Below are 57,671 nucleotides of genomic sequence, written 5' to 3'. Positions count from 1 at the left end.
CACCGGACGCCCCGAGCGGGCGAGCGCCGGGGCCGGGTCGGGGATGAGCGCCGGATCGGGGTTCCCCGTTCCGACGTCGCGCAAAACCGTGCCGGCCGCGTAGCCCTCTTGCGCCACCGGAGCGTGCCCCGCCACCCGCGTGCCGCCGCGCCCCCGCGCGACGACGAGCCCCGCCTGAGCGAGCATCCGGTACGCGGCGACGACCGTGTTGCGGTTCACCCCGAGTTCGGCGGCGAGGGCCCGCACGGGCGGCAGGGAATCGCCCACCTGGAGGTGCCCCCGCTCGATGCGTTCGCGCAGATCGGCAGAGATCTCGGATGCCGAGCGCCCGGTGATATCGACGGTCATACGCCCCCTCTCGGTTCGTCCAGCATATGTCCTGCGTCGTGCTACGTTTTGGCCTAAGTCAAACGAGCGCGCCCGCTGCGCGAAAGGAACTGAGATGACCGACACCGGAACCTCCCGCGTCAAGCGCGGACTCGCCGAAATGCTCAAGGGCGGCGTGATCATGGACGTCGTCACCGCCGACCAGGCCAAGATCGCCGAAGACGCCGGTGCCGTCGCCGTCATGGCCCTGGAACGGGTCCCCGCCGACATCCGCGCGCAGGGCGGCGTGGCGCGCATGAGCGATCCCGACCTGATCGACGACATCGTGGCATCCGTGTCGATCCCGGTCATGGCCAAGGCCCGTATCGGACACTTCGTCGAGGCGCAGATCCTGCAGGAGCTCGGCGTCGACTACATCGACGAGTCCGAGGTGCTCTCGCCCGCCGACTATGTGAACCACATCGACAAGTGGAACTTCACCGTTCCGTTCGTGTGCGGCGCCACCAACCTCGGCGAGGCGCTGCGCCGCATCACCGAGGGCGCGGCGATGATCCGCTCCAAGGGCGAAGCCGGCACCGGAGACGTGTCCGAGGCGACCAAGCACATCCGCACGATCCGGGGCGAGATCAACGCCCTGCGCGCCAAGACCAAAGACGAGCTCTACGTCGCGGCCAAGGAGCTGCAGGCCCCCTACGAGCTGGTGGCCGAGATCGCCGAGACCGGCACGCTCCCCGTCGTGCTCTTCACCGCCGGGGGAGTGGCCACCCCGGCCGACGCCGCGATGATGATGCAGCTCGGCGCCGATGGCGTGTTCGTCGGCTCGGGCATCTTCAAGTCTGGCAACCCCGCGCAGCGCGCGGCCGCGATCGTCAAGGCAACGACCTTCCACGACGACCCGAAGATCGTCGCGGAGGCCTCGCGCGGACTCGGTGAGGCCATGGTGGGCATCAACGTCGCCGACCTCCCCGCCCCGCACCGCCTGGCCGAGCGTGGCTGGTAACAGCCCCCGCGTCGGCGTCCTCGCCCTGCAGGGCGACGTCCGCGAGCACCTCCGTGTGCTCGCGGACCTGGGCGCCGACGCCCGGCCGGTGCGCCGCGCGAGCGAACTCGCCGAGGTCGACGGACTCGTGCTCCCCGGCGGCGAGTCGAGCGTCATCGACAAGCTCGCGCGTGCCTTCGACCTGCGCGACCCGATCCGCGCGGCGATCGCCGGCGGGATGCCGGTGCTCGGCACGTGCGCGGGACTCATCCTGCTCGCCGACCGCCTCGACGGCGCGATCGAGGGGCAGCTGACCTTCGGTGGCCTCGACGTGCGCGTGCAGCGCAACGCCTTCGGTTCCCAGACGCAGTCGTTCGAGACCGATCTCGCGGTTCCGGCGCTGGGCGACCCGCCGGTGCACGCCGTGTTCATCCGCGCGCCCGTCGTGACCGAGGCGGGTCCGGATGCCACGCCGCTGGCCGCACTGCCCGACGGGCGCATCGTCGCGGTCGAGCAGGGGAACCTCCTCGGCCTGGCTTTTCACCCCGAATCGACCGGCGAGACGCGCTTCCACGCGCGGTTCCTGGAACGCGTTCTCACGCGCACCGGGGTGTCGGCGCCCTCGTTCTAGACTGGAACCCATGTCCGGACACTCCAAATGGGCCACGACCAAGCACAAGAAGGCGGTCGTCGACGCCCGCCGCGCCAAGTCGTGGGCCAAGCTCATCAAGAACATCGAGGTCGCCGCCAAGCTCGGTGGGGCGGACCTCCAGGGCAACCCGACGCTCTTCGACGCGGTTCTCAAGGCCAAGAAGACCTCGGTCCCCAAAGACAACATCGATCGCGCCATCAAGCGCGGCGCGGGGATCGGCGGCGAAACGGTCGAGTACCTCTCGATCATGTACGAGGGGTACGGCCCCAACGGCGTCGCGTTCCTCATCGAGTGTCTGACCGACAACAAGAACCGCGCCGCGGCCGAGGTGCGTACCGCCCTCAGCCGTAACGGCGGTACTCTCGCCGACCCCGGCAGCGTCGCGTACAACTTCAGCCGCAAGGGCGTCATCGTGGTCCCCTCCGAGGGCACCACCGAAGACGACGTCATGCTCGCCGTCCTCGAGGCCGGCGCCGAAGAGGTCGAGCCGCACGGCGAGGGCTTCGGCGTCATCACCGAGGCCAGCGACCTCGTCACCGTCCGCTCGGCACTCCAAGAGGCCGGGATCGAGTACGACTCCGCCGACGTGGAGTTCGTGCCCTCGCTCAAGGTCGAGGTCGACGCCGACACCGCGCGCAAGGTCTTCCGCCTCATCGACGCACTCGAAGACAGCGACGACGTGCAGAACGTCTACACCAACTTCGACCTCACCGCCGAGGTGCAGGCCGAGCTCGAGAACGACGAGTAAGGGCGCGCCCTGCCGCCCTGCACGACCCCTGCGCCTAGCGTGGGGGTCGTGTCTCGTTCTCTGCGCGTCCTCGGCATCGACCCCGGGTTGACGCGCTGCGGAATCGGCGTCGTCGACGTCGCCCCCGATCGCACGGCGACGCTCGTGCACGTCGGGGTCGTCCGCTCGGCACACACCGAACCCATCGAGCGACGCCTCGCGACGATCGCCGCGGGCATCCGCGAGGTCCTCGGCGCGCACGAGCCGCACGTGGTCGCCGTCGAGCGCGTCTTCGCCCAGAACAACCGTCACTCGGTGATGGGCACCGCGCAGGCGAGCGGCATCGCCCTGCTGCTGGCGGCGGAGCATGGCATCCCGGCCGCCACCCACACGCCCAGCGAGGTCAAGGCCGCCATCACCGGGTACGGCTCAGCCGACAAGCTGCAGGTGCAGACGATGGTGGCGCGCGTACTTCGACTCGACGCTCTTCCCCAGCCCGCGGATGCCGCCGACGCCCTCGCGCTCGCGCTCTGCCACGCGTGGCGCGGGGGAGCGGCCACACCCTCCACCGGCGGCGCGCTGACCCCGGCGCAGAAGGCCTGGCGGGATGCCGAGAAGCGGCAGGCGCCCGCTGGGGCGCGTGTCGGTCGAACAAAGGTCCGAACCGGCGCGTAGTCTCGACGCATGATCTCTTCGCTCCAGGGTGTCGTCGCGCACGTCGGAGACGACGCCCTCGTGGTCGTCGTCGGCGGAGTCGGACTGTCGGTCGCCGTGACGCCGCAGGTGGCCCGCGCGAGCCATGTCGGCGATCAGACGCACCTGCACACGCATCTCGTCGTGCGCGAAGACGCCCTGTCGCTCTTCGGATTCGAAACGCGCGAAGAACTCACCGTCTTCACCCAGCTCATCGGCGTCACCGGCGTCGGACCGAAGTCGGCGATGGGGGTGCTCTCCTCGCTCACCGTCCCGCAGATCGCCCAGGCCGTCACCGACGACGACGACGCCCCGTTCAAACGGGTCTCGGGGATCGGGCCCAAGACCGCCAAGCTCATCGTCGTGCAGCTCGCGGGCAAGCTCGCCGTCGCGCCCGTCGCGGCGCCGGCCGCCGTCGCCCCGCACGGCCAGGTCCCGGTGCAGGTGACGCAGGCGCTCATCGGCCTCGGCTGGAGCGAACGCACGGCCGCCGAGGCCGTGGCATCCGTCGCCGAGGGCGCCACCGACGCCGATCGCGCCTCCGTGCAGACGCTCCTGCGCCTCACCCTCGCCCTGCTCGGCCCCTCGCGGAAGGAGCCCGCCGGTGGCTGACGTCGTGCGCGACACGGGCAACCCCGACGACGAGAGCGAACTCGCGATCGAGGGCGCCCTCCGGCCCACGTCGCTGAGCGAGTTCGTCGGTCAGCAGAAGGTGCGCGGTCAGCTGCAGCTCCTCTTAGATGCCGCCCGCATCCAGCAGCGTTCGCCCGACCACATCCTGCTGTCGGGACCGCCGGGCCTCGGCAAGACGACACTCGCGATGATCGTCGCGCACGAGAGTGGGCGGCCGCTGCGGCTCTCCAGCGGCCCCGCGATCCAGCACGCCGGCGACCTGGCGGCCCTGCTGTCCTCGCTCACCCCGGGCGAAGTGCTCTTCATCGACGAGATCCACCGCATGGCCCGGTCGGCAGAAGAGATGCTGTACCTCGCGATGGAAGACTTCCGCATCGACATCATGGTCGGAAAGGGCGCCGGAGCGACGAGCATTCCGCTCGATCTCGCCCCGTTCACGCTCGTGGGGGCGACCACGCGGGCCGGTCTCCTCCCCAATCCACTGCGCGACCGCTTCGGCTTCACGGCACACCTGGAGTACTACGAGCCCGAGGAGCTCGAGCGGGTCGTCTCGCGCTCGGCATCCATGCTCGACGTCGGACTCCCCGGCACCGCGCGCACCGAGATCGCCCGGCGCTCACGCGGAACGCCGCGCATCGCGAACCGGCTGCTGCGCCGCGTGCGCGACTACCTGGTGGTGCACGGCCCGTCGGCGGGAACCGACGCCGGCGACGCCGACATCCGCACCGTCGATGCGGCCCTCGACCTGTACGACGTGGATGCCATCGGCCTCGACCGCCTCGACCGCGCCGTGCTCGATGCGCTCGTGCGTCGCTTCCGCGGCGGACCGGTGGGACTCAGCACCCTCGCCGTCGCCGTCGGCGAGGAACCCGACACGATCGAATCGGTCGTCGAGCCGTACCTCGTGCGCATCGGTTTCATGGGCCGCACGCCCCGCGGGCGCGTGGCCACCCCCGAGGCCTACGACCACCTCGGCGTCGACCACCCCGACGGACTGCTCCGTTTCAGTCAAGGGCGATGACCTATACTCAGCGGGGGATTCCCCGACCCCCTTAGGCAGTGCCGCAACGGCGCGCCTGAATCGAAAGGTGCACCGCCTCCATGGACTTCGCGAACTTCTTCGCCAACTACGGCCTGATCATTCTTCTGATCGGCCTGCTGGTCTTCATGTTCTGGAGCTCGCGCCGCCGCATGCAGAAGCAGAAGCTCGAGCTGGAAGAGAAGGCGCGTCAGACCGTTCCCGGTGCGGAGGTGCTGCTCCAGGGCGGCCTCTACGGCACGGTCGTCGAGTACGACGGCGAAGACCTCGACAAGCCCGCACACGTGGAGATCGCGCCGGGCGTGGTCATCAAGGTGCACAGCCAGGCCGTGCTCCGCGTCGTCAACCCCGCCGAGGGCTACGTCACCGAAGACGAGTTCATCGCGGCCGAAGAGGCAGAGGCCGAGTACATCGCCGGCGTCGCCGACGGTGACATCACCTCGATCAGCGACGACCAGCACTCCGCTCGTCGGTCCACCGAGACCCCGCACGACGACAAGGACCGTCCCCAGGCCTGAGTTTCCGCCCTTTTCGTTCCGTTCCCCGCCGCACAGAAAGCCGACTCCGTGGCGCCCTCGACTCCCGTCCGCCACGCCTGGCGCGTGCTGACCGGACTGCTCGCCATCACCGGCGTGCTGTTCGGCATCAACGCGCTCGGCGTGTATGCCTTCCAGGCCAGCTCCTGGACCCCCGACCTCGCCCTCGACCTGCAGGGCGGAACGCAGATCATCCTCGCCGCGCAGACCACCGATGGCGCCGACCCCGACGCCGAGCAGCTGCAGCAGGCGGTGACGATCATCCGTCAGCGCGTCGACGCCTCGGGCGTCGCCGAGGCCGACGTGGCCACCGAGGGCGGCCGCAACATCGTCGTCCAGATCCCGGGCCAGGCCGACGAGGCCACGCGCGAGCGCATCCAGAGCTCGGCTCAGCTGCAGTTGCGCGCGGTGCTGTTCACCGGCTCTCCCGCGACGTCGTTCGTCGGCGAAGACGGCCAGAGCACGCCGTACCCCACCCCCGACCCGGCGCTGCCGGCCACGCCGACGGCCTCGCCGACGAACGGGAGCGACCCGTCGTGGATCACGCCGGCGCTGCAGGCGCAGTTCCTCGCGTACGACTGTGCCAACCCCACGAACAACCCCGCGCAGGCGCCGACCGACCAGCCCCTCATCACGTGCAGCGAAGAGGGCGCGGTCAAGTACATCCTCGGCCCCGTCGAGCTCGACGGCACCGACATCAGCGACGCCACCAACGGCCAGGAGCAGAACACCGGCCAGTGGGCGGTCAACCTGGCGTTCAACGACCAGGGCACGCAGAAGTTCGGTGAGATCAGCCAGCGCCTGTACGGCGCCCAGCCGCCGCTGAACCAGTTCGCCTTCGTGCTCGACGGCTCGGTCCTGTCGGCGCCGTCCATGAACGGCATCATCCTCGACGGCCGCCCCAGCATCACCGGCAGCTTCACGCAAGAGACCTCGAAGGCCCTGGCCGACCAGCTCAAGTACGGCGCCCTGCCGCTGAGCTTCGAGGTCGTCAGCTCCGACACCGTCTCGGCGACGCTCGGCTCGCAGCAGCTGCAGGTCGGCTTCATCGCGGGTCTCATCGGCCTCGGGCTCGTCGCGATCTACTCCCTCGTGGTCTACCGAGCCCTGGGAATGGTGATCATCGCCTCGCTCGGCGTCATGGCGGTGCTCACGTACGTCACCCTCTGCATCCTCGCGTGGCGCATGGGCTTCCGCCTCTCGCTCGCGGGTGTGGCGGGTCTGATCGTGACGATCGGCTTCACCGCCGACTCGTTCATCGTCTACTTCGAGCGCATCCGCGACGAGCTGCGCGACGGCAAGTCGATCACGGCGGCGGTCGAAGACGGATGGTCGCGCGCGAAGCGCACGATCTACATCTCGAAGTCGATCAACATCCTCGCCGCGATCGTGCTCTACATCCTCGCGGATGCCACGGTGAAGGGCTTCGCGTTCACGCTCGGCCTCACGACCGCGATCGACATCCTCATCTTCATCCTCTTCACCCACCCGGTGATGCAGCTTCTCGCACGGACGCGGTTCTTCGGCTCGGGCCACCCGCTCTCGGGCATGGACCCCCACGCGCTCGGCGCGGTCTACCGCGGCCGCGCGGAGTTCCGCGCCCCGGCTGCCGCTGTCTCGGGCCGCGCCAACCGCTCGCGCGGCGAGGCACAGCGCCGACAGACGATCGCCGAACGCAAGCGCGCCGAACTCGCCGCCGCCCAGAGCGATAGCCGCTCCACGAAGGAGGGAGACGCCTGATGCGCTCCATGACGCAGCTCGGCAACGACCTGTACTCGGGGAAGACCTCTTTCCCCTTCGTGCAGAAGCGGCGCCTGTGGTTCCTCATCGCCGCAGTACTGGTGATCGGCGCGGCGCTCGTTCCGCTTCTCCGCCCGGTGCAGTTCTCCATCGAGTTCACCGGCGGATCGCAGTTCACCGTCTCGAACCCCGCCAGCTTCGACCAGGCGCTCGCGACGGAGGCCGTGGAATCGGTCGTCCCGGATGCCGCGACGCGCGTGACCACGATCAGCGATCAGGCCGTACGCGTGCAGACGGATCAGCTCGACGATCAGCAGACGCAGGACGTGTCGGCGGCCCTCGCCGAGACCTACGGCGTTGCGTCGAGCGAGATCACGAACTCCTTCATCGGGCCGACCTGGGGTGCCGACGTCACGCGCCAGTCGCTGTGGGGCCTGGCGATCTTCCTGGCGTTGACCTTCGTCATCCTCGCGCTGTACTTCCGCACGTGGAAGATGTCGGTCGCCGCTATTGTCGGCCTCGTCGACGTGCTCGTGATCACGATCGGCATCTATGCGCTGTTCGGTTTCGAGATCTCTCCGGCCGCCGTCATCGGCTTCCTCACGATCCTCTCGTATGCGTTGTACGACACCACGGTCGTGTTCGACAAGGTGAGAGAGAACACCACCGAAGACGGCGAGATCTCCGGGCGCACCTTCGCCGAGTCGGTCAACCTCGCGGCCAACCAGACCCTCATCCGCTCGATCAACACCACCGTGGTGGCGATCCTGCCGGTCGGTGCCATCCTCTTCATCGGCGTCCCCCTGGGGGCGCGCACGCTCAGCGACATCTCGCTGTCGATCTTCGTCGGCACGATCATCGCGGCCTACTCGACGCTCTTCGTCTCGGTCCCGCTCTACGCGCTGCTGCGCGAGCGCGAGACCCCGGTGAAGGAGCGCGACGCCCGCGTGCTCGCCGCTCGGGAGAAGGCCGGCGTCCCCGCCTGACGGCGGGGCGCCCGCCCGCCGGGCGTAGGATTGATCGACTGACCGTCGAACGCGGGGGAGGGGAAAGATGACCGAGACCACGTCCCCGCTGCCACCGCCGTCGTCGCTTCGACGTCTCGTTCCGCGCATCTTCTCGCGCGCGGCCCGGCGCGACGACGTCGACAAGCTCCTGCGGACGGTGCGGACGCACCACCCCAAGGGCGACCTCGGAATCATCGAGCGGGCGTACGCCGTCGCCGACCGGGCGCACAACGGTCAGAAGCGCCAAAGCGGTGAGCCGTACATCACGCACCCGCTCGCGGTCGCCCAGATCCTCGCCGAGCTCGGGCTCGGGCCGAAGGCGATCGCCGCGGCCCTGCTGCACGACACCGTCGAAGACACCGGTTACCCGCTCGACGAGCTGGCCGCGGACTTCGGCGACGAGGTCGCGATGCTCGTCGACGGCGTCACCAAGCTCGACAAGGTCAAGTACGGCGAGAGCGCGCAGGCCGAGACCGTCCGCAAGATGATCGTCGCGATGTCGCGCGACATCCGCGTGCTGCTCATCAAGCTGGCCGACCGGCTGCACAACGCGCGCACGTGGGGCTTCGTCCCCCCGCACAAGGCGGCCAAGAAGGCCACCGAGACTCTCGAGATCTACGCGCCGCTGGCCCATCGTCTCGGCATCCAGGCGATCAAGAGCGAGCTGGAAGACCTCTCGTTCGCCGTGCTGCACCCCAAGCTCTACGCCGAGATCGAGAGCCTGGTCAAGCAGCGCACCCCGCAGCGCGAGCAGTACGTGCAGACGGTCATCGGGTCGATCGATGCCGACCTGCGTGAACTCCGCGTGCGCGGGCGCGTCATGGGACGACCCAAGCAGCTGTACTCCGTGTACCAGAAGATGGTGGTTCGCGGCCGCGAGTTCGACGACATCTACGACCTCATCGGCATCCGGATCCTCGTGGGCACCGTGCGCGACTGCTACGCCGTGCTCGGCGCGATCCACGCGCGCTGGACGCCGCTGCCGGGGCGATTCAAGGACTACATCGCCACCCCCAAGTTCAACCTGTACCAGTCGCTGCACACGACGGTGATCGGACCCAGCGGGCGTACGGTCGAGATCCAGATCCGCACGCACGAGATGCACCAGCAGGCCGAGTTCGGCGTCGCCGCGCACTGGAAGTACAAAGAGCGCATGGCCGGCGGCAAGACCGACGCCAAGGCATCCGACACCGATATGGCCTGGATCGCCCGCATCTCCGACTGGCAGGCCGAGACCGCCGATCCGGGCGAGTTCCTGGACTCCCTCCGCTTCGAGATCGGTGCGAAGGAGGTCTATGTCTTCACCCCGAAGGGTCGCGTCATCGGCCTTCCGAAGGGCGCGACGCCGGTCGACTTCGCGTACGCCGTGCACACCGAAATCGGTCACCGCACGATGGGGGCCAAGGTCAACGGCCGACTCGTGCCGCTCGAGACCGAACTTCAGTCCGGCGATGTCGTCGAGGTGTTCACCTCGAAGAACCCCGATGCGGGCCCCAGCCAGGACTGGCTCGGATTCGTCAAGAGCACCCGTGCCCGCAACAAGATCCGCGGCTGGTTCACCAAGGAGCGTCGCGAAGAGGCCATCGAGCAGGGGAAGGACTCCATCGCCCGCGCGATGCGGCGACAGAACCTGCCGCTGCAGCGCCTGATGAACCAGGACTCCTTCGCCGAGGTCGCTCGCCACTTCCACTACGAAGACGTCGCCGCACTCTACGCCGCGGTCGGCGAGGGGCACGTGTCGACCCAGTCCGTTATCGAGAAGGTCACCGCGCTCGTCAGCGCTGATGACACCTCGACGGGCCCGATCGATCTCCCGCAGCTCGGTCGCAGTCGCGCGCCCCGCGGGGGCGACTCCGGCGTGCTGGTGCGCGGTGCCCCCGACATCCTGGTCAAGCTCGCCAAGTGCTGTACCCCCGTGCCGGGCGATGAGATCGTCGGCTTCGTCACGCGCGGCAGCGGCGTCTCGGTCCACCGCGGCGACTGCACCAACGTGAAGTCGCTGCGCGAAGACCCGGAGCGACTGATCGAGGTGGAGTGGGCCCCGACGACCAAGAGCGTGTTCCTCGTGCAGATTCAGGTCGAGGCGCTCGACCGCTCGGGCCTGCTGAGCGACGTCACGCGGGTGCTCAGCGAGCACCACGTCAATATTCTGTCGGCAACCGTGTCGACCACGAACGACCGTCTCGCGCTGAGCAAGTTCGTGTTCGAAATGGGCGACACGGTGCACCTCGACCGCGTGCTCAACGCCGTGCGGCGCATCGACGCCGTGTACGACGTGTACCGCGTCACGTCGTCGTAGCGGTCGCGAGCACCTCCTCGGCGCGCCTCCCGTAAGGGAATCTCGGATGCCGGGCGAGCCAGCCGAGCGCTCCGTCGACGAGGCCCGGCGTCGTTCGTGCCCACGTCCGCGCCGCGTCGTGGTCGGCCGCGTCCTCCGAGCGGGCGAGGTCGACCAGCGCGCGCTCCGGACGCGCCACGTGGACGCCGGCGATCGTCACGACGTCGGCGGCGTCGAGTCGTACGTCGTGGTAGACGACGCGTGCGCCGCGCACGGGCCGGGCGCGCCGGGCGCTCGCGCGCTGCACCCGGTGCCGGGCGGGTTCGACGTCGACCCCGCCGTGCACCCACGCGGCGCTCAGACGAACGGCCGCCAGCCGGTCGTCGATCAGCGGCGCCAGGCTGCGGGCCCGCATCCACGTCGTCTCGACCGCGTCAGCGGGCATGTACCCCTCGCCGATCGGGGTGAGCAGCCCGTCCAGACACGCGGCAGTGAGCTCAGCGAGGGAGAGCCGCTCGCCGGCGAAATAGAGAAAGGGAGAGACCATCCCGCCAGTGTGACGGGATGGTCTCTCCCTGCGCGCCCGAAGACGCCGAACTGTGGAGAACGCTCAGCCGCCGAGTGCGCGCAGCCAGGTGCGGCGTGCCTCGAGTGCCTCGGCCGCCTGTGCCGCCGCGCGCTTGTCGCCCTTGGCCTCGGCCGCGGCCAGCTCGGCCTCGAGCTTGTCGATCGCGTCGGTGAGCTGACGCGTCATGTCATTGGCGCGCGCCTTCTGCTCGGGGTCGTTGCGCTTCCAGTCGGCGTCCTCGCGGGTGCGGACGCTCTGCTCGATCTTGCGGAGCTCGTCGTCGAGGACACGCTCCTTGTCGCGGGGGAAGATGCGACCGATCTCGTCCCACTGACGCTGGATGGCGGTGAGCTTCTGCCGGGCCGTGGCGAGGTTCTTCTCGTCGACGATCGGGGCGGCCTCGTCGAGGAGGGCACGCTTCTGCTCGATCTTCTCTTTCGACGCCTCGGCATCGGCGGACTCGCGCTCGATACGAGCGCCGTAGAGCGCATCACCGGCAGCCTTGAATCGGGCCCACAGGGCGTCGTCGACCTTGCGCCCGGCGCGCCCGGACGCCTTCCACTCGTCGAGCAGATCACGGTACGCCGGGATGCCGTCTTCCCCGCGCGGGGCGAGCGCTTCGGCCCGATCGACCAGGCGCGCCTTCACGTCGCGCGCGGCCTTGTGGGTCTCATCGAGAGCGGAGAAGAACTCGCGGCGGTGCCGGTCGACCGTCGCCCGGGCATCGCGGAAACGGCGCCAGAGCTGCTGAGCGGTCGACTTGGGCAGGCGAGGCCCGTTCTGCTGGTGGGCCTGCCAGCGGTCGAAGAGAGCCGACATGTCGGCTGTCATCTGCTTCCACTGGACGGTCTGCGGGTCACGCGCGGCCAGGGCCTCGGCCTGCTCGACGATCTCCGTGCGCTCGCGCACGGCGTCGTCGACGGCCTCCTTGGCCGCGGCGGCCTCGGTCTCGCTCGCTTCGGCGAGTTCGGCCGTGAGCGCATCGAGGCGCTCGCGCAGGGCGGCGAGATCGCCGACCGCTGCCGCGCCCTCGACCTTGGACCGCACCGTGGCAGCCGTCGAACGCAGGTCGCTCGCCGACGCGCCGCCACGGCGGTGGCGCACCTCGAGCAGAGTCACCTCACTGGCGAGGTCGGAGAACTTGCGCTGGTAGTACGCCATCGCCTCGTCGGCGGTGCCGTCGGGGTACTGGCCCACGACACGCCATTCGTCGCCCTCCCGCACCGAGACGGTGCCGTCGTCGTCGACACGGCCCCAGGGTTCGGCGGGAGCGGCGACCCGCGCGCCGGGGCGCGGACCGGGACGGGGGGCGACGGCCGGCGCGGGAGCGGACTCGACGTCCGACGCCTCGGCGTCGCTGGTTTCGGACTCAACACCCGGGGCCTCGGCGGCTCCCTCGTCACCGGCGGAACCGGCATCGTCATCCGTCTCGACGGCCTCCACGGCCGCCTCGTCGGGTGTGGGGGCCGCGGTCTCCGCAGGTGCGTCGACGGGGTGATCGGCGGCCGCGGTGTCGTCGGCGGCGGTGCCGGTCTGCTCGGAAGAGTCGGGGGAGGGAACGGAAGTCACGGGAAGCACCTCATCGCGGCAGGGCCGCCTGGGGGAGAAGGACTCTCCGAGCCTAGTACGACCCGTGCCGCGTCCACAGGCTCAGAGCGTCGGCGTCCCGCTGGGTGTCGGTTCGGGCGCGACCGGCGTCGTCGAGCCCGGGGTCGGCGTCCCGGTCGATGAGGGCGCCGGGACGGGCGCACCGGGGCCGGAGACGAAGTACAGCGTCTGCACACCGATCGCCCCCGCGATGACCGCGAGACCGATGATCAGCGCGAGGACGTTGTCGCGCCCGCGGCGGCGTCCCTGGCGCTGGTGCATCTCCTGACGCGCCTGATACACCCGTGCACGCTCACGCTGCTCTCGGCTCTGCCGATCCTTGCCACCCGTCGCCACATCGACCTCACTTCATCGCCCGCGGACCGCCCCCGATCCTACGCATCGGGCGCGGCGGGCCACAAAGGCGCTCGATCCGGTGTCGGTGGGCGCGATTAGCCTGGATCGGTGACCAGTGCTTCCGCCCTCTTTCAGGGCCAGACCCCCCTCGCGGTGCGTATGCGACCGACGAGCCTCGACGAGGTCGCCGGCCAGAGCCACCTCCTGCGGCCGGGCTCGCCGCTGGTCACCCTCGCCGGCGCCGATTCCTCGGCATCCGTGTCGGCCGTCTCGGTCATTCTGTGGGGACCACCCGGCACGGGAAAGACCACGCTCGCCCAGGCGATCGCCCGGTCGTCGGGTCGACGTTTCGTGGAGCTCTCGGCGATCACGGCCGGGGTCAAAGACGTGCGCGAGGTGATGCAAGAGGCCCTCACGCAGCGCGACCTGTACGGCCAGTCGACGATCCTGTTCCTCGACGAGATCCACCGCTTCACCAAGGCTCAGCAAGACGCTCTCCTTCCCGGGGTCGAGAACGGGTGGGTGGTGCTGATCGCCGCGACGACCGAGAACCCGTCGTTCTCTGTCATCTCGCCACTGCTGTCGCGGTCCCTGCTGCTCACGCTCCGACCGCTCGGCGATGACGACCTCGGCGCCCTCGTCGACCGCGCCGTCGTCGACCCCCGCGGGCTCGCCGACCGGGTCGTGCTCAGCGACGAGGCGCGCGCCGCCCTGGTGCGCCTGGCCTCAGGCGATGCGCGCCGCGCGTTGACGGCGCTCGAGGCTGCGGCGTCGGTCGCTGCCGACTCCGAGCACACAGACGACGCCGCAACTGATGACGACGCCGAGTCGCCGGATGCCACCCCCGTACGCCCCGTCATCACCGGCGACCACATCGCGCAGGCCGTCGACCGGGCCCTGCTGCGCTACGACCGCCAGGGCGACGAGCACTACGACGTGATCAGCGCCTTCATCAAGTCGGTGCGCGGGTCCGATGTCGACGCGGCCATCCACTACCTGGCCCGCATGATCGAGGCGGGGGAGGACCCCCGATTCATCGCGCGCCGCTTGGTGATCTCCGCCGCCGAAGACATCGGGCTCGCCGACCCGCAGGCCCTGCAGATCGCCGTCGCCGCCGCCGACGCGGTGGCCTTCATCGGCATGCCCGAGGGGCGTATCCCTCTCGCCGAGGCGACGGTGTACCTCGCCACCACGGCGAAGTCCAATGCCGCCTACAACGCGATCAACGCCGCGATCGCCGACGTACGGGCCGGGGGATTCGGGCGAGTGCCGCTGCACCTGCGCGACGCGCACTACCCGGGAGCCAAACGGTTGGGGCATGGCAAGGGCTACAAGTACTCCCACGACAGCGACATCGGCATCGTTGCGCAGCAGTACCTGCCCGATGAGCTGCGCGGAAAGCAGTACTACCAGCCGACCTCGCACGGCGCCGAGCGCGAGGTGTCCGCGCGGCTGGAAAAGATCCGCCGCATCCTCGACGGGGGCTGACCGGCCGGGTGCAGGTCGCTCTGGTAACATAAACCGGCTCGAAACAGGGTTTTCGGGCATCCCCTCCTTCCTGTGATCACCTTCCGGTGCGCCCCGGCGTGCGTCCCGGATCGGGCGGAAGGGGGCGATACGTCCGTGAGCCGCGAAAGGCGCGGCCACGTCATCGGAAGGAGTACTTCGTGGCAACGAAGTCCCAGGACCGCCGCAAGGTCCGTCTGTCGCGCGCCCTCGGCGTCGCGCTCACCCCGAAGGCCGCCCGCTACCTCGAGAAGCGTCCCTACGCTCCCGGCGAGCACGGCCGCACCAAGCGCAAGGCCGACAGCGACTACGCCGTCCGTCTGCGCGAGAAGCAGCGTCTGCGCGAGCAGTACGGCATCCGCGAGAAGCAGCTGCGCATCGCGTTCAACGAGGCCCGCCGCACCGACGGCCTGACCGGTGAGAACCTGGTCGAGCTGCTCGAGATGCGTCTGGACGCCCTGGTCGTGCGTTCGGGCTTCGCCCGCACCACCGCCCAGGCCCGCCAGCTCGTCGTGCACCGCCACATCATGGTCGATGGCCAGCTCGTGGACCGCCCGTCGTTCCGCGTCAAGCCGGGTCAGCTCATCCACGTCAAGACCAAGAGCGAGGGTCTCGAGCCCTTCCAGGTCGCGGCCGCCGGTGGGCACGCCGAGGTTCTGCCCCCCGTTCCGGGCTACCTCGAGGTCGACCTCTCGACGCTGCAGGCGAAGCTCGTGCGTCGCCCCAAGCGCGCCGAGGTGCCCGTCACGTGTGACGTGCAGCTCGTCGTCGAGTACTACGCCGCTCGCTGAGTCCTCGACTCACGAGCCGAAGGGCGCCGGGTTCTCCCGGCGCCCTTCGCCGTTTCACTGCGGCACAACTCCGTCGCCATCGGCGGCCGAGCAGCCCGGGCACCTCCGCAACGGCACCTCCGCAGGAGTTCTGCGCGCCGAGAACGGCCCTGGATGCCAGGCCGGGCGGCATCCGTCCCGTCGAACACGCGCGACACGGGGGCTGTCGCCTACGATGAGGGGATGCCGCGCCCGCGGCGCTCCCTCGAGGAAGAAGTGGTGATCGTGAGAAGCCTCGTCTGGTTCGTGTTGGGCATTGCCGGAGGCTTCGTCGCCGCCCACCTGGTGAACAAGGACCCTCGCGGCCAGGAGCTGCTCGCGCAGGTCGACGCTCGCATCGGTGAGTTCACCGACCGCATGAGCAACGCCTACCACGACCAGGAGACGCGCCTGTCGCAGATCCTCGACGACGCCAAAGAGGTCGCCGCCTCCGTGGCAGACGCGACCGCCGACGCGGTCGGCGACGCCGCCGACGCGGTGAAGAAGACCACCTCGACCGACTGACCTCCCGGCATCCCGCCCCGGTCGCCGGGGCGGATCCGCACGCGCACGGAAAGACCCGACATGAAAACCGCCGAGATCGCACAGCGCTTCCTCGACTACTTCGAGAAGAAGAACCACACCATCGTCCCGTCGGCGTCGCTCGTGACCGACGACCCGGCGCTGCTGTTCACCGTCGCCGGCATGGTGCCGTTCATCCCGTACCTCAGCGGTGTGGTACCCGCGCCCTACCCGCGCGCGGCTGACGTGCAGAAGTGCATCCGCACCAACGACATCGAAGAGGTCGGCAAGACCCCCCGGCACGGCACCTTCTTCCAGATGCTCGGCAACTGGTCGTTCGGCGACTACTTCAAGGAAGACGCGATCCGCTACGCGTGGGAGCTGCTGACCTCGTCGGAAGACGACGGCGGCCTCGCTTTCGACCCGAAAGACCTGTGGGTCACCGTCTACGAAGAAGACGACGAGGCGCACGACCTCTGGCTGCGCCTCACCGACCTGCCCGAGGAGCGCATTCAGCGGCTCGGGAAAGACACGAACTACTGGTCGACGGGTCTTCCGGGCCCCGCCGGCCCCTGCTCAGAGATCTTCTTCGACCGCGGACCCGCCTACGGCATCGACGGCGGACCGGCGACCGACGACGACCGCTACGTCGAAATCTGGAACCTCGTGTTCATGCAGTACGAGATCACGAACGTTCGGTCGAAGTACGACTTCGACATCGTCGGCGAGCTCCCGGCCAAGAACATCGACACCGGCATGGGGCTCGAGCGCATCGCGTTCATCAAGCAGGGTGTCGACAACATGTACGAGACCGACCAGGTGCGTCCGGTCCTCGACCTCGCGGCGACGCTCGCGGGCAAGGCCTACGGCTCCGAGGCGCACGAAGACGACGTGCGGCTGCGCATCGTCGCCGACCACGTCCGTTCGTCGCTCATGCTGCTGGCCGACGGTGTCACCCCCTCGAACGAGGGCCGGGGCTACATCCTGCGCCGCATCATGCGTCGCGCGATCCGCTCGATGCGCCTGCTCGGCGTCGAGGGCCCCACCTTCCCCGAGCTCTTCGCCGCCTCGCGCGACGCGATGAAGGAGTCGTACCCCGAGGTCGAAACCGAATACGCGCGCCTCTCGGCGTACGCCATCGCCGAGGAGCAGACGTTCCTCCGCACGCTCGCGGCCGGATCGGCGATCCTCGACCAGTCGGTGACGGAGGCCAAGAGCGGCGGGAGCACGACGCTGTCGGGCTCCGAAGCCTTCCTGCTGCACGACACCTACGGCTTCCCGATCGACCTGACGCTCGAGATCGCCGAGGAGGCGGGGCTCAGCGTCGACCGGGAGGCGTTCGACGGCCTCATGCAGGAGCAGCGCTCTCGCGCGAAGGCGGACGCCCGCGCTCGCAAGGGCGCGATCGCCGACCAGAGCGCGTACCGCGAGTTCCGCGCGCTCGGCGAGACGGTCTTCACCGGCTACACCGATCTCGAGACCGAGTCGACCGTGCTCGGCATCCTGGTCGACGGTCGGAGCACCGACCGCGCCGCACAGGGCCAGATCGCCGAGATCGTGCTCGCCGAGACCGCGCTGTACGCCGAGTCGGGCGGCCAGGTCGCCGACAAGGGCGTCATCGTGGGTCCGGGGTACGAGCTCGAGGTGCTCGACGTGCAGCGGCCCGTGCCGGGCCTCATCAGCCACACGGTCGAGGTGACCACCGGTGAGGTCTCGATCGACGCCCCGGCCACCACGGTCGTCGACGCGCTCAACCGCCACTCGGCGCAGCAGGCGCACTCGGCGACGCACCTCGTGCACGCCGCGATCCGCGACACCCTCGGTTCCTCCGCGACGCAGACCGGTTCGCTCAACCGCGCCGGCTACATGCGCTTCGACTTCAGCTGGGGTTCGGCGCTGTCGCCCGAGACCCGTACCGAGATCGAAGACATCGCCAACAACGCCGTCCGCGACAACCTCGAAGTCACCACGCGCGTGATGTCGCTCGACGAGGCCAAGGCCGCTGGCGCCATGGCCCTGTTCGGCGAGAAGTACGGCGACACCGTACGCATGGTCGACATCGGCGGCCCGTGGTCGCGCGAACTCTGCGGCGGCACGCACGTGTCCCGCAGCGCGGAGATCGGACTGGTCAACCTCGTGGGCGAGCAGTCGGTCGGCGCGTCCAATCGCCGCGTGGAAGCGCTCGTCGGTCTCGACGCGTTCCGCGACCTCGCCGCCGAGCGCGCGATCGTCTCGCAGCTGTCGACGTCGCTCAAGACCCCCCGCGAGCAGCTGACCACGCGCATCGCGGAACTCGCGGCCAGTCTCAAGGCCGCCGAGAAGAAGATCGCGGCGTTCGAGGCCCGCGCCCTGTCCGACCGACTGCCGCAGCTGGCGGAGTCCGCCGTGGCCGTGGGTGCGGTCCGCGTCGTGGCTCAGTCGCTGGGCGAAGGCGCGTCGGCCGACGACGTGCGCTCGCTCGCGCTGCAGGTGCGCGACCGCCTCGGCTCCGACCCCGCGGTCGTCGCTCTCGGGAGCGTCGCGGGCGGCCGTGCCACGGTCGTCGTCGTCACGAACGACGCCGCACGCGAGCGCGGTCTCGCAGCGGGCGCCCTGGCGAAGTCGGCCGCGGGCGTGCTCGGCGGCGGCGGCGGCGGACGTCCCGACGTAGCCCAGGGCGGGGGAACGGATGCCGCGGCCCTGCCGCAGGCGCTCGACGGCATCGTCGCCGAGGTGCGGGCGACGACGGCGTGACCGAGTTCCGCCGTGGCATCCGCTTCGGGATCGACGTCGGGCGCGCGCGCGTCGGGGTCGCCCGGTCGGACCCGGACGGTCTGCTCGCGGTTCCGGTCGAAACGGTTCCCCGAAAAGGCGAGCCCGTGCGGCGGATCGCGGCCCTCGTGGCCGAGTACGAGGCTTTCGAGGTGCTCGTGGGTCTTCCGCTGAACCTGCGCGGGGAGGACACCCCCTCAACGACAGACGCCCGGCGCTTCGCCGCCGACCTGGCGACGGCGCTCGAGGTGCCCGTGCGCCTCGTCGACGAACGGCTCAGCACCGTTTCGGCACACGGAGTTCTGCGGCAGGCAGGCCGCACTCAGCGGGATTCTCGTAGCATTGTGGACCAAGTCGCCGCTGTGGTGCTTCTGCAGCAGGCGCTCGACGTGGAGCGACAGTCCGGCGTGCCGGCCGGACCCGCCGTAGCACCGGGACAGGAGCCCGCCTGATATGCCCGATAACGACCCCTCCGATCCGTTCGCCGAGCTGTACGGCCGTCTTCCCGACCCTCGGGGACGACGGTCGGAATCCGACCCCGTCGACGACAGCGCCGCCGCCACACAGACACCGCCCCCGTCTCGCCGGGCCGCGCGCGAGGCGCGGCGGGTTGCAACCGGGCCCACGCCCGAGAGCACTCCCACTCCCGCGGCGCAGGCGGAATCTCCCGAGACGCCTTCGCCCATCCCCGCGCCGAGCACGGTTCCCGGTGCGGCCGGAGTCTCTCGCGCCGAAACCCCGCAGATGCGCCGCCTGCACGAAGACGCGCAGGCCGCCGGCGGCACCCGGGTCGTTGAGCGCGAACCCGAGCGTGTCCTGGCGGGCGCCGCCGCGGCGTCGACCGCAGGCTCCGGCGGCGGCCGCCCGCCCGCGAGCGGTTCTCTCGAAGACCTCTTCGCCGGACAGGCCACGACCGATCAGGTGCGCGGTGCCGCGCAGCCGCCACGTCAGCGCCGCCGCGCGGGGGGATGGATCGCTCTCGCGATCGTCGTCGTGATCCTCGGCGGACTCGTCGGTGGAGGGTTCGCCCTGTGGAATGAATACGGCCCGCGCGTCCAGGCGTTCTTCGGCGCCGACGAACCCCTCGACTTCGAAGCGGGCATGGCCACGGGCGAGGCCCGCGTCACGATCGTCTCGGGCGACACCGGGGAATCGGTCTCGCCGAAGCTCTTCGAAGCCGGCGTGACCAAGGCATCCACCTCCCTGTACTCCTACATGGTCGACAACTCCGTCGCCTTCACCTTCCAGCCCGGTGTCTACCGACTGCAGCAGCAGATGACCTCGGCAGCGGTCCTCGAGGCGCTCCGCGACCCGGCGAACCGTCTCAACTACTCGGTGCAGTTGCGCGAGGGACTGACGCTGCGTCAGTCGCTCGAGGTGATCTCGGAGCAGCTGGGCCTGCCGATGGAAGGCCTCGACGCCGCCGTCGCGAACCCCGCCGCCTACGGGGTGCCCGCGTCGTCGCTGGAGGGGTGGATCTTCCCGGCCACGTATGACTTCGACGAGGGCGTCACCGCGACCGATGTCATCGGGCGCATGGTGCAGCGGACCGTCCAGTCGCTCGACGCGGCGGGAGTGCCCGTCGACGACCGCCAACGGGTTCTGACGGTCGCCTCGATCATCGAGCGCGAAGCGCGCAACCGCGACGACTTCTTCAAGGTCTCGCGCGTGATCGAGAACCGCCTCGACCCGTCGAACCAGGAGACCTTCGGCAAGCTCGAGATGGACTCCACCGTGCAGTACGGCGCCGACGAGCTGGGAAGCGGCTCGGTGAGCACCTCGGAAGAGGCGCGCAACAACGACAACCCGTACAACACGTACATGTACCCGGGCCTGCCCGTCGGCCCGATCGCCAACGCGGGCGATCTCGCCATCGACGCGGCCATGAATCCCGTCGATGGACCGTGGCTCTACTTCGTCACGGTGAACCTCGACACGGGCGAGACCGTGTTCACGTCGACCTACAGCGATCACCTGGCGGCCGTCGACCAGTGGCGCGCGTGGTGCGGCGAGAACCCGAATTCGGGATGCTGACCCCGACCCGGCTCGCCGTCTGGGGAGACCCGATCGACCACTCGCGGTCGCCGTCGCTGCACGCGGCGGCGTACCGCGAGCTCGGGCTGCCCTGGGAGTACGGTCGACAGCGCGTTTCCGAGGACGAGTTCGTCACACACCTGCAGAAACTGGATGCCACCTGGCGCGGTCTCTCGCTCACGATGCCGCTGAAGAATGTCGCGGCGATGGCCGCGGTGACGCTCGACGACGACGCCCGGCGCACGGGCGCGGCGAATACGCTGCTGCTGAGCGAGGACGGACCGCACGGCTTCAACACCGACGTCGGGGGACTGGCCCGGGCGCTGCGCGAGATCGGCGTGGACGCCCCGGCACGGGTGCGGGTCCTGGGCGCGGGCGCGACCGCGACCTCGGCCGTCGTCGCCGCGGCCCGCGTGGGAGCCGGCGCCGTCGAGGTGCGAGCCCGGCGACCCCAGGCGGCGGCCCCGCTCGTCGCGCTCGGCAAGGGTCTCGACCTGCCGGTGACGGTCGCCGCCCTCGACGACTCTGCGCCCGCGAGCGTCGACGTCACGATCGCCACGCTCCCGGGTGGCACCGACCTCGGCGCGACCGCCGACGCGCTGGCATCCGTCGGGGGTCCGCTCGTCGACGTCGTGTACGGCGGGTGGCCCACTCCTCTCGCGGTCGCGTGGCAGCGCGCGGGCCGGCGGGCGCACGACGGCCTCGGGATGCTGCTGCACCAGGCACTGCTGCAGGTGCGCGTCTTCGTCGGGGCCGACCCGGCGCAGCCGCTCGCGTCCGAGGACGCGGTACTGTCCGCGATGCGCGCCGCGGTCGTGGGAGGATAGGAACATGCTTCGCGTGCTCACGGCCGGGGAATCCCACGGCCCCGAACTGGTCGCCCTCATGGAGGGGATGCCCGCCGGCGTCCCGATCTCGCCCGCGCAGATCCGCGCCGATCTCGCCCGCCGCAAGCTCGGCTACGGCCGCGGCTCGCGCATGAAGTTCGAGGAAGACGAGCTGACGCTGTCGACCGGGATCGTGCACGGTTACACGATCGGCAGCCCGATCGCGCTGCGCATCGGCAACACCGAATGGCCCAAGTGGGTCGAGGTCATGAGCCCCGAGCCGGTCGAGCTCTCCGACCGCTCCCGCGGCCGCGGCGCCGCGCTCACGCGCCCGCGCCCCGGCCACGCCGACCTCGTCGGCATGCAGAAGTACGGCTTCGACGAGGCCCGTCCGATCCTCGAGCGCGCCTCGGCCCGCGAGACGGCGGCGCGCGTCGCCCTCGGTGCCGTGGCCCGCGCGTTCCTGGGCGAACTCGGCATCCGTCTGGTCAGCCACACGCTCTCGATCGGCCCGGTGCGCGTGCCCGACGACGCGCCCTTCCCGCTGCCCGACGACGTCGATCGCCTCGACGCCGACCCGTTGCGCTGCTTCCACCCCGAGACGTCCGCCGCGATGGTGGCCGAGGTCGACGACGCGAAGAAGTCCGGTGACACGCTGGGCGGCATCGTCGAGGTGCTCGCGTACGGTCTGCCCCCGGGGCTCGGGTCGCACGTGCAGTGGGACCGCCGGCTGGATGCCAAGCTCGCGCAGGCGCTCATGAGCATCCAGGCGATCAAGGGCGTCGAGGTCGGCGACGGCTTCCTCACCACGACCCGTCGCGGTTCGCAGGCGCACGACGAACTGTTCGCCACCGCCGATGGCATCACGCGTTCCTCGGACCGCGCCGGCGGAACCGAGGGCGGAATGTCCACGGGCACCGTCCTGCGGGTGCGGGCGGGCATGAAGCCGATCGCGACGATCCCGCACGCCCTGCGCACGGTCGACGTCTCCACCGGCGACACCGCCGCCGCGCACCACCAGCGCTCCGACGTGTGCGCCGTCCCCGCCGCGGGGGTCGTGGCCGAGGCAATGGTCGCGATCACGCTGGCCGAGGCGGTGCTCGAAAAGTTCGGCGGCGACAACGTCGCCGAGACCCGACGCAACCTCGACACCTACCTCGCGCACCTGCCCGAGACGCTGCGCACCACCGACGCCTCCGACGCGGCGCTGCTCGCGCATGACCTCGGCTGAGGCCACGGGCCGCGCGCTCGTGCTCATCGGACCGATGGGCGCGGGCAAGACCAGCATCGGCCGACGTGTCGCGCGGGCGATGGGGGAGACCTTCACCGACACCGACAAGATCATCGTGCGCGACCACGGGCCGATCCGAGAGATCTTCGCGGCCCACGGCGAGGCGCATTTTCGCATCCTCGAGCGCGCGGCCGTGGCCGAGGCTCTGGAGCGGGGCGGCGTCGTGGCGCTGGGCGGGGGAGCCGTGCTCGACCCCGAGACGCGTGGTCGCCTCGGCGACCACCGCGTGGTGCTGCTGACGGTGACCCCGAACGTCGTCGCCGCGCGGATCCACGGAGACGAACGGCCCCTGCTGGGCGGCGAAGACCCCATGGAGCACTGGCTCCGCATCTACGACGAGCGCCGGCCGATCTACGAGTCGACCGCGCACATCGCCTTCGACACCTCGTCGGGCCCGTTGGCTCACGTCGTCGACGACATCGTGGCCTGGGCGCAGGGCGTCCCGGCCGAGGAGACCCCATGACCGACACCACCACCATCACCGTCGCCGGCGACGCGGGCTACGACATCACGATCGGGCGCGGACTGCTGGCCACCCTCGGCGAGAAGCTCCCCACCGCCGCGCGCAAGGTGCTCATCGTGCACCCGCCGACCCTCGCGGCACAGGCCGAGGCACTGCGCGCGCAGCTCGTGAGCGACCGTCAGGTGCTCCTGGCAGAGATCCCCGACGCCGAGCAGGGCAAGCGCGTCGAGGTCGCGGCATTCTGCTGGCAGGTCATGGGCCAGGCCGACTTCACCCGAACGGATGCCGTGATCGGCTTCGGCGGGGGAGCGGTCACCGACCTCGCCGGGTTCGTCGCCGCGACATGGCTCCGCGGCGTGGCCCTGGTCCAGGTGCCGACGACGGTGCTCGGGATGGTGGATGCCGCCGTGGGCGGCAAGACCGGTATCAACACCGCCGAGGGCAAGAACCTCGTCGGGGCGTTCTGGCCGCCGGTCGCGGTGGTGTGCGACCTCGACCTGCTCGAGACGCTGTCGAAGAACGAAGCCACCGCCGGCTTCGCCGAAGTGGTCAAGGCCGGGTTCATCTGGCATCCGGAGATTCTCGACCTCATCGAGGCCGACCCCGAGAACATCGTCGATTCCCGCGGCGAGGCCTTCCGCCGCTGCATCGAGCTCGCAATCGACATGAAGGCCCGCGTCGTGGGCGAAGACCTCCGCGAGGCAGGACTGCGCGAGGTGCTCAACTACGGGCACACCCTCGGTCACGCGATCGAGCACGCGGAGCGCTACCGCTGGCGTCACGGCGCCGCGATCTCGGTCGGCATGGTGTTCGCCGCGGAGCTGTCGCGCCTGGCCGGACGCCTGTCCGACGACGTCGCGCAGCGTCACCGCACGGTGCTCGAGTCGCTCGGGCTCCCGACGACCTACCGCGCCGGAGCGTTCCAGACGCTGAAGGCGACGATGCAGCGCGACAAGAAGTCCCGCGGCAGCATGCTGCGCTTCATCGTGCTCGACGACCTCGCCCGCCCCACGGTGCTGCAGGCGCCCGACGAGTCGCTGCTGTTCGCGGCCTACCAAGAGGTCGGCGCGTGAGCACGCCGCGACGCCTGCTGCTCGTCAACGGGCCGAACCTCAACCTGCTCGGCACGCGCCAGCCCGAGATCTACGGTCGCGACACCCTCGCGGATGTCGAGCGGATCACCGCCGACGCCGCCGCGCGGCACGGCCTCGAGGTGCGCGCGATCCAGAGCAACCACGAGGGCGCGCTCATCGACGCGATCCACGCCGCGCGCACGGACTGCGCCGGCATCGTGATCAACGCCGGGGGCTACACGCACACCTCGGTCGCGCTGCGGGACGCGCTGGCATCCGTCGACCTGCCGGTAGCCGAGGTGCACATCTCGAACATCAAGGAGCGCGAGACCTTCCGGCACTTCTCGTACATCGAGGACGTCGCCGCCGTGCACGTCATCGGCGAGGGCGTGCCCGGGTACGCGCGAGCCGTCGACCTCCTCGTCGAGGTCATCCAGGGCCGCGCGGACGGCTGAGCGCCCATCGCGTAGACTCGATCGTCGGGCGACTGCCGGAGCGCGCGCCCCCACCGACTCACGAAACGGAATATCGAACCTCATGGCATCCACTGCAGACATCAAGAACGGCGTCGTCCTGAACATCGACGGTCAGCTCTGGAGCGTCGTGGAGTTCCAGCACGTCAAGCCCGGAAAGGGCGGCGCGTTCGTCCGCACGAAGCTGAAGAACGTCATGTCGGGCAAGGTCGTCGACAAGACGTTCAACGCCGGCGCCAAGATCGACGTCGAGAACGTCGACCGTCGTGACTTCACCTACCTCTACAACGACGGCGAGGGCTTCGTCTTCATGGACGTCGCCGACTACGACCAGATCACCGTGGGCGCGGCCACCGTCGGCGACGCGGCGAACTTCCTGCTCGAGAACCAGCAGGTGCAGATCGCCCTCAACAACGGCAACCCGCTCTACATCGAGCTGCCGCCGTCCGTGATCCTCGAGGTCACCTACACCGAGCCGGGCCTGCAGGGCGACCGCTCGTCGGCCGGCACCAAGCCCGCCACCGTCGAGACCGGCTACGAGATGCAGGTTCCGCTGTTCCTCGAGACCGGCACCAAGATCAAGGTCGACACGCGCACCGGCGACTACCTCGGCCGCATCAGCTGACCTTGAGCGCTCGCACCAAGGCGCGTAAGCGCGCCCTCGACATCCTTTTCCAGGCCGACGTTCGCGGCGAAGAGCTGCCCGTCATGCTCGCCGCCGAGGCCAAGCGCGCCGCGTCCGAGCCCGACCGTCAGGTCTCGTGGCTCTACGCGCGCGACATCGTCGACGGCGTGATCGACAACCGCGACGCCATCGACGAGCAGATCACCACGTTCGCCAAAGACTGGTCGCTGGAGCGCATGCCCGCCGTCGATCGCGCTCTGCTGCGCATCGGCACGTGGGAGATCCTCTACAACGACGAGGTCCCCACCGCGGTGGCGATCGACGAGGCGGTGGAACTCGCGAAGGAGTTCTCCACCGACGACTCCGGCTCCTTCGTGCACGGCGTGCTCGCGCGCATCGCCCGCTCGTCCTGACCGGCCCGATGTCGGTGGCCCCCGCGAGGATGGCCGCATGAGTTCGTGGCGTGGTCTCTTGCCGAGCGCCGAGCGGCCCTCTTTCGAGGCGCTCGCGCTGGGCGTGGAGTTGCGCCAGCGCGAGGCCTACGATCCCTCCCGGTGGGAGGCCCGCGCCGTCGAGGCGGTGACCCCGCGCATGCTCGCCCGTCGGCAAGACGACCTGCAGCTCGCGGCGCGGCCTCTCGTGCGCGGGGCGCGCGAGACGTGGATTCGGGCGGATGCCACGTGGGACGCTGTCCGTCGCTCTCGCGACCGCTTCGACCCGGCGCACGTGCACTGGTTCGCCGAGCTCCATGCCCTCGCGCAGGCCATGCGCACGACGGGTCCGTTCGTCGCGGCCGGCGACACCGTCGCACTCGATGCCCTCACCTCTCCACTGCTGTGGGCGCATCTGCGGCAGGCCGGGGCGCTCGGCATCCCCCTCGTGGCCATGCACCCGCAGCAGAGCGTGCACCTCGCCACCGACGCAACCGCGCGCGTCGCGGTGGCTCCCGGCGCCGGCGGCGCCCTCCGACTGTCGGCGGCGCTCGAGATCGACGGCCAGAGCGTGGATGCCGCCCACGTGCGCCCCATCGGAACGTCGGGGGTCTTCGCGTTCGAGGTCGACCGCGACCCGGTGCCGCTCGTACTCGCGCCGGTCGCGCTCCCCGCTCCGCTGCCGACGTTGCTGACCACGGGACCCGTCGACGTTCCCGCGGCGGAGACCGCGGAGTTCCTCGCCGAGACGTACCCGCGCCTGGCCCGGCGCGTTCCGCTGGCGGTTGCGGCGGGAGTTCCGGCGCCGCCGCCGGCGCGTCCCACGCTCGTGGTCGAGGTGACCCACCTCGACGACGACGCGCTCGATTACGCGCTCGAGTGGCTCTACCCCGGACCCCGGCGAGTCGCGTACGGCAGCCCCGTCGATGACGGGGAGCGCGACGCGCGCGCAGAGACGCGGATCGCCGGACGCGTCGAGGCGACGTGGGCGGAGGTCGTCGACCTTCCCATTGGCGCGCGCGCGACCCTCCACGGTGCTGACGCGGCGGTGTTCACCACGCACGTGCTCCCCGCCCTCGACCTCCTCGACGGGGTGCGCGTGGTCACGCGCGGTCGGGTACCGACGTACCGCGAACTGCGCGGAGACCCGTCGCTGCGCATCACCGCCGTTCCGTCGGCCGAGCGCGACTGGTTCGATCTGGGCATCGTCGTCGTCATCGACGGCCGCACCATTCCCTTCGGCACCCTCTTCACCGCCCTCTCGCGCGGACGCACCCGTCTGAAGCTGTCGGACGGGGCCTGGTTCTCCCTCGCGCACCCCGCGCTGCAGCGCCTGCGCGACCTGCTCGAGGAGGCCGCGGCTCTCGACGAGTGGGAGACCGGACCCCGCCTCCCGCGCACCCACGTCGCCCTGTGGGCCGAGTTCGAAGACCTGGCCGACGAGTCCGAGGCCGCGCTCGAATGGCGCACGCTGGCCCGCGCGCTGCGCGACGTGAGCCATGTGCCCGAGGTGCCGACACCGCCCGGGTTCCGCGCCGAGCTACGGCCCTACCAGCGCGCCGGGCTGTCGTGGCTCGCGCTCCTGCACGCGCACCGACTGGGTGGCATCCTGGCCGACGACATGGGGCTCGGCAAGACCGTGCAGGTGCTCGCCCTCATCGCCCACGCGCGGGCGTCGGGGGAGCGGCGGCCGTGGCTCGTGATCGCGCCGACGTCGGTGCTCCCCACATGGGGCGCCGAGGCGGCGCGGTTCGCGCCCGACCTGCGCGTCGTCACCGTCGAGGCGACCGCGGTGCGCCGCGGGCGCTCGATCGCCGAGCTCGCGGCCGGGGCCGAGGTCGTCGTCGCCCCCTACGGCGTCGTCCGCACCGACGACGCCGAGTTCGCCCGGCCCGAGTGGGCCGGGGTCATCCTCGACGAAGCGCAGTTCGTGAAGAACCCCGCGACGCGCATTCACCGGGCGGTCGCCGCGCTTCGCGCCGACTCGGTGTTCGCGGTCACCGGCACCCCCATCGAGAACGGCCTCGACGACCTGTGGGCCCTGCTCGCCCTGACGGCGCCGGGCCTGTTCCCCTCGGCGCGGCGGTTCCGCGAAGAGTACGTCCGCGCGATCGAGACGCTCCCGACCGACGCGCCGACCGACCTGTCGGTCGCCGCGGCCGACGCGCACCGCCGGGGGAGCCTGGCGCGCCTGCGCGCGCGGGTGAGGCCGTTCCTGCTGCGCCGCACCAAAGACGTGGTCGCCGCCGACCTCCCGCCCAAGCAGGAGCAGGAGATCGCTGTTCCCCTCGCCCCCGCGCACCGTGAACTGTACGACCGCGTGCTGCAGCGCGAACGGCAGAAGGTGCTCGGACTCCTCGACGACCTCGACCGCCAGCGGTTCATCGTGTTCCGCTCGCTCACTCTCCTGCGCATGCTGGCGCTGGCCCCCGGCCTCGTCGACGAGCGCGACGCGCACCTCGGGTCGGCGAAGCTCGATGCCCTCCTCGAGCGCCTCGTCGAGGTGGCATCCGAGGGTCATCGGGCCCTCGTGTTCAGCCAGTTCACGACGTTCCTCGATCTCGCCGCGGAGCGGTTGGATGCCGCCGGCCTGACGTACGCGCACCTCGACGGGAGCACCGCCCGCCGTGGCGAGGTCATCGAGGGGTTTCGCGGGGGAGACGCGCCGGTGTTCCTCATCAGCTTGAAGGCGGGCGGGTTCGGCCTGACACTCGTCGAGGCCGAGTACGTGTTCCTCCTCGACCCGTGGTGGAACCCGGCCGCCGAGACGCAGGCGATCGATCGCACACACCGGATCGGGCAGACCCGAAGCGTGTTCGTCTACCGGCTGATCGCCGCGGGAACGGTCGAAGAGAAAGTCCGCGAGCTGCAGCAGCGCAAGGCGGCGCTGTCGCGCGCGGTGCTCGATGACGAAGAGGCGTTCGCCCGGTCGCTCGATGCCGACGACATCCGGGGACTGCTCGCGGACTGACCGGTCGTGCCCACCGATCGCACAGCCGAGGCGCGCGTAGACTCGACGGGTTCTCACGGACAGGAGCGACATGAAGATCACCGGCCTCGGCCACGCGGGAATGTTCATCGAGACGACGGGCGGCAGCATCCTCTGCGACCCCGTCATCGGCCCGAGCTTCTTCGGCTCGTGGTTCCCGTTCCCCGACAACCGCGCGCTCGACTGGGAGCGTTACGGCGCGGCGGACTTCCTCTACATCTCGCACCGGCACCGCGACCACTTCGACCCCGCGATGCTGGAGCGGTACGTGTCGAAAGACATCAAGGTCCTGCTGCCCGAGTACCCCACCGACGACCTCGAGCAAGACCTCATCGCCCTCGGCTACACCAACCTCGTGCGCACCGAGGCGGGCGTCCCCCTGCAGTACGGGGATCTGAAGATCATGGTCACGCCGCTCCGCGCACCGTCCGACGGGCCCATCGGCGACTCCTCGCTCTCGGTCGACGACGGCACCGCATCGATCCTCAACCAGAACGACTCGCACCCGCTCGACCTCGAGAAGCTCATCGATTTCGGCACGCCCGACGCCTACTTCACGCAGGTCTCCGGCGCCATCTGGTGGCCGATGGTTTACGACCTGCCCCAGGACGCCAAGCAGAACTTCGCGCAGCTCAAGCGCGACGCGCAGAACAAGCGCGCGATGTACTACATCGAGAAGGTCAACGCGCCGCACGTGTTCCCGATGGCGGGCCCGCCGATGTTCCTGCGCGAGGCCCTGTTCCGCTACAACGGCATGGGCCTCGAGAACGACTCGATCTTCACCGACCAGAGCCAGTTCCTCGCGCACATGAAGGAGCTCCGTCCCGAGCAGCAGGGGCACCTGTTCCTCCCCGGCACCGAGGTCGAGGTGCACGGATCCGACGTCACGGTCACGCAGACCCTCTTCACCGACGCCGAGATCGCGCGCATCTTCGGCGACAAGTGGAGCTACCTCGCCGAGCAGCGCGACAGCCGTCAGAGCGAAATCGCCGCAGAAGAGGCATCCCGTGCCGAGATCATTCCGCCGGCCGAGATGCTCGCGGCGCTGAAGGAGTGGTGGGAGCCGCTGCTCCGTCGCGCCCGCACGATCCGCAACGGTGTGGGCGGCATGGTGCGCTTCCGCATCGGCGAGCTCGACATGGTCGTGGACTTCCCCAAGGCGAAGGTGCGCGAATACGCCGGCGAGGAGTGCATCTACTGGTACACGATCCCCGCCGACCTGGTGTCGACGAACATCCGCGACCACGAGATCGACTGGTCGAACTCGATCTTCCTGTCGATGCAGTTCGAGGTGGGGCGCTCCGGCAAGTTCAACGAATTCCTCACGACGTTCCTCAAGTGCCTGTCGCGTGACCGCATCGAGTACGTCGAGAACTGGTACGCGGAGCAGTCCGACCAGACCGAAGATGCCGAAATCGACGGCTGGACCGTGCAGCGCCGCTGCCCGCACCTGCGCGCCGACCTCACCAAGACCGGCAAGATCGAGGATGGCGTGCTCACGTGCTCGCTCCACGACTGGAAGTGGGACCTCGCGTCGGGCCGCTGCCTCACGACGACCGGTCACCCGATCCGCTCGACTCCGAGCGCAGAGCGCGCCTCCGCCGAGCCGGCCGAGGTCGCCGCGGGCTGACCCTCGCGCGCAGGTCTCGTCGGGGTGCCCGCTCTTCGCCGTGACGAGCGGAGGACAGGGGAGCTACGGAGGACGGATGCCACGGCCTCGGCCCTCCGCCGGCCCCGTTCCCTCCACCGGTCACCGCACCCCCGCGGCCCCGACCCCGCACACCGACCGCGTCCCCACGCACCGCGCAGCCGCGCCCGCTATCCCTCCTCCCCAGCGTGGGGCCCCCGGCATCCGTTCTCCACACCCGCTAGACTCGACCCAGAACCACGGCAACCTTTAACCCCGTCCCGTGAGGCGGAGAAGGGAGCAGCGGATGAGTACGCGCACCGTCATGCACGATGCCGACATCGCCCGCGCTTTGACGCGCATCTCGCACGAGATCCTGGAGTCCAATAAAGGACCGGAAGGACTCGTCCTCCTCGGCATCCCGACCCGCGGCGTCACCCTCGCCGAACGGATCGGTCCGCTCGTGAGCGACTTCGGGGGAGCGGCCGTGCCGGTCGGCTCGCTCGACGTCACGATGTACCGCGACGATCTGCACCGCAACCCCACGCGCGCTCCGCGGAAGACCGAGATCCCCGCCGGCGGCATCGACGGCAAGGTCGTCGTACTCGTCGACGACGTGCTGTTCTCGGGCCGGAGCATCCGCGCCGCGCTCGACGCCCTGCAAGATCTCGGGCGTCCCGCCGCCGTGCGGCTGGCGACCCTCATCGACCGCGGGCACCGGGAGCTGCCCATACGCCCCGACTTCGTGGGCAAGAACCTCCCCAGCGCGCGCGACGAGCGCGTCAACGTGCGTCTGGCCGAGATCGACGGCATCGAGGAGGTGACGATCGAATCATGAGGCACCTCCTCGATACCCGCGAACTCACCCGCGCCGAGGCGCTGGAGATCCTCGACGTCGCCGAAGACATGGCCGACACCCAGCGGCGCGAGGTCAAGAAGCTCCCGACCCTGCGGGGCAAGACCGTGGTGAACCTCTTCTTCGAAGACTCCACGCGCACCCGCATCTCGTTCGAGGCCGCCGCCAAGCGGCTGAGCGCCGATGTCATCAACTTCTCCGCCAAGGGCTCCAGCGTCTCCAAGGGGGAGTCGCTGCAAGACACCGCGCAGACGCTCCAGGCGATGGGGGCGGATGCCGTCGTCATCCGTCACGGCGCGTCCGGTGCCCCGCGCACCCTCGCCACGAGCGGGTGGATCACCGCGGGGGTCGTCAACGCCGGAGACGGCACGCACGCCCACCCGACGCAGGCGCTGCTCGACGCCTTCACGATCCGCAAGCGCCTGTTCGGTGACGACAGCCGCGGCCGCGGGCTCGACGGCATCCGGGTCACGATCGTCGGCGACATCCTCCACTCCCGTGTGGCCCGCTCGAACGTGTGGCTCCTGCACACCCTGGGCGCGCGCGTCACGCTCGTGGCGCCCCCCACCCTCGTGCCGCAGGACGTCAGCGGCTGGCCCGTCGAGGTGGAGTACGACCTGGACCGCGCGATCACCGCCGGTCCCGACGCCCTCATGATGCTCCGCATCCAGCTCGAGCGGATGAATGCGGCGTATTTCCCGACTGAACGGGAGTATTCCCGCCGTTACGGGCTCGACGCACGGCGCCTGGACGCTCTTCCGACCGGTAGCATCGTTCTGCACCCGGGTCCGATGAACCGTGGCCTGGAGATCTCCGCCGAAGCCGCCGATTCACCGCGCTCGACGGTTCTCGAGCAGGTGACGAACGGTGTCTCCGTGCGCATGGCCGTGCTCTACCTGCTGCTGGCAGGCGCGCGGCCCGACACCGACAGAGAGGACCTTCGATGAGCCACGCCACCCCCCACACCCTGCTGGTGCGCGGCGCGCGCGTCGAGGGCCAGGATGCCACCGACCTGCTGGTGCGCGACGGCGTCATCGCCGAGACCGGCACCGGTCTTTCGCACGCCGGCGCGACCGTCGTCGACGCCGACGGGCTGATCGCCCTGCCGGGCCTCGTCGACCTCCACGTGCACCTGCGCGAGCCGGGGTACGAGGCATCCGAGACCGTGCTCACCGGCTCGCGCGCCGCCGCCGCCGGCGGGTTCACCACCGTCTTCGCCATGCCGAACACCTCTCCCGTCGCCGACACGGCCGGAGTGGTCGAGCAGGAGCTCGCCCTCGGCGAGGATGCCGGCTACGTGCACGTGCAGCCGATCGGCGCCGTCACCATCGGTCAGAAGGGCGAGCGCCTCGCCGAGCTCGGCGCCATGGCCGACTCCCGCGCCCGCGTCCGCGTCTTCAGCGACGACGGCTTCTGCGTCTTCGATCCGCTCATCATGCGCCGTGCACTGGAGTACGTGAAGGCGTTCGACGGCGTGATCGCGCAGCACGCGCAGGATCCGCGCCTGACCGAGGGCGCCCAGATGAACGAGGGCGCGGTCTCGGCCGAGCTGGGCCTGGCCGGCTGGCCCGCCGTCGCCGAGGAGTCGATCATCGCGCGCGACGTGCTCCTGGCCGAGCACGTGGGTTCGCGTCTGCACGTGTGCCACCTCTCCACCGCCGGGTCGGTCGACATCATCCGCTGGGCCAAGAAGCGCGGCGTCAACGTCACCGCCGAGGTGACGCCCCACCACCTGCTGCTGACCGACGAACTCGTGCGCGACTACGACGCGCGGTACAAGGTCAACCCGCCGCTGCGCCGCGAAGAAGACGTGCGGGCCGTGCGCGAGGGTCTGGCCGACGGCACGATCGACATCGTCGCCACCGACCACGCCCCCCACCCCGCCGAAGCGAAGTCGTGCGAGTGGGCCGCCGCCGCCAACGGAATGGTGGGTCTCGAGAGCGCGCTGCGCGTCGTTCACCACGCCATGGTCGAGACCGGGCTGCTCGAGTGGACCGACGTCGCGCGCGTGCTCTCGCGCACCCCCGCCCGCATCGGCCGACTCGACGGCCACGGCACCCCCGTCGCCGCGGGACAGCCGGCGTCGTTCACGCTGTACGACCCGCGCCCGTCGCGTACCTTCGGCCTCGACGATCTGCGTGGCCGCAGCAAGAACTCGCCCTACCTCGGGCGGCAACTGCCGGGTGAGGTCCGCTGGACCGTGCGCGCCGGCATCCCGACCGTCGCCGACGGCGCCGTCCTCGAAACGCCGGGAGCACTCGCGTGACGCGCGAAGGCGCCCTGCTCATCATGGCGGGCGTCGCCGTGGTGGTGCTCGCCCTGCTCGCGTGGGCATGGATGCGACGAACGCGGCGCGATGCGCGCTACACCGCCCCGGTGGGGGAGCTGCCCGACGGCACCCTCGTGGCCGTGTTCCCGGGCCTGTACGTCGCGACCACGCGTCACGACGAGCCCCTGGAACGCCTGGCCATCAGGGGCCTCGGGTTCCGCTCCCGCGTCGACGTCACGGTCACCTCGACCGGCGTCGCGCTCGACCTCCCGGGACAGCCCCGCATCGCGCTCACCCGCGACCGTCTCGTCGACGCAGCTCAAGCCACGGTCGCCATCGACCGCGTGGTCGAACGTGACGGCCTGACGCGCGTCACGTGGCGCATCGACGACGACACGATCGTCGACACCTACCTCCGACCCCAGGATGCCTCGGCCCGAGCCCTCGCCGACGCCATCCGTCCCCTCACGACGACAGGAAGCGACGCATGACCGCCCTGATCTCCCCTCCGCGCATCTCGCGCGAGCCCGCCGTCCTGGTGCTCGAAGACGGCACCCGTTACCCCGGGCGCGCCTACGGCGCCCGCGGCGAGACCTTCGGCGAGGTCGTCTTCGCCACCGGCATGACCGGCTACCAGGAGACCCTCACCGACCCGTCGTACGCCGGCCAGATCGTGCTGCAGACGGCGCCGCACATCGGCAACACCGGCGTCAACGCCGAAGACCCCGAATCGCGCCGCATCTGGGTGTCGGGCTACGTCGTGCGCGACCCCTCGCGGGTCGTGTCGAACTGGCGTGCCGACCGCTCGCTCGACGACGCGCTCGTCGAGGACGGCATCGTCGGCATCTCCGGCATCGACACGCGTGCGATCACCCGCCGCATCCGCTCCTCGGGCAGCATGCGCGGCGGCGTCTTCTCGGGCGAGGCCGCCGCGCTCGACGCCGACGAGCAGCTGCGCCGCGTGCTCGAGGCCCCGGGCATGGCCGGCCGCAACCTCTCGGCCGAGGTCTCGGTGACCGAGGTCGAGGTCACCCCGGCGACGACCGAGCGCATCGGCAACCTCGCCGTGCTCGACCTGGGCGTGAAGCAGTCCACGATCGACAACCTCGCCGCGCGCGGGTTCGACGTGCACGTGTTCCCGCAGTCCGCCACGATCGACGAGATCCGCGCGATCGAGCCGGTCGCCGCGTTCTACTCCAACGGCCCCGGCGACCCGGCCGCGTCCGACCAGCACGTCGAGCTGCTGCGCGCGATGCTCGGCGACGGCCTGCCGTTCTTCGGCATCTGCTTCGGCAATCAGCTGCTGGGCCGCGCCCTCGGCTTCGGCACCTACAAGCTGCCCTTCGGCCACCGCGGCATCAACCAGCCCGTGCTCGACAAGACCACCGGTCGCGTCGAGATCACGTCGCAGAACCACGGCTTCGCGGTGGAGGCCCCGCTCGATGCCGTCGTCGAGAGCCCGCACGGCTTCGGCCGCGTCGAGGTCAGCCACATCGGCCTGAACGACAACGTGGTCGAGGGCCTGCGTGCCCTCGACATCCCCGCGTTCAGCGTGCAGTACCACCCCGAGGCCGCCGCCGGCCCGCACGACGCCAACTACCTGTTCGACCGCTTCCGCGACATGGTGATCGCGACCCAGGAGACCCAGAAGAATGCCTAAGCGCGACGACATCCACTCCGTCCTCGTCATCGGCTCCGGCCCGATCGTCATCGGTCAGGCCTGCGAGTTCGACTACTCCGGCACCCAGGCCTGTCGCGTCCTGCGCGAAGAGGGCGTGCGCGTGATCCTCGTCAACTCCAACCCGGCGACGATCATGACCGACCCCGACTTCGCCGACGCGACCTACATCGAGCCGATCACCCCCGAGGTGATCGAGACGATCATCGCCAAAGAGAAGCCGGATGCCATCCTCCCCACGCTCGGCGGACAGACGGCGCTGAACGCCGCGATCCAGCTGCACAAGCGGGGCATCCTCGAGAAGTACGACGTCGAGCTCATCGGCGCCGACTTCGAGGCGATCAACAAGGGCGAGGACCGCCAGATCTTCAAGGAGCTCGTCATCGAGGCGGGCGCCGACGTTGCGGCATCCGTGATCTGCCACTCGATGGAGGAGCTGCTCGCCGGTGCCGAGAAGCTCGGCTACCCCCTGGTCGTGCGTCCCTCGTTCACGATGGGTGGCCTCGGCTCGGGCTTCGCGTACGACGAGAACGACCTCCGCCGCATCGGCGGCGCGGGCCTGCACGACTCGCCCACCAGCGAGGTGCTGCTCGAGGAGTCGATCCTCGGGTGGAAGGAGTACGAGCTCGAGCTCATGCGCGACACCGCCGACAACACGGTGGTCGTCTGCTCGATCGAGAACGTCGACCCCGTGGGCGTGCACACCGGGGACTCCATCACGGTGGCCCCGGCGCTGACGCTCACCGACCGCGAGTACCAGAAGCTCCGCGACATCGGCATCGACATCATCCGCGCGGTGGGCGTCGACACCGGCGGCTGCAACATCCAGTTCGCGGTCGACCCGAAGACCGGGCGCATCATCGTCATCGAGATGAACCCGCGCGTGTCGCGCTCCTCGGCGCTGGCGTCGAAGGCAACGGGCTTCCCGATCGCCAAGATCGCCGCGAAGCTCGCGATCGGCTACCGCCTCGACGAGATCCCGAACGACATCACCAAGGTGACCCCGGCGAGCTTCGAGCCCACGCTCGACTACGTCGTGGTCAAGGTTCCGCGCTTCAACTTCGAGAAGTTCCCGGCCGCTGACACGACGCTGACAACCACCATGAAGTCGGTCGGCGAAGCCATGGCGATCGGCCGCAACTACTCCACCGCCCTGCAGAAGGCCCTCCGCTCGCTCGAGAAGCGCGGATCGAGCTTCCACTGGGGCGAGCAGTCCCGTTCGGCCGAGGAGCTCCTCGAGATCGCGAAGACGCCGACCGACGGCCGCATCGTCGTGCTGCAGCAGGCCCTGCGCCTCGGTGCGACGCCCGAGCAGGCGTTCGACGCCACCGCGATCGACCCGTGGTTCATCGACCAGATCGTCCTCATCAACGAGGTCGCCGAGATGATCCGCGAGGCCGGCGAGCTGGATGCCGAGACCCTGCGCCTCGCGAAGGAGCACGGGTTCAGCGACGCCCAGATCGCCGAGATCCGCGGGCTCGACGAGGCCGAGGTGCGCGGCATCCGGTACGCCCTCGATGTGCGCCCGGTCTACAAGACCGTGGACACGTGCGCGGGGGAGTTCCCGGCGCTCACGCCGTACCACTACTCCAGCTACGACTGGGAGACCGAGGTCACCCCCTCGGAGCGCACCAAGGTCGTCATCATCGGTTCGGGCCCGAACCGCATCGGCCAGGGCGTCGAGTTCGACTACTCGTGCGTGCACGCGTCGTTCGCGCTGTCGGACGCGGGCTACGAGACCGTCATGGTCAACTGCAACCCCGAGACCGTGTCGACCGACTACGACACCTCCGACCGCCTGTACTTCGAGCCGCTGACGCTCGAGGACGTTCTGGAGGTGCTCCACGCCGAGGCGCAGTCCGGGACCATCCTCGGCGTCGTTTGCCAGCTCGGCGGACAGACGCCGCTCGGCCTGGCCAAGGGCATCGAGGCCGCGGGCTACACGATCCTCGGCACCAGCCCCGAGGCGATCGACCTGGCCGAGGAGCGCGAGCTGTTCTCGCGTCTGCTCGACGAGGCCGGACTCGTCGCCCCGCGCAGCGGCACCGCGATCGACGTCGAAGGCGCCGTGACGGTGGCCGAGGAGATCGGCTACCCGGTGCTCGTGCGCCCGAGCTTCGTGCTCGGCGGTCGCGGCATGGAGATCGTCTACTCGACCGACGCGCTGCGCGACTACTTCGTGCGCGTGGCGGATCAGGCGATCATCGGCCCCGGCCTGCCTCTGCTGGTCGACCGCTTCCTCGACGACGCGATCGAACTCGACGTCGACGCGCTGTACGACGGCACCGACCTGTACATCGGCGGCGTCATGGAGCACCTCGAAGAGGCCGGCATCCACTCCGGTGACTCGTCGTGCACGCTCCCGCCGGTGAGCCTCGGTCGCACCGAGGTCGACCGGGTCCGCGAGGCCACGCTCGCCATCGCGAAGGGCGTCGGCGTGCGCGGGCTCCTCAACGTGCAGTTCGCCATCTCCGCCGGCGTGCTCTACGTGATCGAGGCGAACCCCCGCGCGAGCCGCACCGTGCCGTTCGTCTCCAAGGCGCTCGGCATCCCGCTGGCCAAGGCCGCCAGCCGCATCATGGCCGGGAGCACCGTCGCCGAGCTCATCGCCGAGGGGCTGCTCCCCGAGAGCGATGGCTCGCGCGTGCCGCTGGACGCGCCGGTCGCCGTCAAGGAGGCCGTGCTCCCGTTCAAGCGCTTCCGCACCGCCGACGGCCACACGGTCGACTCGGTGCTCGGGCCCGAGATGCGCTCGACCGGTGAGGTCATGGGAATCGACCGGGACTTCCCGACGGCGTTCGCGAAGTCGCAGGAGGCCGCCTACGGGGGCATGCCTACCTCGGGCACCGTGTTCATCTCGGTGGCCGACGCCGACAAGCGCGCCGTGATCCTCCCCGCCCACCGGCTGCAGGAGCTCGGCTTCGACCTCATGGCCACCGAGGGCACGGCCGAGATCCTCGCCCGCAACGGCATCCGGGTGACGGTCGTCGAGAAGTACTCCGAGACGCACGGATCGGGGGAGCAGAACGTCGTCGACCTGATCAACGCCGGGAAGATCGACATGATCGTCAACACCCCCAGTGGCGGCACGGCCCGCGCCGACGGCTACGAGATCCGCGCCGCGGCTGTCGCCGCCGACAAGGCCCTGTTCACCACGATGGCCGTGCTGGGTGCCGCCGTCAGCGCCCTCGGCGCCATGAAGGACGGCTTCGAGGTGCGGAGCCTCCAGGAGTACGCCATCGATCGCGCGGGTCGTCTGTGAGCGAGACGTTCGGTCAGCGGCTCTTCGCCGCCCTCGACGCGCACGGCCCGCTGTGCGTCGGCATCGACCCCCACGCCGCACTGCTGTCGGCGTGGGGGCTGGATGCCGGCCCCGACGGCGTGCGCGAGTTCGGTCTGCGGGTGGTCGAGGCCGCCGCGGGTCGCGTGGGGGTCGTCAAGCCCCAGGTGGCGTTCTACGAGCGTTACGGCTCGCGCGGCTTCGCGGCGCTCGAAGACGTGATGGCGGCCGCCCGTGCCGCGGGGCTCCTCGTGATCGCCGACGCCAAGCGCGGCGACATCGGCACGACGATGGAGGGCTACGCCGCGGCGTGGCTCGAACCCGGTTCGCCGCTCGAGGCGGATGCCGTGACGCTCACGCCGTACCTCGGCGCCGACTCGCTGCGCGCGACGCTGGCGACCGCGCTCCGTGCCCGCAAGGGCGCCTTCGTGCTCGCGGCGACCAGCAACCCCGAGGCGCGCGCGGTGCAGAGCGCCGTCGTCGAGGATGCCCTGGCCGTCGGCGACCACGAGCACGTGGCCGCCCGCGTGGCGCACGACGTCAACGAGGCCAACCTCGGGCTGCCGGGTGCGCTCGGCTCGATCGGTCTCGTCGTCGGCGCCACCGTCGACCGGCAGGCGTTCGGTCTGGGCGACATCGCTCTCGCCGGGATGCCGATCCTCGCCCCCGGGTTCGGAGCACAGGGCGCCGACCCCGCCGACCTCGGCCGGCTCTTCGGCTATGTCGCCAAGGCGGTCGTGGCCAACGAGAGCCGGAGCATCTTGGCGGTGGGTCCCGACCGCCTCGCCGCGCGGATCGACGACCGCGCCGCGCTGTACCGGGAGGCCCTGAATGACTGACAGCCGCCGCCCTCCCGAGGTCGATCGCGCCGCCGCCTCTCGCCGGGCGGTCGCCGCCCGCCGCGAACGCGCCGCGCTCAAGCGTGACGTCTCCACGCGCGTCATCACCCCGCAGGAGCTCCTGCGACGGGGCTTGGCCGACCCGCTGTCGGCGGCCGGCGCCATGCGCGTGACCGAGTTCCTCACCGCGATCCCCGCGATCGGCGAGAGCAAGCGCGACCGCATCCTCGCCTCGCTCGGCATCTCTCCGGTCAAGCGCCTCGGGGGTCTGGGCTCGCGCCAGCGCGATGCCCTGCGCCAGTACCTCGACTCCCGCTGGCCCGAACCCGGGCCGCGCGAGGGTCGCAGTCGCCTGGTCGTGCTCGCCGGCCCCACCGCCGTGGGCAAGGGCACGGTCGCCGCGCACATCAAGGAGAACTTCCCCGAGATCCACCTCTCGGTGTCGGCGACGACGCGCGCTCCGCGACCCGGTGAGGTCGAGGGTGAGCACTACTACTTCGTCGACGACGCGGAGTTCGACCGGCTGGTCGCGGCGGGGGAGCTCCTGGAGTGGGCGACGGTGCACAACCGGCATCGCTACGGCACCCCGCGCGGGCCGATCGAGCGGGTGCTCGCCGACGGCGGTACGGCGCTCCTCGAGATCGACCTGCAGGGCGCCCGGCAGGTGCGCGAGGCCGATCCCTCGGCGACGCTGGTGTTCCTGCTCCCGCCCAGCTGGGACGAACTGGTCCAGCGGCTCGTCGGTCGCGGGACCGAGGATGCCGAGGAGCGGGCGCGTCGACTGCGCACCGCGCGCACCGAGCTGGCGGCCCAGAACGAGTTCGATTACCGCGTCGTCAACGACGAGGTCGCCCGGGCGGCGGCCGAGGTGGTGGCGCTCGCGGCACGTCGCCCCGACGTCGGATAGAATACGAGGATGCTTCGGCGCTTCGCGCGCCGCATTCACCCATCCCGCCGAACCAGGAGGTTCCCCATGGCCGGACGCAACCAGGGCATCATCGACCCGCCCATCGACGCGCTGCTCGACAAGGTCGACTCCAAGTACCAGCTCGTGATCTACGCGTCCAAGCGCGCGCGCCAGATCAACGACTACTACTCCGACCTGCACGAGGGAAACCTCTTCGACAACGTCGGCCCGCTCGTCGACTCCACCGTCGAAGACAAGCCGCTCACGATCGCTCTGCACGAGATCCACGAGGACAAGCTGCGCCTTCGCGCCGCCGAGTGATCCGTTCACAGATGTGACATCGCCCCGGACGGCCCGCCGCCGTCCGGGGCATACTTGTGCCCGTCCCCAGCCCGAAACCGACCGGGAGTCGTCTTGACCGACCTGCGCCTGTTCACGTCCGAGTCCGTCACCGAAGGACACCCCGACAAGATCTGCGACCAGATCTCCGACAGCATCCTCGACGCGATCCTCACGGAAGACCCCACGGGGCGCGTCGCCGTCGAGACGCTCGTGACCACGGGCCTCGTGCACGTGGCCGGCGAGGTCTCCACGAGCGCGTACGTCGAGATCCCCGCGATCGTGCGCGACGTCGTCAACCGCATCGGGTACACCTCGAGCGAGACCGGCTTCGACGGCGAGTCCTGCGGCGTGAGCGTCTCGATCGGCGCGCAGTCCTCCGACATCGCCGCCGGCGTCAACAAGGCGTTCGAGCAGCGTGAGCGCGGGTCGGTCGACCCCCGCGACCTTCAGGGCGCGGGCGACCAGGGCATCATGTTCGGTTTCGCCACGAACGAGACCCCCCAGCTTATGCCCATGGCGGCGTGGACGGCGCACCGGATCGCCGAGCGCCTGGCGGCGGTGCGACGCGACGGCACGCTCTCGTTCCTGCGCCCCGACGGCAAGACCCAGGTCACCCTCGGCTACGACGGGTTCACCCCCCGCACCGTCGACTCGGTCGTCCTCTCGACGCAGCACCACCCCGACATCTCGCAGGAGGAGCTACGTGCCCTCGCGCAGGCCGAGGTCATCGACCCCGTGTTGCGCGACACCGGGCTCGATCTTCCCGACGTGCAGTACTACATCAACCCCGCGGGCCCGTTCGTCATTGGCGGCCCGAAGGGCGATGCCGGGCTCACCGGCCGCAAGATCATCATCGACACCTACGGCGGGGCCTCGCGCCACGGCGGCGGGGCCTTCAGCGGCAAAGACCCGTCCAAGGTCGACCGCTCCGCGGCCTACGCCATGCGCTGGGTCGCCAAGAACGCCGTCGCGGCGGGCCTGGCCGACCGGCTCGAGGTGCAGGTGGCGTACGCCATCGGCAAGGCCAACCCGGTGGGGCTCTACGTGGAGTCGTTCGGCACCGCGCACGTGGCCGACGACGTGATCGTCCGCGCGATCCGCGATGTGTTCGACCTGCGCCCCAAGGCGATCATCGACCAGCTCGACCTGCTCCGCCCGATCTACGCCCAGACCGCGGCGTACGGCCACTTCGGTCGCGAGCTGCCCGACTTCACCTGGGAGCGCACCGACCGCGTCGACGAGCTGCGCGCCGCCGCCGGACTCTGACGTGTCGACGCCCGCGCCGGGCGTGCACCGCAGCGCCGCACTCCTGGCATCCCTCGGCCCGCGCCCGGGCACACGGCACATCACGGATGCCGCGCGCGTGCGCTCGGGGTGTCGATACGGGCGCGTGAGCGGACGCGTGCACGGAGAACCGGCGTGAGCGCGCGCCGCGTGGCGCGGGTGCAGCTGGACTCGCCCGTGCCGCAGCTCGACCGCCTGTTCGACTACGCCATCCCGCACCCCCTCGTCTCCGACGTCACGCCGGGGGTGCGAGTGAAGGTGCCGCTGCGGTCCGCGGGCCGGATGATGGATGCCTTCGTCGTCGAGGTCGTGGCCGACGACGGCAGCGAGCGGCCCCTGTCGTCGATCGAGAGCGTCGTGTCGACCATGCCGGTGCTCCCGGAGCGGCTGTTCACCCTCGCCCGTCGCGTCGCCGATCGCGCCGCCGGCTCGGTCAGCGACGTGCTGCGCCTGGCGGTCCCCAAACGCATGGTGCGGGCCGAGAAGGCGTGGCTCGCGGCGCCCCCGCCGGAGGCACCCACCGTCGGTCCGGCCGCGCTCACCCACGCCGACGCTCTCCTGGCGCCCTACGCGGGCCTCATCGACGCCCTCGACCGGGGCGAGCGCATCGCCCTCGATGCCCCGCCGCACCCGTCCGGCACGCACGCGCGCGGCGCGTGGGCCGACCTGTTGGCCGCGGCCGCGGTCCACACGCTGGCACGGGGAAAGAGCGCGGTGCTGGTCGTTCCCGATTACCGCGACCAGGCGCAGCTCATGGCGGCACTGGCCGAGCTCGTCCCGGCCGAGGCGGTCGTGCGCGATGATGCCGACCAGTCGGGTCCGGCCCGGTACGCGCAGTATTTGCGCACACTCGCCCCGGTCCCGGTGATCGTGGTCGGGCGGCGCTCGGCGGTGTACGCGCCGGCTCACGACACGGGCCTCGTGGCCACGTGGGACGACGGCGATTCGCTGCTGGCCGAACCGCTCGCGCCGGGCGTGCACGCGCGGGACGCGGCGCTCGTGCGCCAGGAGCTGGAGGGCTCGGCGCTGGTGTTCGCGGGACACACGCGTACGACCGACGTGCAGCGTCTCGTCGAGGTCGGGTACGTGCGCGAGGTGGCTCCGGCGCGGCGTCCGAGCCCGCGGGTCGTGCTCAGCGCGACGCGCGAGGGGGAGTCCCGAACCGCGCGCGTGCCGTCCTCGGCGTTCGCCGCGGCACGCGAGGCCCTGGCTCAGGGCCCGGTGCTCGTGCAGGTGGCGCGACCGGGGTACGCGCCCTCGCTCGTGTGCGCCGACTGCCGTCGCCCCGCACGCTGCGCGCACTGCGCCGGGCCTCTCCGCGCGGCGCGCCCCGGCGCCGTGCCGGTGTGCGCGTGGTGCGGACGCAGCGCGCACGCGTGGACGTGCGGACACTGTGGTTCAGAGAAGCTGCGCATGGCCTCATCGGGCACCGAGCGCACCGCCGACGAACTGGGCCGGGCGTTCCCGAACACGTGCGTGATCATCGCCGACGGCGCGCATCCGGTTGCCGAGGTGGATGCCACCCCCGCCCTGGTGATCGCCACGCGCGGGGCCGAACCCCTGGCCCGCGGCGGGTACCGCGCGGTCATCCTGCTCGACGGCGACCGCATGCTGCAGAACGAGGCCCTCCGCATCGGCGAGCACTGCCTGCGGTGGTGGTCGAACGCGGCGGCACTGGCCGCCCCCGGCGCCCCGGTGCACCTCGTCGGGGTGGCGGGGCCCGTCGCGCGGGCACTGGCCACCTGGACGCAGCCCGCCTACGCGCGGGCGGAGCTGGCCGATCGCGCCCCCCTGCGCATGCCCCCCGCCGTCCGCGTGGCGAGCATCGACGGACACGCCCGGAGCGTCGACGGGCTGATCGCGGAACTGCGCGAGAACGTCCCCGACCTCGACGGCCTCGCGGTGCTCGGCCCCGTCGACACCTCGGCGGCGCCCGACCCACCCACCGCCCGCGCGCTGGTGCGGTTCGACTACGCCCACGGCCGCGCTGTCGCCGAGGCCCTCCGTGCGGGCGTGATCGCCGAGGCACTGCGCGCGCGCAAGTCGACGAAAGACAAGGGGCCGCGACCCCGCAATACACTCAGAGTGCGGCTCGACCTTCCCGAGCCCGACCTCTGAGCGCCGCCGCCCCGGTCACGCCCCGCCCCGCATCCGACGCGTGAGGAGAACCATGCGCCTCGTCTTCGCCGGCACTCCCGCCGTCGCCGTCCCCTCCCTCCGTGCCCTCGCGGCCGGTCCGCACGAGATCGCCGCCGTGGTCACGCGCACCGATGCCCCGCTCGGACGCAAACGTGTGCTCACCCCGTCGCCGGTGGCGCAGGCCGCCGACGAGCTCGGCATCCCCACGATCAAGACCGACCGCCTCGACGACGACGCCACCGCGCGCCTGAGCGCTCTTCGGCCCGACCTCGGCGTGATCGTCGCGTACGGGGGGCTCGTGCGCGAGCCCCTGCTGTCCGCACCCGCGCGCGGCTGGATCAACCTGCACTTCTCGCTCCTCCCGCGCTGGCGGGGAGCGGCCCCCGTGCAGCGCGCGCTCATCGCGGGGGACCGCGAGACCGGGGCGAGCGTGTTCCAGCTCGTCGCCGCCCTCGACGCGGGAGACGTCTTCGCCGAGGAGCGCTACACCGTGCCCGAGAATGCGTCCGCCGGAGACGTGCTCGACGCCCTCGCCGACCTCGGTGCGCCGCTGCTCGCACGGGTCGTCGACACGATCGCCGACGGCACCGCGATCGCCGTCCCGCAGGTCGGCGAGCCGACGCTCGCCCCCAAGCTCACTCTCACCGACGGCGCCCTCGATTTCGCGCAGGATGCCGCGAGCCTCCTCGCCCGCATCGCCGGTGTCACCCCCGAGCCGGGGGCGCACACCCGCATCGACGGCGCGCGCGTGAAGGTGCTGCGCGCGTCGGGAAGCGCGGCGCCGCCCGTGCCGCCGGGCCGGGTGGTGGCATCCGGTCGAGAGATCCTGGTGGGCACGGCGACGACGCCGCTGCGTCTGGAGACCGTCCAGCCGGCGGGTAAGGGCGCGATGGACGCCGGATCATGGTTCCGGGGCCTGCGCACGAGCGACCCGGTGCTGGGCTCGTGAGGGTGCAGGGGGCGCGCGCCGTCGCGTACGACGTGCTGCGCGCGGTCTCGGCCGACGAGGCCTACGCGAACCTGCTCCTGCCCCACGCCATCGAGCGGGCAAAGCTCGACGCGCAGGACGCGGGGCTGGCGACCGAGCTCACCTACGGCACGCTGCGCCGCCGCGGAACCTACGACGCGATCATCGCGGCGGCGGCCGATCGGGGTGTCGACCGGATCGATCCGCCGGTGCTCGACGCGCTGCGGCTCGGCGTGCACCAGCTCCTGTCGACCCGGGTGGCCTCGCACGCCGCGGTGAACGAGTCCGTCGAGCTCGCGCGTCGGCACGGCGGCGGCCGCGGCGCGGCCGGGTTCGCCAACGCGGTGCTGCGCCGTGTGTCGCGTGAAACGCCGGGTCACTGGATGGAGCGCATCACCGTCGCGGCGCGCAGCGACGACGAGCGCCTCGGCCTGACCACGGCGCACCCGGTGTGGATTGTGCGGGCTCTGCGCCGCGCCCTCGCCGCCGAGGGCCGTACCGACGAGCTCGACGCGCTCCTCGAGGCCGACAACGCCGCCCCGCGCGTGGCGATGATCGCCCTCCCGGGTCTCGCCGAGATCCCCGCCGACGCCACGGCCGCGCGCTTCGCCCCCACCGCGTTCACCACGCGCGGTGGCGACCCCGAGGCGCTCATCCGATCCTCGGGCGGGCGCATCCGCGTGCAGGACGAAGGGTCGCAGCTCGCCGCACTCGCCCTGAGCCGCGCGCGCCCGACCGCCGAGGGCGAGAGATGGCTCGACCTGTGCGCCGGTCCGGGCGGGAAGACCGCGCTGCTGGCTGCCGAGGCCCTCGCGGGCGGGGCGCATCTCGACGCCAACGAGATCGTGCCGGCGCGTGCCGGACTCGTGCGTCGGGCCGTGGCATCCGTCCCGATCGAGGTCGACGTGACCGAGGAAGACGGACGCGACCGCGCGGAGGGGGCGGGGGAGCAGTACGACCGCATCCTCGTCGACGCGCCGTGCACCGGAATCGGCGCGCTGCGTCGGCGCCCCGAGGCACGCTGGCGCAAGACGCCGGCCGACGTCCCCGACCTCACCGCGCTGCAGCTCGAGCTCGTGCGGGCCGGGCTGCACGCGCTCAAGCCCGGCGGCATCCTGGCGTACGTCACGTGCTCGCCGCACCTGGCCGAGACCTCGGGCGTGCTCGCCGAGGTGCGGCGGGAGTTCGGCGATACCGTCGACGAGCTCGACGCGCGCGCCGTCGTGCGCGAGATCGCCGGGTCCGACATCGATCTGCCCGCGCAGTCCGACGGCTCTCTGCGAGCCCAGCTGTGGCCGCACCGTCACGGCACAGATGCGATGTCGATCGCGCTTCTGCGCAAGCCCGCGCGGGCGTGAGTCTCCGAGGCAGGACACGGCGCGGAACATAATGGACGGGTGCCCTCTGACGCCCCCCGCATCAACCCGAGCATTCTCGCCGCCGACTTCGTGAACATGGAGGCCGAGCTCGCCCGCATCGCGGGCGCGGACTTCGTGCACGTCGACGTCATGGACAACCACTTCGTGCCGAACCTCACGTTCGGGCCGCAGATGGTGGGCCGGATCCAGGAGACCAGCCCCGTGCCGCTCGACGTCCACCTGATGATCGACGACCCCGACCACTGGGCGCCCGAGTACGCCGAGCTCGGCGCGGCATCCGTCACCTTCCACCTCGAGGCGGCCGCCTCGCCCGTCGCGCTCGCGCGGACACTGCGATCGATCGGCGCGCGCGCCGGCGTGGCCGTGAAACCCGCGACCCCGGTGGAGAACCTCTACGACGTGCTGAACGAGTTCGATCAGATCCTCATCATGACCGTCGAGCCCGGCTTCGGCGGGCAATCCTTTATGCCCGAGACCATGCCCAAACTCCGTACCCTCGCCGACGAGGCCCGGCGTCGCGGGTCGAGCGTCTGGCTGCAGGTCGACGGCGGCATCGGCGACTCCACGATCGCCCAGGCCGCCGAGGCCGGGGCCGACACGTTCGTCGCCGGATCCGCGGTCTTCGGCGCCGACGATCCCGGCCGCGCGATCCAGTCCCTGCGCACCACCGCCGCCCGCCACCGCCACTGACTCCCGCGCCCCGCTGCGCTGCGCCCGTGCCCCGCGCCCCCACGCCGCGCCCACGCCGCGCGCCCGTGCCCCGCGCGCCCACGCCGCGCCCCGCGTCTCCCCCCTGCCTGATAAACGCGATGCGCGCGTGGAAACGCGCCGTCTGCCCGTTTCTTCGCGCGGACGCCGTTTATCGCCCAAGTGGAAGCGCTGCCGGAAGCGCTGGTGGAGGCGCTGCCGGACACAGGCTCGCCTACGACCCGATACCCTGGAATCGTGAAAACCTTCGACGACCTGTTCGCCGAGCTGAGCGCCAAGGCCGTCGAACGCCCGGCCGGCTCCGGCACCGTCGCCCAACTCGACGCGGGCGTGCACGCCATCGGCAAGAAGATCGTCGAGGAAGCCGCCGAAGTGTGGATGGCCGCCGAGTACGAGTCCGATGAGGCCGCCGCCGAGGAGATCTCGCAGCTGCTCTACCACCTGCAGACGCTCATGCTCGCGAAGGGCCTGTCGCTCGAAGACGTGTACCGACATCTCTGAGCCGCTCCCGCACCCCCGACGCTCACCTCACACGAAAGCCCCCGTCATGCTGCGAATTGCCGTGCCGAACAAGGGGTCGCTCGCCGAAACCGCCGCCGAGATGCTCTCGGAGGCCGGATACACCGGACGACGCGACTCGAAAGACCTGTACACCGTCGACCCCGTCAACGAGGTCGAGTTCTTCTACCTCCGCCCGCGTGACATCGCGACCTACGTCGGCTCGGGCGCGCTCGACGTCGGCATCACCGGCCGCGACCTGCTCCTCGACGCCCGCATGCCCGGCGCACGCGAGGTCGAGTCGCTCGGCTTCGCCGGCTCCACCTTCCGCTTCGCCGGCCGCCCCGGCCGCTTCTCCGACGTCGGTGATCTGCAGGGTCTCCGCGTCGCCACGGCCTACCCGGGCCTCGTCGACGCGTTCCTCGACGAGCGCGGCGTGGCCGTCGACATCGTGCCGCTCGACGGCGCGGTCGAATCCGCGGTGCAGTTGGGCGTGGCGGATGCCGTGGCCGACGTCGTCTCGACCGGCACGACGCTGCGTCAGGCGGGGCTCGAGATCTTCGGTCCGGTGCTCCTGGAGTCCGACGCCGTCCTCATCGCGGGACCGCAGGAAGCCGAGGGCACCGAGACGCTGCTGCGGCGCCTTCGCGGTGTGCTCGCGGCCCGCAAGTACGTGCTCGTCGACTACGACCTCCCCGCGGCCCTCATCGATCAGGCGATCGCGGTGGCCCCGGGACTGGAGTCGCCCACGATCTCGCCGCTGCGCGACCCCGAGTGGGTGGCCGTGCGCGTGATGAGCCCGCGCCGCGACGTCAACCGCGTCATGGACGAGCTGTACGCCATCGGCGCCCGCGCGATCCTGGTGACCGAGATCCTCGCCGCGAGGCTCTGATGACCCTCGCGCGTCGCATCATCCCGTGCCTCGACGTCGCGGCCGGCCGCGTCGTGAAGGGCGTGAACTTCCTCGACCTCCGCGACATGGGCGACCCGGTCGAACTGGCGAAGCTGTACTTCGAGCAGGGCGCCGACGAGATCACGTTCCTGGACGTGACCGCGACGGTCGACGAGCGCGCCACGACGTATGACGTGGTCCGCCGCACGGCCGAGCAGGTGTTCATCCCCCTCACCGTGGGTGGGGGAGTGCGCTCGACCGACGATGTCGCCCGCCTGCTCTCCGTCGGGGCCGACAAGATCGGCGTCAACTCCGCCGCGATCGCCCGCCCGGGCCTCATCGACGAGATCGCCGACCGCTTCGGCGCGCAAGTCATCGTGCTCTCGCTCGACGTCAAGCGCGCGGCATCCACCCCCTCTGGCTTCGTCGTGACGACGCACGGTGGTCGCACCGAGACCACGCTCGACGCGCTCGAGTGGGCCCGCGAGGCTGTCGAGCGCGGGGCCGGCGAGCTGCTGGTGAACTCCATCGACGCCGACGGCACGAAGCAGGGCTTCGACCTCGAGCTCGTCCGGCTCATGCGCCAGGTCGCCGCGGTTCCGGTGATCGCCTCGGGCGGCGCGGGCGCGCTGGAGCACTTCGCCCCGGCCGTCGAGGCCGGCGCCGATGCCGTGCTCGCGGCATCCGTCTTCCACTCCGGTCAGCTCACGGTCGGTCAGGTCAAAGACGCGATGGCCGCCGAAGGCATCGAGGTGCGCCGATGAACGTCGACGCCGTCGCCCGCGTGAAGTACGACGCCGACGGTCTCGTCACCGCCGTCGTCCAGCAGTTCGACACGCGCGAAGTGCTCATGGTCGGGTGGATGGATGCCGAGTCCCTCCGCCGCACCCTGACCACCGGCCGCGTCACGTTCTGGTCGCGCTCGCGTCAGGAGTACTGGCGCAAGGGCGACACCTCCGGGCACATCCAGATCGTCAAGGGCGCGCGCGTGGACTGCGACGGCGACACCCTGCTGATCGAGGTCGACCAGGTCGGTGCCGCGTGCCACACCGGAGACCACACGTGCTTCGACGCCACCGACCTCGAGCCCGTCGTAGGGGAGGGCTGATGCGCCGAGCGCGCTCACTCGCCGTCGTCGGCATGCTCCTGGCCGGCGCGCTGGGGGTCATCGCCTCGACGCAGACGTGGATCGACGTGACGCTCGCCGACGGCGCGCAGCAGGCGCTCGCGGTTCCCGGGTCGGATGCCATTCCCGTGCTCACCCCGCTGAGCCTCGCCGCCCTCGCGCTCGGAGCGGCGCTGTCGATCGTGGGCCCGGTTCTGCGGTACGTCCTCGGCGCGCTCGCCCTGGCGATCGCCGGCGCCCTGGGCGTCACCACCGCCCAGCTCCTCCTGACGATGCCGGTGTCGGCCACGGCCGCCACGGTCACCGAAGCGACCGGCATCTCGGGGGTGGATGCCGTCGCCGACCTCGTGTCGTCGATGTCGCTGACCCCGTGGCCCGCCGTGAGCCTGCTCGCGCAGATCCTCCTCGCTGCGGCGGCCGTCTTCACCCTCGTGACCGCGCGCCGCTGGCAGGGGAGTGCGGGTCGGAAGTACCGCACCGCGGCGGACGCCCCCGCCGACACCTCGCGTCCGCACGACGCCATCGACTCGTGGGACGACCTCTCCCGCGGCGACGACCCGACCGCCTGACCCCTCGGGTGCGACGACGTCGAAACGTCGGCACCGGGCGGGCCCGCCCGTTTCGATAGACTGAGCCCACGCGTTATCCCGCGCCTGCGCGCGACTCGAAGGAGCCCCATGAGCAACCCCATCGGCGATCCCGGCCACGGACACTCGCCCGCCGCCTGGACGGCCGTGATCATCATGCTCGTCGCGATCGCGATCGGCACGGTGTTCTTCTACCTCGAGCAGCCGATCCTCGTCTGGGCTTCGGTCGGTCTGCTCGTCGTCGGCGCGATCGTCGGCTGGGCCATGTCGAAGGCCGGTTACGGCGCGGACGGCGCGAAGTCCAACCCGAAGGCGCACTGACCGTGCTGGCCGATCTGACGGCCGGAGCGGTAGAAGACGCGGAGCAGCGCGCGCAGACGCGTCCGCTCGCCTCGGTCGAGCGCGACGCTCTCGCCCAGACACCCGCGCGCGATGCGCTCGCGATGCTCGCTCCCGCCGAGCGCGTGAAGGTCATCGCCGAGGTCAAGCGCGCGAGTCCCTCCCGCGGCGACCTCGCAGAGATCCCCGACCCGGCACGCCAGGCGCGCCTGTACGAAGAGGGCGGCGCCTCCGCGATCTCGGTGCTGACCGAGGCGCGAAAGTTCAAGGGGAGCCTGGCCGACCTCGAGTCCGTGCGCGCCGCGGTGTCGGTGCCGGTGCTCCGCAAGGACTTCCTCGCCACGCCCTATCAGGTGCTCGAAGCCCGCGCGTCCGGCGCCGACCTCGTACTCCTCATCGTCGCGGCGCTCGACCAGAAGACCCTGGCCGAGCTCTACGCCCTCACCAACGACCTCGGCATGACCGCGCTCGTCGAGACCCATTCCGCCGAAGAACTCGATCGTGCCGCCGACCTCGGCGCGAAGCTCATCGGCGTCAACGCCCGTAACCTCTCGACGTTCGAGCTCGACCGCGATCTGTTCGGTCGCCTGGCCGACCGGTTCCCCGCCGACGCGATCAAGATCGCCGAGTCGGCCGTCCTCGCCCCCGCCGACGTCGCGCACTACCGGTCCGCCGGTGCCGATGTCGTGCTCGTCGGCGAAGCGCTCGTGACCGGAGACCCCGTCGCGACCCTGCGTGCTTTCCTCCAGGAGACCCCATGACCACCGTGAGCCTGCGCGACCAGAAGGGGCCGTTCTTCGGCGACTTCGGCGGTCGGTATATGCCCGAATCCCTCATCGCGGCGATCGACGAGCTCACCGCGGTGTGGGAATCGGCGATGACCGACCCGGCATTCCTCGCCGAGCTGCAGGCGCTCCTGCACGACTACGCCGGCCGCCCCTCCGTGCTCACCGAGGTCCCGCGTTTCGCCGAGCACGCCGGCGGCGCCCGCATCTTCCTCAAGCGCGAAGACCTCAACCACACCGGTTCGCACAAGATCAACAACGTGCTCGGCCAGGCGCTGCTGACCAAGCGCCTCGGCAAGACGCGCGTGATCGCCGAGACCGGCGCCGGACAGCACGGCGTCGCCACGGCCACCGCCGCCGCGCTCTTCGGGCTCGACTGCGTCGTCTACATGGGCGAGGTCGACACCGAGCGGCAGGCCCTCAACGTCGCGCGCATGCGCCTGCTGGGTGCCGAGGTCGTGCCGGTCACGACGGGCTCCCGCACGCTGAAAGACGCGATCAACGAGGCGTACCGCGACTGGGTCTCGTCGGTCGAGACGACCAACTACATCTTCGGAACGGCCGCCGGGCCCCACCCGTTCCCGGCGATGGTCCGCGACTTCCAGAAGATCATCGGCGAAGAGACGCGCGCGCAGTTCCTCGAGCGCCTCGGGCGCCTTCCCGACGCGGTGTTCGCCTGCGTCGGCGGCGGGTCCAACGCCATCGGCATGTTCGACGCCTTCCTCGACGACGAGGGCGTGGCCCTGTACGGCGTCGAGGCGGCCGGCGACGGCGTCGACACCCCGAAGCACGCGGCCTCCATCGGCCGCGGACGCCCCGGCGTGCTGCACGGCGCCCGCACCTACGTCCTGCAGGACGACGACGGCCAGACCACCGAGTCGCACTCGATTTCGGCCGGCCTCGACTACCCCGGCGTCGGCCCCGAGCACGCCTGGCTGGCCGACATCGGCCGCGCGCAGTACATCCCCGCGACCGACGACGAGGCCATGCAGGCCCTCCGCCTCCTCTCGCGCACCGAGGGGATCATCCCCGCGATCGAGTCGGCCCATGCCCTGGCGGGCGCGCTGCGCATCGGGCGGGAGCTCGGCCCGGATGCCATCATCGCGGTGAACCTCTCCGGTCGCGGCGACAAAGACATGGACACCGCCGCCCGCTACTTCTCTCTCTACGACGCCGACCACGCGGAGCCTTCTCCGGCGGAGTCGGCCCAGACCGCGGGCGCCGCCGACGTGGCATCCGCCCCCGGTTCGCCCGTCGCGGTCACCCCGGCCCCGGATGCCGCGAGCGGTGCGGGGGTCGAGCTGTGACCTCGCGCGTCTCGGCGGCGATCGACGCCGCCCACGCCGACGGGCGCGGCGCCTTCGTCGGCTACCTGCCGGCGGGTTTCCCCGATGTGGCCACGAGCATCGAGGCCGCCGTCGCACTGGCCGAGGCCGGAGCCGACGTGATTGAGCTCGGGCCGCCCTACAGCGATCCCGTCATGGACGGCCTGATCATCCAGGAGGCCACGCAGACGGCCCTGGCCAACGGCTTCCGCATGCGCGACCTGTTCACGATCATCCGCGAGGTGACGGCGCGCACCGACGTGCCGGTGCTCGTGATGACGTACTGGAACCTCGTCGAGCAGTACGGGGTCGATCGCTACGCCGACGATCTCGTCGCCGCCGGGGGAGCGGGCCTCATCACGCCCGACATCACCCCCGATGCCGCGGCCGCGTGGATCGCGGCGAGCGAGCGCACCGGTCTCGACCGTGTCTTCCTCGCCGCCCCCACCTCCACCGACGAGCGCCTCGAGATGATCGTGGGGGCCTCGACCGGCTTCGTGTACACCGTCTCGACGATGGGCATCACGGGCGAGCGAGCCGAACTGGATGCCGCGGCCCGGGGGCTCGTCGGTCGTCTGCGCTCCCACGGCGCGGCGCACGCGTGCGTCGGTATCGGTATCTCCAACGCGGCCCAGGTCGCGGGAGTCGTCGAGTACGCCGACGGCGCGATCGTCGGCACGGCCCTGGTGAAGGCACTCCGCGACGGCGGCGTCGAAGCTCTCGGTGCCCTCGCTCGTGAGCTGTCCGCGGGCACCGCGCACCGCGCCTAGACTCAATTCCATGACGTTCGCCCTTCCGAGCGCCGCCTCCGGCGTGCTCGCCAGCATCCCGAGCCCCTCGATCTCGTCCATCGATGTGGGGCCTCTGCCGATCCGCTTCTATGCCCTGTGCATCGTCGCGGGCATCATCGTGGCGGTGTTCCTCACCAACGCGCGACTGACGCGTCGCGGAGCAGAGAAGTGGGTCGTCATCGACATCTGCCTGCTGGCGGTGCCGCTCGCGATCATCGTCGCGCGTATCTATCACGTCGTCACTCACCTCGGTTTCTACTTCGGCCCCGGGTCCAACCCGTGGAACATCACGCAACCGGGGTCGGTGTGGGCGATCTGGGAGGGCGGCATCGCCATCTACGGCGCGCTCATCGGCGGTGCGATCGGCGCCTACCTCGGATGCCGCTGGACCGGCATCCGGTTCTGGACCTTCGCCGACGCACTGGCGCCCGGCCTGATCATCGCCCAGGCGATGGGCCGCTTCGGCAACTGGTTCAACCAGGAGCTCTTCGGCCAGCCGACCGACCTCCCGTGGGGCCTCGAGATCGCCCCCGGCAACCCCGCGATCCCCGTCGGTCTGCCCGAGGGCACGCTCTTCCACCCGACCTTCCTGTACGAAGTGATCTGGAACCTGCTGGGCGCGGCCGTCATCCTGTGGGCGGGCAAGAAGTTCACGATGCAGTGGGGCCGCCAGTTCGGCCTCTACCTCGTCTGGTACAGCGCGGGACGTATCGTGTGGGAGTCGATCCGCATCGACCCGAGCGACATCATCCTGGGGCTGCGCACCAACGTCTGGGCGGCGATCTTCGGCGTGCTCATCGGTCTGGCGATCCTGGTGGTGCAGAAGCGCCGCCACCCGGGCCTCGAGCCCTCGCCGTACGTGCCCGGGCGCGAGTCCAAGGCTCCGGGGGCTGTAGACTCAACCGACCCCTCTGACTTCGTCGACGTGAGCGAGCCGCCCGCGACGAACGACACCGTCGGCACCAGCGCCACAAGCAGCCCCGCCACGAATTGACATCCCGGGCCGACGTCGTCCCATTCGCAGCATCAACATGAGGACGGTTGGTATGGCTTCGAGCTCCCGTTCCGGCGCCGTCGGCGGCGCTTTTCCCGCCCGGCAGGGCATGTACGACCCGGCGTTCGAGAAGGACGCCTGTGGTCTGGCCATGGTCGCCACGCTCCGTGGCGAGCCCGGTCACGACATCGTCGACCTGGCGCTGACGGCTCTGCGCAACCTCGAGCACCGCGGTGCCATTGGATCGGATGCGGGCACCGGTGACGGTGCGGGCATCCTCACCCAGATGCCCGACGCTTTCCTGCGCGCGGTGGTCGACTTCGACCTGCCGCCGATGGGGGAGTACGCCGCGGGAATGGTGTTCCTGCCGCTCGGGCACGACGAGCGCGCCGCGCAGAAGGCCGGCATCGAAGAGATCGCCCGTGCCGAGAACATCGAGGTGCTGGGCTGGCGCGAAGTGCCCACCGAGCCCGAAAACCTCGGCAAGCTCGCCTACGACGCGCGCCCCGCGTTCGAGCAGCTGTTCGTCTCGCGTCCGGCGGTCGGCGATCAGCCCGCCCTGTCGGGCATCGCGCTGGACCGCCGCGTCTACCGGCTCCGCAAGCGCGCCCGGCACGAGCTCGACGCCTACTTCGTCTCGCTGTCCAGCCGCACGCTCGGGTACAAGGGCATGGTCACGACGCTGCAGCTCGAGCCGTTCTACCCCGACCTGCAAGACGAGCGTTTCGCCTCCGAGCTCGCCGTCGTGCACTCGCGGTACTCCACGAACACCTTCCCGTCGTGGCCGCTTGCCCAGCCCCTGCGCATGCTCGCCCACAACGGCGAGATCAACACCGTTAAGGGCAACCGCAACTGGATGCGCGCGCGGCAGTCGCAGCTGGAGTCCGAGCTCATCGGCGACGTCCGCCCGCTGCTGCCCATCTGCACAGAGGGCGCGAGTGACTCGGCCTCCTTCGACGAGGTGCTCGAGCTTCTGACCCTCACCGGTCGCAGCCTCCCGCACGCGATCATGATGATGGTTCCCGAGGCCTACGAGAAGCAGGCCACGATCGATGCCGACCTGCGCGCGTTCTACGACTACCACTCCATGCAGATGGAGCCGTGGGACGGTCCGGCCGCCCTCATCTTCACCGACGGCACGCTCGTGGGCGCGACCCTCGACCGCAACGGCCTGCGCCCGGGACGCTGGACCGAGACGACCGACGGTCTCGTCGTGATCGGCTCGGAGACCGGCGTGCTCGACTTCGCACCCGAGCGCATCAAGCGCCGCGGCCGTCTGCAGCCTGGTCGGATGTTCCTCGTCGACACGGCCCAGCGCCGCATCGTCGAGGACGAGGAGATCAAGAAGCAGCTCGCGACTCTCGAGCCGTGGCAGGAGTGGCTCGACGCGGGCCGCGTGCGCCTGTCGGAGCTGCCCGAGCGCGAGCACATCGTCCACCCGATCGCGTCGATCACCCGTCGCCAGCGCACCTTCGGCTACACCGAAGAAGAGGTCCGGATCCTGCTGACCCCCATGGGGCAGAACGGCGCCGAGCCCCTCGGGGCCATGGGCAGCGACGCGCCCGTGGCCGTGCTCAGCGACCGCCCGCGGCTGCTGTTCGACTACTTCACGCAGCAGTTCGCGCAGGTCACCAACCCGCCGCTGGACTCGATACGCGAAGAGGTCGTCACCTCGCTCTCTCTGGGTCTCGGCCCCGAGCGCAACCTCCTCGACTGGGGTCCCGAGCACACGCGCACCGTGACGCTCGACTTCCCGGTGATCGACAACGACGAGCTCGCCAAGATCCAGCACATCGACACCGCCCTGCCGGGGCGCTCCTCGGTGACGATCCGCGGTCTCTACCGCGTCGAAGCGGGGCACAAGGGGCTGCAGAAGCGCCTCACCCAGATGTGCTCCGAGGTCGACCAGGCGATCGAGGACGGCGCGGAGTTCATCGTGCTCAGCGACCGCGACTCCAACAAAGACCTGGCGCCCATCCCGTCGCTGCTCATGCTCGCCGCGGTGCACCACCACCTCATCCGCAAAGAGACCCGCATGAAGGTCGGTCTCGTGGTCGAGGCCGGCGATGTGCGCGAGGTGCACCACGTCGCGACCCTCATCGGCTACGGCGCCTCGGCGGTCAACCCGTACCTGGCGATGGAGACCGTCGAGTACCTCGTGCGCGCCGGCTTCATCACCGGTGTCACGCCCGAGAAGGCCGTCAAGAACCTGATCTACGCGCTCGGCAAGGGCGTGCTGAAGATCATGTCGAAGATGGGCATCTCGACCGTGTCGTCGTACGCGGGCGCGCAGGTCTTCGAGGCCGTCGGACTCTCGCGCGAGTTCGTGGAGGCGTACTTCACGGGCACCGAGAGCAAGCTCGGCGGCGTCGGGCTCGACGTCATCGCGACCGAGAACGCGGCCCGTCACGAGTACGCCTACCCCGAGGACGCCGCGGCGCGCGCCCACGAGCGCCTGTGGACCGGTGGCGAGTACCAGTGGCGCCGTGACGGTGCGCCGCACCTGTTCAACCCCGACACGGTGTTCCGTCTGCAGCACGCCACGCGGGAGCGTCGCTACGACATCTTCCGCGAGTACACCCAGCTCATCGACGACCAGGCGCACGAGCTCAAGACGCTCCGTGGCCTGTTCTCGCTGCGCACCGGTCAGCGCCCGCCCGTGCCCATCGACGAGGTCGAGCCCGTCTCGGCGATCGTCAAGCGCTTCCAGACGGGAGCGATGAGCTACGGCTCGATCTCCCAGGAGGCGCACGAGACCCTGGCGATCGCGATGAACCGCATCGGCGGCAAGTCGAACACCGGTGAAGGTGGCGAAGACGTCGAGCGTCTGCTCGACCCCAAGCGTCGCAGCGCCATCAAGCAGGTGGCATCCGGTCGGTTCGGTGTGACGAGCCTGTACCTCACCGAGGCCGACGACATCCAGATCAAGCTCGCACAGGGCGCCAAGCCCGGCGAGGGTGGTCAGCTGCCGCCGACCAAGGTGTACCCGTGGGTCGCCCGCACGCGTCACGCGACCGCGGGCGTGGGTCTCATCTCGCCCCCGCCGCACCACGACATCTACTCGATCGAAGACCTCAAGCAGCTGATCTTCGACCTCAAGCGCGCCAACCCCCGCGCCCGCATCCACACCAAGCTCGTGAGC

The 57,671-nt window shown here is 70.7% G+C and carries 54 protein-coding genes (2 of these 54 running past the window's edge); 50 read left to right on the top strand and 4 right to left on the bottom strand.

Going from position 1 to position 57,671, the window contains the following annotated elements:
• Positions 1 to 348 carry the start of an aminotransferase class I/II-fold pyridoxal phosphate-dependent enzyme gene (locus tag ACU6WY_RS06935; RefSeq protein WP_483821713.1) on the bottom strand. Its footprint begins 993 nt before the window's first position, so the window shows 348 of its 1,341 coding nt (coding positions 1-348); it begins with the start codon at positions 346 to 348; the stop codon falls past the left edge of the window.
• 94 nt (positions 349 to 442) lie between these two features.
• On the opposite strand from ACU6WY_RS06935, the gene pdxS reads away from it, so the two are divergent.
• The 10 genes from pdxS to ACU6WY_RS06885 all read left to right on the top strand — a co-directional run bounded on the left by pdxS (position 443) and on the right by ACU6WY_RS06885 (position 10,632).
• The gene (gene pdxS / locus ACU6WY_RS06930; protein WP_483821712.1) at positions 443 to 1,327 is read left to right on the top strand and encodes a pyridoxal 5'-phosphate synthase lyase subunit PdxS; all 885 of its coding nucleotides are present in this window, start codon (positions 443 to 445) and stop codon (positions 1,325 to 1,327) included.
• The gene (pdxT, locus tag ACU6WY_RS06925; protein ID WP_483821711.1) at positions 1,317 to 1,937 is read left to right on the top strand and encodes a pyridoxal 5'-phosphate synthase glutaminase subunit PdxT; all 621 of its coding nucleotides are present in this window, start codon (positions 1,317 to 1,319) and stop codon (positions 1,935 to 1,937) included. The genes pdxS and pdxT overlap by 11 nt, the downstream gene beginning before the upstream one ends.
• 10 nt (positions 1,938 to 1,947) lie before the next feature.
• Positions 1,948 to 2,706, top strand: a complete 759-nt coding sequence (locus tag ACU6WY_RS06920) for a YebC/PmpR family DNA-binding transcriptional regulator (RefSeq protein WP_483821710.1) — start codon at positions 1,948 to 1,950, stop codon at positions 2,704 to 2,706.
• Positions 2,707 to 2,754: 48 nt separating this feature from the next.
• Positions 2,755 to 3,360 (top strand): crossover junction endodeoxyribonuclease RuvC, encoded by a 606-nt coding sequence (gene ruvC / locus ACU6WY_RS06915; RefSeq protein ID WP_483821709.1) that lies wholly within the window; start codon positions 2,755 to 2,757, stop codon positions 3,358 to 3,360.
• Between the two features lie 9 nt (positions 3,361 to 3,369).
• A complete protein-coding gene (ruvA, locus tag ACU6WY_RS06910) occupies positions 3,370 to 3,990 on the top strand; it encodes a Holliday junction branch migration protein RuvA (RefSeq protein WP_483821708.1) in 621 nt (206 codons plus the stop codon).
• Positions 3,983 to 5,032 (top strand): Holliday junction branch migration DNA helicase RuvB, encoded by a 1,050-nt coding sequence (gene ruvB / locus ACU6WY_RS06905; protein ID WP_483821707.1) that lies wholly within the window; start codon positions 3,983 to 3,985, stop codon positions 5,030 to 5,032. The genes ruvA and ruvB overlap by 8 nt, the downstream gene beginning before the upstream one ends.
• 80 nt (positions 5,033 to 5,112) lie before the next feature.
• Positions 5,113 to 5,568 carry a preprotein translocase subunit YajC gene (locus tag ACU6WY_RS06900; RefSeq protein WP_483821706.1) on the top strand — a complete coding sequence of 152 codons (456 nt, stop codon included), beginning with the start codon at positions 5,113 to 5,115 and terminating at the stop codon, positions 5,566 to 5,568.
• Positions 5,569 to 5,616: 48 nt separating this feature from the next.
• Positions 5,617 to 7,326 carry a protein translocase subunit SecD gene (secD, locus tag ACU6WY_RS06895; protein ID WP_483821705.1) on the top strand — a complete coding sequence of 570 codons (1,710 nt, stop codon included), beginning with the start codon at positions 5,617 to 5,619 and terminating at the stop codon, positions 7,324 to 7,326.
• A complete protein-coding gene (gene secF, locus ACU6WY_RS06890; RefSeq protein WP_483821704.1) occupies positions 7,326 to 8,312 on the top strand; it encodes a protein translocase subunit SecF in 987 nt (328 codons plus the stop codon). Before secD ends, secF begins: the two co-directional genes overlap by 1 nt.
• 67 nt (positions 8,313 to 8,379) lie before the next feature.
• Positions 8,380 to 10,632, top strand: coding sequence for a RelA/SpoT family protein (locus ACU6WY_RS06885; protein ID WP_483821703.1), 2,253 nt, complete (start codon positions 8,380 to 8,382; stop codon positions 10,630 to 10,632).
• On the opposite strand, the gene ACU6WY_RS06880 is transcribed toward ACU6WY_RS06885, so the two are convergent.
• The 3 genes from ACU6WY_RS06880 to ACU6WY_RS06870 all read right to left on the bottom strand — a co-directional run bounded on the left by ACU6WY_RS06880 (position 10,619) and on the right by ACU6WY_RS06870 (position 13,069).
• A complete protein-coding gene (locus ACU6WY_RS06880) occupies positions 10,619 to 11,158 on the bottom strand; it encodes a type IV toxin-antitoxin system AbiEi family antitoxin (protein WP_483821702.1) in 540 nt (179 codons plus the stop codon). The two genes, ACU6WY_RS06885 and ACU6WY_RS06880, sit on opposite strands and share 14 nt — an antisense overlap.
• Positions 11,159 to 11,221: 63 nt before the next feature.
• The gene (locus ACU6WY_RS06875; RefSeq protein ID WP_483821701.1) at positions 11,222 to 12,748 is read right to left on the bottom strand and encodes a DUF349 domain-containing protein; all 1,527 of its coding nucleotides are present in this window, start codon (positions 12,746 to 12,748) and stop codon (positions 11,222 to 11,224) included.
• Between the two features lie 81 nt (positions 12,749 to 12,829).
• Entirely contained in the window at positions 12,830 to 13,069 is a 240-nt protein-coding gene (locus ACU6WY_RS06870) for a dioxygenase (RefSeq protein ID WP_483821700.1), read from the bottom strand.
• A 162-nt stretch (positions 13,070 to 13,231) separates the two neighbouring features.
• Between ACU6WY_RS06870 and ACU6WY_RS06865 the strand changes: the two genes are divergently transcribed.
• The 40 genes from ACU6WY_RS06865 to gltB all read left to right on the top strand — a co-directional run.
• Complete coding sequence (locus ACU6WY_RS06865; protein ID WP_483821699.1) at positions 13,232 to 14,611, top strand: replication-associated recombination protein A; 1,380 nt, start codon at positions 13,232 to 13,234, stop codon at positions 14,609 to 14,611.
• 179 nt (positions 14,612 to 14,790) lie between these two features.
• A complete protein-coding gene (rpsD, locus tag ACU6WY_RS06860; protein ID WP_483821698.1) occupies positions 14,791 to 15,420 on the top strand; it encodes a 30S ribosomal protein S4 in 630 nt (209 codons plus the stop codon).
• Positions 15,421 to 15,642: 222 nt separating this feature from the next.
• Positions 15,643 to 15,963, top strand: a complete 321-nt coding sequence (locus tag ACU6WY_RS06855; protein WP_483821697.1) for an ATPase — start codon at positions 15,643 to 15,645, stop codon at positions 15,961 to 15,963.
• Between the two features lie 60 nt (positions 15,964 to 16,023).
• Positions 16,024 to 18,693 carry an alanine--tRNA ligase gene (gene alaS / locus ACU6WY_RS06850; protein ID WP_483821696.1) on the top strand — a complete coding sequence of 890 codons (2,670 nt, stop codon included), beginning with the start codon at positions 16,024 to 16,026 and terminating at the stop codon, positions 18,691 to 18,693.
• Entirely contained in the window at positions 18,690 to 19,163 is a 474-nt protein-coding gene (gene ruvX, locus ACU6WY_RS06845; protein ID WP_483821695.1) for a Holliday junction resolvase RuvX, read from the top strand. The genes alaS and ruvX overlap by 4 nt, the downstream gene beginning before the upstream one ends.
• A 1-nt stretch (position 19,164) precedes the next feature.
• A complete protein-coding gene (mltG, locus tag ACU6WY_RS06840) occupies positions 19,165 to 20,745 on the top strand; it encodes an endolytic transglycosylase MltG (protein WP_483821694.1) in 1,581 nt (526 codons plus the stop codon).
• On the top strand, positions 20,739 to 21,572 hold the full coding sequence (locus ACU6WY_RS06835; RefSeq protein ID WP_483821693.1) for a shikimate dehydrogenase family protein: 834 nt from the start codon (positions 20,739 to 20,741) through the stop codon (positions 21,570 to 21,572). The genes mltG and ACU6WY_RS06835 overlap by 7 nt, the downstream gene beginning before the upstream one ends.
• A 4-nt stretch (positions 21,573 to 21,576) precedes the next feature.
• Positions 21,577 to 22,803, top strand: coding sequence for a chorismate synthase (gene aroC, locus ACU6WY_RS06830; RefSeq protein WP_483821692.1), 1,227 nt, complete (start codon positions 21,577 to 21,579; stop codon positions 22,801 to 22,803).
• The gene (locus ACU6WY_RS06825) at positions 22,790 to 23,326 is read left to right on the top strand and encodes a shikimate kinase (protein ID WP_483821691.1); all 537 of its coding nucleotides are present in this window, start codon (positions 22,790 to 22,792) and stop codon (positions 23,324 to 23,326) included. Before aroC ends, ACU6WY_RS06825 begins: the two co-directional genes overlap by 14 nt.
• A complete protein-coding gene (gene aroB / locus ACU6WY_RS06820; protein WP_483821690.1) occupies positions 23,323 to 24,399 on the top strand; it encodes a 3-dehydroquinate synthase in 1,077 nt (358 codons plus the stop codon). Before ACU6WY_RS06825 ends, aroB begins: the two co-directional genes overlap by 4 nt.
• Entirely contained in the window at positions 24,396 to 24,854 is a 459-nt protein-coding gene (gene aroQ, locus ACU6WY_RS06815) for a type II 3-dehydroquinate dehydratase (RefSeq protein WP_483821689.1), read from the top strand. Before aroB ends, aroQ begins: the two co-directional genes overlap by 4 nt.
• A gap of 82 nt (positions 24,855 to 24,936) precedes the next feature.
• Positions 24,937 to 25,497, top strand: a complete 561-nt coding sequence (gene efp / locus ACU6WY_RS06810; RefSeq protein ID WP_483821688.1) for an elongation factor P — start codon at positions 24,937 to 24,939, stop codon at positions 25,495 to 25,497.
• 2 nt (positions 25,498 to 25,499) lie between these two features.
• Complete coding sequence (nusB, locus tag ACU6WY_RS06805) at positions 25,500 to 25,910, top strand: transcription antitermination factor NusB (RefSeq protein WP_483821687.1); 411 nt, start codon at positions 25,500 to 25,502, stop codon at positions 25,908 to 25,910.
• Positions 25,911 to 25,947: 37 nt separating this feature from the next.
• Complete coding sequence (locus tag ACU6WY_RS06800; RefSeq protein WP_483821686.1) at positions 25,948 to 28,899, top strand: DEAD/DEAH box helicase; 2,952 nt, start codon at positions 25,948 to 25,950, stop codon at positions 28,897 to 28,899.
• Between the two features lie 70 nt (positions 28,900 to 28,969).
• A complete protein-coding gene (locus ACU6WY_RS06795; RefSeq protein WP_483821685.1) occupies positions 28,970 to 30,547 on the top strand; it encodes a Rieske 2Fe-2S domain-containing protein in 1,578 nt (525 codons plus the stop codon).
• 304 nt (positions 30,548 to 30,851) lie between these two features.
• Positions 30,852 to 31,382 (top strand): bifunctional pyr operon transcriptional regulator/uracil phosphoribosyltransferase PyrR, encoded by a 531-nt coding sequence (gene pyrR / locus ACU6WY_RS06790; protein WP_483821684.1) that lies wholly within the window; start codon positions 30,852 to 30,854, stop codon positions 31,380 to 31,382.
• Positions 31,379 to 32,347: an aspartate carbamoyltransferase catalytic subunit gene (locus ACU6WY_RS06785; RefSeq protein WP_483821683.1), complete on the top strand. Its 969-nt coding sequence runs from the start codon at positions 31,379 to 31,381 to the stop codon at positions 32,345 to 32,347. The genes pyrR and ACU6WY_RS06785 overlap by 4 nt, the downstream gene beginning before the upstream one ends.
• On the top strand, positions 32,344 to 33,666 hold the full coding sequence (locus tag ACU6WY_RS06780) for a dihydroorotase (protein WP_483821682.1): 1,323 nt from the start codon (positions 32,344 to 32,346) through the stop codon (positions 33,664 to 33,666). Before ACU6WY_RS06785 ends, ACU6WY_RS06780 begins: the two co-directional genes overlap by 4 nt.
• Positions 33,663 to 34,160, top strand: coding sequence for a PH-like domain-containing protein (locus ACU6WY_RS06775; RefSeq protein WP_483821681.1), 498 nt, complete (start codon positions 33,663 to 33,665; stop codon positions 34,158 to 34,160). The genes ACU6WY_RS06780 and ACU6WY_RS06775 overlap by 4 nt, the downstream gene beginning before the upstream one ends.
• Positions 34,157 to 35,329, top strand: coding sequence for a glutamine-hydrolyzing carbamoyl-phosphate synthase small subunit (carA, locus tag ACU6WY_RS06770; protein ID WP_483821680.1), 1,173 nt, complete (start codon positions 34,157 to 34,159; stop codon positions 35,327 to 35,329). The genes ACU6WY_RS06775 and carA overlap by 4 nt, the downstream gene beginning before the upstream one ends.
• Positions 35,322 to 38,609 (top strand): carbamoyl-phosphate synthase large subunit, encoded by a 3,288-nt coding sequence (gene carB, locus ACU6WY_RS06765; protein WP_483821679.1) that lies wholly within the window; start codon positions 35,322 to 35,324, stop codon positions 38,607 to 38,609. The genes carA and carB overlap by 8 nt, the downstream gene beginning before the upstream one ends.
• The gene (gene pyrF / locus ACU6WY_RS06760; protein WP_483821678.1) at positions 38,606 to 39,466 is read left to right on the top strand and encodes an orotidine-5'-phosphate decarboxylase; all 861 of its coding nucleotides are present in this window, start codon (positions 38,606 to 38,608) and stop codon (positions 39,464 to 39,466) included. Before carB ends, pyrF begins: the two co-directional genes overlap by 4 nt.
• The gene (gmk, locus tag ACU6WY_RS06755) at positions 39,459 to 40,373 is read left to right on the top strand and encodes a guanylate kinase (RefSeq protein ID WP_483821677.1); all 915 of its coding nucleotides are present in this window, start codon (positions 39,459 to 39,461) and stop codon (positions 40,371 to 40,373) included. Before pyrF ends, gmk begins: the two co-directional genes overlap by 8 nt.
• A gap of 66 nt (positions 40,374 to 40,439) precedes the next feature.
• Positions 40,440 to 40,694, top strand: a complete 255-nt coding sequence (gene rpoZ / locus ACU6WY_RS06750; RefSeq protein ID WP_013586629.1) for a DNA-directed RNA polymerase subunit omega — start codon at positions 40,440 to 40,442, stop codon at positions 40,692 to 40,694.
• Positions 40,695 to 40,787: 93 nt separating this feature from the next.
• A complete protein-coding gene (metK, locus tag ACU6WY_RS06745) occupies positions 40,788 to 41,981 on the top strand; it encodes a methionine adenosyltransferase (RefSeq protein ID WP_483821676.1) in 1,194 nt (397 codons plus the stop codon).
• Positions 41,982 to 42,134: 153 nt separating this feature from the next.
• Positions 42,135 to 44,117, top strand: coding sequence for a primosomal protein N' family DNA-binding protein (locus tag ACU6WY_RS06740; RefSeq protein WP_483821675.1), 1,983 nt, complete (start codon positions 42,135 to 42,137; stop codon positions 44,115 to 44,117).
• A 52-nt stretch (positions 44,118 to 44,169) separates the two neighbouring features.
• Positions 44,170 to 45,087 (top strand): methionyl-tRNA formyltransferase, encoded by a 918-nt coding sequence (gene fmt, locus ACU6WY_RS06735; protein ID WP_483821674.1) that lies wholly within the window; start codon positions 44,170 to 44,172, stop codon positions 45,085 to 45,087.
• Complete coding sequence (locus tag ACU6WY_RS06730) at positions 45,042 to 46,463, top strand: RsmB/NOP family class I SAM-dependent RNA methyltransferase (protein WP_483821673.1); 1,422 nt, start codon at positions 45,042 to 45,044, stop codon at positions 46,461 to 46,463. The genes fmt and ACU6WY_RS06730 overlap by 46 nt, the downstream gene beginning before the upstream one ends.
• A gap of 96 nt (positions 46,464 to 46,559) precedes the next feature.
• Positions 46,560 to 47,174, top strand: coding sequence for a ribulose-phosphate 3-epimerase (gene rpe, locus ACU6WY_RS06725; RefSeq protein WP_483821867.1), 615 nt, complete (start codon positions 46,560 to 46,562; stop codon positions 47,172 to 47,174).
• 255 nt (positions 47,175 to 47,429) lie between these two features.
• Positions 47,430 to 47,693, top strand: a complete 264-nt coding sequence (locus ACU6WY_RS06720) for a phosphoribosyl-ATP diphosphatase (RefSeq protein WP_150956431.1) — start codon at positions 47,430 to 47,432, stop codon at positions 47,691 to 47,693.
• Between the two features lie 46 nt (positions 47,694 to 47,739).
• Complete coding sequence (gene hisG / locus ACU6WY_RS06715; RefSeq protein ID WP_483821672.1) at positions 47,740 to 48,582, top strand: ATP phosphoribosyltransferase; 843 nt, start codon at positions 47,740 to 47,742, stop codon at positions 48,580 to 48,582.
• Entirely contained in the window at positions 48,582 to 49,346 is a 765-nt protein-coding gene (hisF, locus tag ACU6WY_RS06710) for an imidazole glycerol phosphate synthase subunit HisF (RefSeq protein WP_483821671.1), read from the top strand. Before hisG ends, hisF begins: the two co-directional genes overlap by 1 nt.
• Entirely contained in the window at positions 49,343 to 49,690 is a 348-nt protein-coding gene (hisI, locus tag ACU6WY_RS06705; RefSeq protein WP_483821670.1) for a phosphoribosyl-AMP cyclohydrolase, read from the top strand. Before hisF ends, hisI begins: the two co-directional genes overlap by 4 nt.
• Positions 49,690 to 50,277 (top strand): Trp biosynthesis-associated membrane protein, encoded by a 588-nt coding sequence (locus tag ACU6WY_RS06700; protein ID WP_483821669.1) that lies wholly within the window; start codon positions 49,690 to 49,692, stop codon positions 50,275 to 50,277. Before hisI ends, ACU6WY_RS06700 begins: the two co-directional genes overlap by 1 nt.
• A gap of 108 nt (positions 50,278 to 50,385) precedes the next feature.
• Positions 50,386 to 50,616 (top strand): HGxxPAAW family protein, encoded by a 231-nt coding sequence (locus ACU6WY_RS06695; protein WP_483821668.1) that lies wholly within the window; start codon positions 50,386 to 50,388, stop codon positions 50,614 to 50,616.
• A 2-nt stretch (positions 50,617 to 50,618) separates the two neighbouring features.
• Positions 50,619 to 51,395: an indole-3-glycerol phosphate synthase TrpC gene (gene trpC / locus ACU6WY_RS06690; protein ID WP_483821667.1), complete on the top strand. Its 777-nt coding sequence runs from the start codon at positions 50,619 to 50,621 to the stop codon at positions 51,393 to 51,395.
• Positions 51,396 to 51,400: 5 nt separating this feature from the next.
• Entirely contained in the window at positions 51,401 to 52,726 is a 1,326-nt protein-coding gene (gene trpB / locus ACU6WY_RS06685) for a tryptophan synthase subunit beta (protein ID WP_483821866.1), read from the top strand.
• Positions 52,723 to 53,514 (top strand): tryptophan synthase subunit alpha, encoded by a 792-nt coding sequence (gene trpA, locus ACU6WY_RS06680; RefSeq protein ID WP_483821666.1) that lies wholly within the window; start codon positions 52,723 to 52,725, stop codon positions 53,512 to 53,514. Before trpB ends, trpA begins: the two co-directional genes overlap by 4 nt.
• Before the next feature lie 10 nt (positions 53,515 to 53,524).
• Positions 53,525 to 54,529, top strand: a complete 1,005-nt coding sequence (gene lgt, locus ACU6WY_RS06675) for a prolipoprotein diacylglyceryl transferase (RefSeq protein WP_483821665.1) — start codon at positions 53,525 to 53,527, stop codon at positions 54,527 to 54,529.
• Positions 54,530 to 54,581: 52 nt separating this feature from the next.
• On the top strand, positions 54,582 to 57,671 hold the 5' portion of the coding sequence (gene gltB, locus ACU6WY_RS06670; RefSeq protein ID WP_483821664.1) for a glutamate synthase large subunit. The gene runs 1,488 nt beyond the window's last position; only the first 3,090 of its 4,578 coding nucleotides appear in the window; it begins with the start codon at positions 54,582 to 54,584; its stop codon lies off the right edge, out of view.

It is taken from the genome of Microbacterium sp. ZW3a, from assembly GCF_057167165.1.
This window is presented reverse-complemented; position numbering and strand designations above follow the sequence as displayed.

Coding starts and splice junctions, on each gene's coding strand:
- aroB (WP_483821690.1), top strand. CDS start 23,323: ATGACCGACACCACCACCATCACCGTCGCCGGCGACGCGGGCTACGAC.
- pdxS (WP_483821712.1), top strand. CDS start 443: ATGACCGACACCGGAACCTCCCGCGTCAAGCGCGGACTCGCCGAAATG.
- ACU6WY_RS06900 (WP_483821706.1), top strand. CDS start 5,113: ATGGACTTCGCGAACTTCTTCGCCAACTACGGCCTGATCATTCTTCTG.
- ACU6WY_RS06825 (WP_483821691.1), top strand. CDS start 22,790: ATGACCTCGGCTGAGGCCACGGGCCGCGCGCTCGTGCTCATCGGACCG.
- ACU6WY_RS06855 (WP_483821697.1), top strand. CDS start 15,643: ATGCCGCGCCCGCGGCGCTCCCTCGAGGAAGAAGTGGTGATCGTGAGA.
- efp (WP_483821688.1), top strand. CDS start 24,937: ATGGCATCCACTGCAGACATCAAGAACGGCGTCGTCCTGAACATCGAC.
- hisG (WP_483821672.1), top strand. CDS start 47,740: ATGCTGCGAATTGCCGTGCCGAACAAGGGGTCGCTCGCCGAAACCGCC.
- gmk (WP_483821677.1), top strand. CDS start 39,459: ATGACTGACAGCCGCCGCCCTCCCGAGGTCGATCGCGCCGCCGCCTCT.
- carA (WP_483821680.1), top strand. CDS start 34,157: ATGACCGCCCTGATCTCCCCTCCGCGCATCTCGCGCGAGCCCGCCGTC.
- ACU6WY_RS06700 (WP_483821669.1), top strand. CDS start 49,690: ATGCGCCGAGCGCGCTCACTCGCCGTCGTCGGCATGCTCCTGGCCGGC.
- fmt (WP_483821674.1), top strand. CDS start 44,170: ATGCGCCTCGTCTTCGCCGGCACTCCCGCCGTCGCCGTCCCCTCCCTC.
- ACU6WY_RS06785 (WP_483821683.1), top strand. CDS start 31,379: ATGAGGCACCTCCTCGATACCCGCGAACTCACCCGCGCCGAGGCGCTG.
- ACU6WY_RS06795 (WP_483821685.1), top strand. CDS start 28,970: ATGAAGATCACCGGCCTCGGCCACGCGGGAATGTTCATCGAGACGACG.
- ACU6WY_RS06885 (WP_483821703.1), top strand. CDS start 8,380: ATGACCGAGACCACGTCCCCGCTGCCACCGCCGTCGTCGCTTCGACGT.
- ACU6WY_RS06730 (WP_483821673.1), top strand. CDS start 45,042: ATGGTTCCGGGGCCTGCGCACGAGCGACCCGGTGCTGGGCTCGTGAGG.
- ACU6WY_RS06835 (WP_483821693.1), top strand. CDS start 20,739: ATGCTGACCCCGACCCGGCTCGCCGTCTGGGGAGACCCGATCGACCAC.
- hisF (WP_483821671.1), top strand. CDS start 48,582: ATGACCCTCGCGCGTCGCATCATCCCGTGCCTCGACGTCGCGGCCGGC.
- rpe (WP_483821867.1), top strand. CDS start 46,560: ATGGAGGCCGAGCTCGCCCGCATCGCGGGCGCGGACTTCGTGCACGTC.
- mltG (WP_483821694.1), top strand. CDS start 19,165: ATGCCCGATAACGACCCCTCCGATCCGTTCGCCGAGCTGTACGGCCGT.
- aroC (WP_483821692.1), top strand. CDS start 21,577: ATGCTTCGCGTGCTCACGGCCGGGGAATCCCACGGCCCCGAACTGGTC.
- alaS (WP_483821696.1), top strand. CDS start 16,024: ATGAAAACCGCCGAGATCGCACAGCGCTTCCTCGACTACTTCGAGAAG.
- lgt (WP_483821665.1), top strand. CDS start 53,525: ATGACGTTCGCCCTTCCGAGCGCCGCCTCCGGCGTGCTCGCCAGCATC.
- pyrR (WP_483821684.1), top strand. CDS start 30,852: ATGAGTACGCGCACCGTCATGCACGATGCCGACATCGCCCGCGCTTTG.
- secF (WP_483821704.1), top strand. CDS start 7,326: ATGCGCTCCATGACGCAGCTCGGCAACGACCTGTACTCGGGGAAGACC.
- hisI (WP_483821670.1), top strand. CDS start 49,343: ATGAACGTCGACGCCGTCGCCCGCGTGAAGTACGACGCCGACGGTCTC.
- carB (WP_483821679.1), top strand. CDS start 35,322: ATGCCTAAGCGCGACGACATCCACTCCGTCCTCGTCATCGGCTCCGGC.
- ACU6WY_RS06800 (WP_483821686.1), top strand. CDS start 25,948: ATGAGTTCGTGGCGTGGTCTCTTGCCGAGCGCCGAGCGGCCCTCTTTC.
- ACU6WY_RS06920 (WP_483821710.1), top strand. CDS start 1,948: ATGTCCGGACACTCCAAATGGGCCACGACCAAGCACAAGAAGGCGGTC.
- ACU6WY_RS06780 (WP_483821682.1), top strand. CDS start 32,344: ATGAGCCACGCCACCCCCCACACCCTGCTGGTGCGCGGCGCGCGCGTC.
- ACU6WY_RS06880 (WP_483821702.1), bottom strand. CDS start 11,158: ATGGTCTCTCCCTTTCTCTATTTCGCCGGCGAGCGGCTCTCCCTCGCT.
- ACU6WY_RS06695 (WP_483821668.1), top strand. CDS start 50,386: ATGAGCAACCCCATCGGCGATCCCGGCCACGGACACTCGCCCGCCGCC.
- ruvA (WP_483821708.1), top strand. CDS start 3,370: ATGATCTCTTCGCTCCAGGGTGTCGTCGCGCACGTCGGAGACGACGCC.
- rpoZ (WP_013586629.1), top strand. CDS start 40,440: ATGGCCGGACGCAACCAGGGCATCATCGACCCGCCCATCGACGCGCTG.